Raw genomic sequence first — 55494 nt, 5'->3', positions numbered from 1 at the left:
GCGAGTTCGTGGTCAACATGATCAGCCTGGCGCTGACGACGCTGCTGGGCATGCCGCTCGCGATCAACGTGCTGCAGATCCTGGCAGTCGACGTGCTCGGCGAGATCATCCCGATCTCGGCGCTCGGCTCCGACCGCGCCGAGGGCGAGAACATGCGCCGGCCGCCGCGCGACCCGAAGGCCCGCATTCTGCAGGGGCACTCGATCACCGATGTCGTGTTCAGCGGCACGGTCATGGGCGTGCTCGCCGCGCTCGCCTATCTGGTCGCCTACCCGCTGCAGGGCCTCGGACTCGGCGAGGGCAGCGCGGCGCAGATCGCTGCGGCCACAACGGTGACCTACGCCACGATTCTGCTCACGCAGCTGGTCAACATCATGCATCGTCGCAGCGTGCACGGCATCTTCAGCCGACACCAGCTGACCAACCGATGGTTCTGGCTGTCATGCCTGCTCGCGATCGCCGTGATGCTGGTGATCGTCTACGTACCGTTCGTCGGCGCCTTCTTCGGCACCTCGCCTCTGTCACCGATGCTCTGGCTGCCGCCGATCGCCGCGATGATCGTGATGGGCCTGGCCCGCGAAGGCTTCGCTCGTGTCAGCGGACATCGGGTGTGAGCGCCGCCTGTGATTTCGGCAGATGCTGCCACCAGCGTTATCACGGGCGAATCTGCGGGGAATGACGAAGGCCCTGCTCCCCAGTGATTCTGCGGGGTGCAGGGCCTTGCATGTGTTGTAGCTGGGGAGGGGATCGAACCCTCGACCTCACGATTATGAGTCGTGCGCTCTTACCATCTGAGCTACCCAGCCAGGGCGATGCGGAGACCGCATCCATGTGGGGAAGTCCGAAGGGGCCAGCGGCTGCTGCGGCCGAACCAACCCGCACTGTGAGCCTCGAGCGAGGATTGAACTCGCGACCCCTTCCTTACCATGGAAGTGCTCTACCACTGAGCTATCGAGGCATGCACTCTGGCCGACTGGCCGAGGCACCATAAGACAATATCATCTTCAGAGCCCCGGCCGACAAGCCGGAGTGCGAGCGGCGAATCGGCTGCGCGACTGCGTCGTGCATGCCGGATCCGCTGCTCGGCGTGGCGGGTGCAGGATTCGAACCTGCGAAGGCTGTGCCGGCTGATTTACAGTCAGCTCCCTTTGGCCGCTCGGGTAACCCGCCGTGCTGCAGTGCTCCAAGAAGACCGCAACCAGATAAGGATACTAGCAGCATCGGCCGCTCGCAAAACAAATCCACAGTTCTTCTCTGTATGATCGGTCACATGGCAGACTCCTCTTTCGACATCGTCAGTTCCATCGACCGTCAAGAGGCCGACAATGCCCTGAATCAGGCGGCGAAAGAGATTTCGCAGCGCTATGACTTTCGCGGCACCGGCGCATCCATCGCCTGGAGCGGCGAAGACGTGCTCATCATCGCCAACAGCGAAGAGCGCGCTAGCGCGGTGCTCGACGTCTTTCAGACGAAGCTGATCAAACGCGGTATCTCGCTCAAGGCCTTCACCGCTGGCGAGCCTGCTGCCAGCGGCAAGGAATACCGCATCCAGGGCTCGTTCGTCGAAGGCATCGCCCAAGACCAGGCGAAGAAGATCGCGAAGCTCATTCGCGATGACGGCCCCAAAGGCGTGAAAGCGCAGATCCAAGGCGATGAGCTGAGAGTGTCGTCGAAGAGCCGCGACAGCCTGCAAGAGGTCATCGCGCTGCTGCAGGGCGCCGATCTCGACGTCGCCCTGCAGTTCACGAACTACCGCTAGGGGTTCCTGTATATGCATAGTGAGCCGACGGAGCATCTGTGGAGGCGCATCGCCGAACAGGCGTGGAACGTCGCGAAAGACTCAGACCCCGAGTCGACCGTGCGTCTGTTCGAAGAGCTCGTGCCCTTCATGGACGCCCAAGACCCTGACGATGTCTTCCAGCTCGCCAGCGCCTACTACTACGCCAACAACCATTTCAAGGCGCAGCTCTTTCTCGAGTTCGTGATCAAACGCGGTCTCAGCGAAGAGAACCGCCCGCTGGCCATCCTGCAGATGGCCGACTCGCTGCGCTCGCTCGGTCGCGGCGAGGACGCTCTGCGCTGGCTCGACTTCGGTCTCGCTGAGTATCCCGGCGAAGAGCCCGGCCGCTGGTTCGCTGCCCTCAAGGTGCGCACGCTCGCCGACCTCGGTCGACACGACGAAGTCGTCGACATGGCCTTGGGCCTCCTCGGAATGCCCGCTGAGCTGCGTCAGCCGCCGAAGCCGTCAGACTCTGTGCCGCCTCAGACCGATCCGACCGACCGAGTGCGCGCGACCCTGCGTCGTCGCGACCTGCGGGTGCAGTCGATGGATGTCGCCTCGGGCCAATCCGCACAGGCCGAGCCCGCCTCCGACCAAGACCCGTCGGCCACGGCATCCACCAGCCACCCCGGCCCCCAGCGGGCCGCTCGCCGAACCGGCCGCCGGGCGTCTGCACCGGTGCGCCGCCGTGATCTGCGAGACGACCACGCGTCGACCTCGACGCCGAAGCACTCGAAACCCGACGCGGATGCCGACGACGGTTCGAAGAACCGAGGAGCGAAATGAGCCAGGGCAAAAGCAGGAAGCCGGCGGCCAAGCCTACAGAGAAAGAGCGGGCGCTCGGCAAACGACAGATCATCCTCGGGCTGATCATCGGCGCGATCGTCGGACTGATCATGTTCGCGATCACCGGTGAGTGGCTCTACTCACTGGTCGGCTTGGGCATCGGTCTGATCAGCGGACTCGTCATTCAGCCGTCGAAGGCAAAAGACGATCGAGACGGAAAGAACGGCAAAGGGACTCAGCGCCGGCGCTGATCAGCGCACCGGCGCGGCCCCTCCCACCTCAGTACCCGCGATGCGTCTGCCGCGCGCGCTCGATCGCCGCATCAGCCTCAGGCGACCCCTCGACCACTGGCTCGGTGCGCCCGGGGAAGGGCTGCAGCACGCTGAACGCCGGCCGGCCGTCTGCTCCCACCGGCAACGGAGTGATGCCGTCTTCGAAGACGGGCCACGGCAGATGCTGTGCCGGCTCCTCAGCAGCGACCGGTGAGACGACGGGATCGGAGGTCACAGCGGGCTCGGGGTGGGCACCGGGCTCGGGGTGGACAGGCACCTCCGGGGCGGCCGCAGGTGTGGCGACCGGCGCGACGGGGGCGCTCTCAGCGGCCCACTGAGCTGCCTCTGAGCCGTATGGCCGCTGCCGATGCTGAGCCAGACGCTGCTGACGCTCCAGGCGGCGGGTACGCCGTTCGTCTGCATTGAACGTCCAAGACAGCAGAATGAACACGCTGATCGCCAGGAACGCGAGCATCAGGACGATCACGATGAGACGCCCGAACCATTCTCCTGCGTCGACACGGAACGAGCGCTGCAGCAGCGTCGGCAGAAACAGGATCACGGCCAGCAGCGAGAACAAGCCCGCCGAGGCGACGGCGAGAAACTTCAGCACAGCGTTCTCACCGGCCTGCTTGAATGTGAACCGAGCCGCAGCGACCGGTGCCTTGGCCGCGATGATCAAGGGGATGAGCAGCCCGAGCGCCAGCGCAGCATTCTGCCCGGCGGTCGAGACGCTGCTTCGGTAGGAGTAGACGTCGCTGATCTGACGCGCCGGCTCTATCCAGGTGAGCATCACGCCGAATGCCACGACGTAGACACTGCTCACGATCGCCAGCGGCACAGGGTAGAAGCGATCTCGGTCGGCGATGCTCAGCTCGCCGATCGTGATGCCGATGAACGCCGCGAAATAGACCACCGTGACCGTCACCTTGCCGCCCTTGGCCGGAACGTCTCCGAAGAACAGCGACACGATCACGAAGAGCGTGACGGCGATGAGAGCACCGATGGCGATCCAGAGGTTCGTCGGGATCTTCTGGGCCACACGATTTGCTCGCGGTCGCAGAGCCTCCCCGAAGCCGGGGGTCGGCGGGATGGGGGCCGAAGGCGGCGCGGAAGCCGGCTGCTCTGCGCCTGCAGAGCGCGGTTCCACAGGTGGCAGAGGAGGCTGCTGAGCGGGCTGAGGGTCCTGCGAGCTGGGGGCGTTCATCGTTCTCTCCTGACCTCAGGTGTTCGGGCGGGCATCTCAAGCCTAGCCGGGGCGGTCAGCTGACGACAGACAGCCCTGATGGGGACACAGACCGTTGCACACGTTACAGTCAGAGAACCAGCTGATCGTTTGAACGAGGAGCAGACATGCCCGATCCGTCCACCCCGAACCCGAATGAGCACCGGTACCAGACTGGCCCCGAGTCCTACGGCACGCCGCCTCAGAATCCTCCCGCATACGACGCGCCGCCGGTTGCCAACGGCGCTCCCGCGTACCCGGGCACGCCGACCTATCCTGCCGCTCCGGTCTACCCCGCAGCACCGGCGTATCCTGCAGCACCGGCGGGCCAGGCGCAGTACGGCTACACGCCGGCACCGCCGACTAACACGATGGCAATTCTCTCGTTGATCTTCGCATTCGTGTTCAACGTGCTGGGCATCGTCTTCGGGCACATCGCACTGAACCAGATCAAGACTCGTGGCGAAGGCGGCAAAGGCCTCGCCCTCGCCGGGCTGATCGTGGGCTACGCCAGTCTCGGACTGACGCTGCTCTGGCTCGCGTTCATCTTCATCATCGTCGCGAGCACCGCCTCATACAGCTACTGAGGCCTGCGTTCACTCGATCGAGTCAGAGCCATTCGCTGTTCGGCTCGCATCGAGCATGCCCTGACGTGAGACGATCTTCACGCGTTCGCGGTCTGAGGCCTCGCCCAGCGCACGCTCGGCGGCATCGAGGTTGTGCCAGCCCTCCAGCGTGGTGAAGTCGACGCCACGCTCACCGAGCAGCTCCGGAATGGTCTCTTCGGCAGCGACGGTCGGCTGCCAGATGCGACCGGCATGCACGTCTTCGATCAGGTTGGTGACCGTCTCGAGCGCATCTGACTTGGTCGAGCCGATCAGCCCCACCGGGCCTCGCTTGATCCAGCCGGTCGAGTATTCTCCGAGCACGGTCTGGCCCTCGTCGACGACGCGACCGCCCTCGTTCGGAATCACGCCGTGCACCTCGTCGAAGGGCACCTGCTCGAGCGGCGACGAGTAGTAGCCGACCGCACGGTAGAGCTGACCGAGCTCGACGTCGTGCGTCTCACCGGTGCCGACCACACACCCCTCGGCGTCGACCTGCGTGCGCTCGAGGCGCAGTCCCTCGACGCGCTCGACGCCGAGCACCTCGACCGGGCGCTGCCAGAAGTGCAGGTGCAGCCGTCGCGATGCCGTGCCCGGCTCACGCTGCAGCCACTTGTCGAAGATGCGCCGGATGACCTTCTTCTGGTTGTTCTTCGCGATCGCGGCCTCGTCGGCCTCGGTGTAGACGAAGTCGGCCGGGTCGAGCACGATGTCGACGTCGGGAACCTCGCCCAGCTCGCGCAGCTCAAGCGGCGTGAACTTCACGTCGGCGGGGCCGCGTCGCCCGAAGACGTGCACGTCGGTGATCTTCGAGGCCTTGAGCCCGGCATAGACGTTCGCCGGAATTTCGGTGGGCAGCAGATCGTCGGCGTGCTTGGCGAGCATGCGCGCCACGTCGAGCGCGACGTTGCCGTTGCCCACCACACCGACATGCGGCGCGTCCAGCGACCATTCCCGAGGAAAGTCGGGGTGCCCGTCGTACCAGTTGACGAAACGGGCAGCACCATACGACCCGGGCAAGTCGATGCCCGGAATGCGCAGGGGCGCATCCTCGACCGCACCGGTCGCGAAGATCACAGCGTGGTAATGCGAGCGCAGGTCGTCGAGCGTGATGTCACGCCCGAAGTCGACATTGTCGAAGATGCGGATGTCGCCGCGGTCGAGCGTCTCACGCAGTGCGTTGATGATGCCTTTGATGCGTGGGTGGTCGGGGGCCACGCCGTAGCGCACCAGCCCGTACGGGGCGGGCAGCCGCTCGAACAGATCGATCGACACGTCGAAGTCGCGCTCGGCCTTCAGCAGGATGTCGGATGCATAGATGCCGGCCGGCCCGGCGCCGATGACGGCGACCCGGATGCGCGCCGGCTGTCTCGCTGACGACTCTGACATGCGCGATGCTCCTTGCTGAATCTGGGATCTCAGTGACTTCTGCTGACGATGTAGTCGGCCAGCCGCACGAACAGGTCGCGCACATGGCCTGCGGGCAGCGCCTTGAGCGCGTCGGTCGCGTCTTTCGCCCAGGCCTTCGCCTGTGTGAGCGCCTCATCGGTGACCGGATGCGAGGCGAGCGTCGCGAGAGCCTGGTCAAGCGTGTCGTCGTCGGCGAGCAGACGCTTCACCTCGTCTCGCACGGCCGCGGCCTCGGGATCGGTCTCGGCCTGTCGCTGCAGCAGCAGCCACGGCAGTGTCGGCACGCCCTCGCGCAGATCGGTGCCCGGCGTCTTGCCGAGCTCGTCGCTCGTGCTGCGCAGGTCGATCACGTCGTCGACGAGCTGGAAGGCCACGCCGATGCACTCGCCGAAGCGACGCACCGCGACGCGGTACTCGTCTGGTGCACCGCCGAGCAGCACGCCGAGCTCGCCGGCGGCGGCGATCAGCGACCCGGTCTTGTCGGCGAGCACCTGCAGATAGTGCTCGATGGGGTCAGCACCCTCGTCCGGGCCGAGCGTCTCATGCAGCTGCCCGAGGCACAGGCGCTCGAAGGTGTGCGCCTGGATCATGATCGCCTGCTGGCCCAGCTCGCTGACGATCATCGACGCGCGTGCGAACAGGATGTCTCCGGCCAGAATGGCGGCGTTGTTGCCCCAAATGCGGTGGGCGCTGGTGACCGAGCGGCGGGTGTCGGCCTCGTCCATGACGTCATCGTGGTACAGGCTCGCCACGTGGGTCAGCTCGACCCCGGTGGCCGCTTCGAGCACGCCGTCGTTCACACCGTCGCCGAGCTCTGAGGCGAGCAGCGCGAGCAGCGGCCGCACGCGTTTGCCGCCCGCCTCGACCAGATACCGGGTGGCGGCATTGGTCACCGAGTCGGCCGAGGTCGACTCCCTGACGATGCGCCGCTCGACGTCTTCGAGCCCCTGCTCCATGCGGCCGACCAGCTGGCGATCCTCGGAGCGCAGGAAGAAGCGTTTGGGGCCGCTGACCAGTCGGGTGGTGTCGTTGCCGCGTTCCATCAGTCTTCGTCCTTCGCCGCCGGCTTCCATGCACGATGCAGGGCCACGATGCCGCCGCTGAGATTGCGCCACTGCACATGCTCGAACCCGGCCGCACGCAGATGCCGGGCGAGCGAGCGCTGATCGGGCCAGGCCTCGATCGACTCGCTCAGATACGGGTAGGCAGCGTCGTTGGTGCTGGCCAGCTGCGCCAGACGAGGCAGGACGTTGCCGAGCCACCAGTCGTAGACTTTGGCGAACGGACGCCACGTCGGCGTCGAGAACTCACAGATGACGTATCGGCCGCCTGGCTTCAGCACTCGCAGCGCCTCGCTCATCGCTTTGTCCATGTCGACCACGTTGCGCAGCCCGTACGAGATGGTCACCGCGTCGAAGCTGTCGTCGTCGAAGGGCAGCGCCGTGGCGTCGGCCCACTCGTACGTCAGGAACGGGTAGCGGCGGCGCCCCTCGGCGAGCATGCCTTCGGAGAAGTCTGCCGAGACCACATCGGCGCCGGCCTGATGAAAGGGCACGCTCGACGTGCCGGTGCCTGCCGCGAGGTCGAGAACACGTTCTCCCGGCCTCGGGGCGACGGCACGCGTCGTGGCCTGTCGCCACTGCCCGACCTGCCCGAACGTCATCACCGTGTTGGTGCGGTCATATCCCGGCGCGACCTGGTCGAACATCGCCGAGACCTCTTCGGGTCGTTTGCTGAGATCTGCGCTCGTCACAACGCCCCAGTGTACTGACTTTCCCCGAGCAGGGCACGACGGCCTCTCGTCATATCGCCGACAGCGGACGGCTCCGGGCTAGGATCTTGCACGTGTTCCAACTCACCACCCGCACAGTCCAGGTGCACGCCTTCGACACTCCCTTCCCCCTGCTCGACGCCGCAGACCCCCTGCTCTGGTGGCGAGACGGCGAGGGGATGCTGGGCATCGGCCGCGCGCTGACCCTCACGTTCTCGGGCCCGGAGCGCTTCGATCAGGCTCGTCGCGTCTGGAAGTCAGTGGCCGACTCGGCCCACCAGCTGGGTGCCGCGGCAGAGCCGGGAACCGGTCTGGCCGCCTTCGGAGCGTTCGCCTTCGACGACGCCGCAGCCGTACCCAGCGTGCTCGTGGTGCCGAGCATGCTGATCACACAGCGCGGCGGGCGCACCTGGGCCACCCGGGTGATCGACTCGAGTGCGGGAGCCTCCGTCGAAGACCGGCTCGACCCCGATCGCATCAGAGCCGAGGTCGACCATCTGCTGGCCGCATCCGCCGACCGCCGCGCACGCCGAGCAGCCGCCCTCGCCGCCGACTCGGTCGCGACGCTGCACCCCGATGCCGACGCGCCCGAACGGCACGCGCACGCAGTTCGCCAGGCACTCGACCTGATCGAACACGGCACGCTGCAGAAAGTGGTCGTCGCGCGGTCGGAGCACGCGAATCTGCCCGCAGCCTTTGATCTGCCCTCCGTGCTGGAGCGGCTCGAGGCCGCCTACCCCTCGTGCTGGAACTTCTGCGTCGACGGGTTCTTCGGCGCCAGCCCCGAGACGCTCGTCGAGGCGCATCGCGGGCGTGTGCACGCGCGGGTGCTCGCCGGCACGCGGCCACGTGACGCGAACCCCGCAGTCGACGAACTCGCTCGCGACCTGCTGACGTCGCCCAAGGATCAGCACGAGCACGCGTTCGCTGCGCAGAGCCTGCTCGACACGCTGGCCCCGCACGTGCATGAGCTCACGACGCGAGGACCCTTCGTGCTCGAACTTCCCAACGTGCTGCATCTGGCAACCGACGTCGACGCCGAGCTCGCCGACGGCGCAGACGTGCTGGCCCTGGTTGCCGCGGTGCACCCGACGGCTGCGGTCGCCGGCGTTCCACGTGAGACCTCTCTGCAGACGATCAGCGCGATCGAAGGCGTGAACCGGGGACGCTATGCCGGCCCGGTCGGCTGGATCGATGCGAGCGGAGACGGAGAATGGGCCATCGGGCTGCGCTCGGCACAGCGCATCGGCTCGACGATCACGGCCTGGGCGGGCGGCGGCATCGTGGCCGGGTCTGTGCCCGAGCAGGAGTTCGCCGAGACCAGCGCCAAGCTGCAGCCGATTCGGCAGGCTCTCGCCGGCTGAGAGAGCGCAGGCCTCAAGATCAGACCTCGGGATCAGACCTCGGGATCGGCGAGACGACGACGCGCCTCGACCAGATCGGCCGCCGTGGTGACTTTGCCGTTCGCCGCGTCGCCGGCGACGACCAGCACCGCGACGTCGGGTCGGGCATGTCGCACCACTGAGCCGTCGTCGGTGGGAGCGAACTCCGGGTCGTTGCGCACACGTCGATGCGCGTCGAGGATCACCCCGAGACGAAACGCCTGCGGGGTCTGCACCAGTCTCATGTGCGACCGCGGCGGCGTCACCGCCAGCACCTCTGAACGGCGCCCGCCGACCTCTTCGTCACGCACTTCGATCACGGTGTCGGCGCTCGGCACCGCAGTGACCACCGCGTCTGCACGTTCGAGGCCTGCATCGACTCGCCTGAGCACCTTGGCGCTCACGAACGGACGTGCGGCATCGTGCAGAAAGACGCGCGTGTCGTCAGGCAGCCGACCGGCCAGATGCTCGACGGCGAGACGGGACGAGTCTCTGCGCTCGGCACCGCCGGGAATCACCGCACGCACCAGCGGATACCGACGAACGCCCGACCCGTCGTCGCCGACCAGCGCGCGCACCGCATCCACATGGTCGGGATGCATCACGACGAGCAGCTCGTCGAACAGGCCGCTGCGCTCGAACGCCTCGATGGTGTGCTCGATGAGCGGTCGCCCGGCGACCTCGGCCAGCTGCTTCGGCAGGCCGGCGCCCACGCGAGCACCCACTCCCCCGGCGAGCAGCACCCCGACGCGCATGACATCGGGCTCGACGGCCACAGTCACGCGTCGATCACGACCTCGACGATGCCCGGCTCTCCGGCCGCCACCAGACCGTCGAGGTCGGCGACGTCGCGCGCCTGATGGTAGGCCCATCCGTAGGCCGCGGCGGTCTCTCGCACGCGCAGCGGCTGCGGTGTGCGCACCACCCGCTCATAGAGCGCCGGGTCTGCGGTCGCGACCTCGAGGCCGGCGAAGATGCTGCCCCCGTGGTCGTTGACGACGATGATCTGCAGCGGCGGTGCGGCCTCGCACTCCGGGCGCAGCAGACCGCCCACATCGTGTGCGAAGGCGAGATCGCCGATGACCAGGCGGGTGAGCGCGCCAGCCCCGGCTGCGCGCCGTGCGTCAGCGACGCCCGAGGCGGCCGAGATCGTGCCGTCGATGCCGGCGAGACCTCGATGCCCGAACACGGGAACGGCACTCGCCTCCACTCGTTCGTCGGCCACGCGCACCATGTGCGACGAGGCGAGATAGATCGCATCGGCGCTCGGAGCATCGATGCGACTGTGCCGCCAGACCGCGTCGATGACCGCTTCGCGGGTGAGAGCCTCACCGGTCAGCGGCTCATCCGCAACGACAGACGCACCGGGGGCATCCGCTGCGCCGTCGCCGTGTGCGTCACCCCCCTGCGCGGTCGCTTCGAACCGCAGCAGGTCGACGCGACGCGCCCGATGCCCCGGAGAGAAGTGCTCACGCCCGGCCGGAGCCACCGCGATCACCTGCACGTCGGCGCGTTCGGCGAAGTGCCACACCTGCCGCGAGAGTGACGGCAGGCCGGTGACGATCATCCGGCACGCGCCGTCGGCTCCGTGATCGAGCCACTCTCGGTAGCCCTTGACGGTGTGCCACTGCCGCGCTCCCGACGTGATCTCGGCGATGACCGGCACGCCGACGTCACGAGCCGCTCGCACCAGATCGACGTCGGCGCCCAACCCGGCGACCAGCACGGTGCCGCGCGCCGGCACGGTGGCCGCCTCTTTGCGCGTCGCGTTCAGCAGCGGATGCTGTGGCCGCTCGTCGTCGATACGACGGCGCACCAGCGCCTGCAGCGCGCTCGTCTCGGTGTGGCGCCCCGACAGCGGCTCGACGAACTGCACGTTCACCTGCATGGGCCCGCGCAGCGAAACGTGTTCATCGTCGATGCCGGGTCGGTTGAGCTCGGCGAACGGCAGCACCTCGCAGGCGAGTCGAACCGCGAGCCCCACTGGATCGCGCGCGTAGTCCTCCTCAGCGAGGTCGTGGTCGAGCGTCGCCAGATCACCGAGGATGTTCGCCTGTCGAGTGGTCTGGTTGGCTCCGGTGCCGCGCAGCTCGGCCGGCCGGTCTGCGGTGAGCAGCAGCATCGGCACCTGTGCGCGAGCGGCCTCCATCGCGGCAGGCACCAGATTGCCGACAGCGCTGCCCGAGGTCGTGATCACGGCCGCCGGCCGCCGTGTGGCCATGCCGATGCCGAGCGCCAGAAACGCCGCATCTCGCTCGTCGATGCGCACATGCAGGTGAAGCAGGCCAGCGGCCTCGAGCTCTGCCGCGGCGAGCGCGAGCGCCTGAGACCGCGACCCCGGGCTCACGACGACGTGCTCGACGCCGCGCTCGACGAGCGCCAGCAGCAGGGCCGTTGCGAATTCGCTGGATGCCGCCACAGCGGCGGTCACTGATCGCCCTTCGAGGATTTGTCTCCGCCGTTCGGCCGATCGTTCTCTTCTTCGAGGTCGGACAGCTGCTGCTCGAGCCAGGCGATGCGCTCGTCTGCCGTCATGCCGTGCATCGCGCTCTCGCTGGGAAGCTCGGTCGTCGGGCGCACGCCGCCGGCGTCGCCGTGCGACGAGCCCGCACCACCGGGCCGACCCTGCTGTGCAGACGATGAGCCCTCGGCGGTCACCGATGCGCGCGGACGACCCGCGTACCACCAGAGCACCGCACCGATGACGGGCAGCAGCACGATCACGATCATCCACGCCCATTTCGGCATCACGCCGGTGGTGCCGCGAGGCGTCAGGGCGGCATCGATGAACGCCACCACCATGGCGGCCAGAGCCACGAGAGCGACGACGATTCCGATGCGTACCATGCCGTCTATCGTACGCGAGACCGCTGTCAGCGACCTGGGTGACGTATCTGATCTCGAATCTGGAGACGTGCCCGCACAGGCTCGTCATGAGCGGAGCCTCTAGACTCAAGGGCGTGAAAAAGCTTCCCGCCTGGCTCGTCTACACTCTGCTGCGCGTCGGCATCGTGCTGGTCGCGCTCATCATTCTGCTGCTTCTGGGGTTCAACCCGTTCGTCGCCGCGCTGATCGCCGTCGTCGTCGGCCTCTTGGTCTCATACCTCGTGCTCGGCAAACAGCGTCAGGCGTTCAGCGACGAGCTCGCCCGCCGCAAGGCTCACCCTGAAGAGGTGCGGGCGAAGCGTCGCCTCGGTCGTGTGGCCGACGACATCGAAGACGCCGAACTCGACGAGGCCGAGCGGCAGGCCGATGGCCGTGCAGACCGGCCGGCGAAGCCCGACGACGCTGCGAAGCCTGACGACGCTGCGAAGCCCGGCGCCTGAGCTCAGAACTGCAGGCCGACGGCGAGCAGCACCGCGAAGGCCAGCGCTCCGAGGCTGGTGAATTTCAGCGAGGCGATCTGGTCTCGCGGCGAGCGCGGATGCAGCCCACGCACCACGGCGAAGGCGACCGGCACCACCGCAGCCAGCGAGATCCACCCGAGTGACGCATCCGGATGCAGTGCGACCGCTGCGATGACGAAGGGCAGCCCGCACATCAGCAGGTAGGCGATGTTCGCATTGCGACGACCGAGACGGGCCGCGAGCGTGTGCTTGCCGGCCACGCGGTCGGTCTCGATGTCTCGGATGTTGTTGATCATCAGCACCGCGCACGAGAACAGCCCCATGGCCACGGCGGCCCACACGCCGACCCAGCTGGGCGCGCCGGTCTGCACGACCTCGGTGCCCATCGTGGCGACCAGACCGAAGAAGACGAAGACGGCGACCTCGCCGAGCCCCGCGTAGCCGTACGGGTGCGAACCGCCGGTATAGAACCAGGCTGCGACGATGGCCACCAGCCCGATGATCGGAAACCACCAGAACCCCGAGGCGAGCGACAGCCACAGGCCGAGCACTGCCGCCAGCCCGAAGCAGACGAAGGCCGCCGCCTTGACCACCAGGGGCTTCGCCAGCTTGCCGCCGGTCAGACGGGCCGGGCCGACGCGATGCTCATCGGTGCCGCGAATGCCGTCGGAGTAGTCGTTGGCGTAGTTCACCCCGATCTGCAGCAGCAGCGCCACCGCGAGCGCGAGCACCGCGAAGAGCAGGTTGAAGCGGCCGTAGTGACCGGCGACGCCAGACCCGGCCACGACCGGGGCGATCGCCAGGGGCAGCGTGCGCAGTCTCGCGCCTTCGAGCCAGTCGCCGAACGTGGCTCGGCGGGTCAGGGAACCGGAGGGATCCTGAAAGTTCATGCAGCGGGGGTCTTTCTCGTCAATTCGTCATCGATCAGTCATGAGACGGCCGGTCGTTCTGGTCAGATGGAGTCTTTGGGCGAGGGGCGCTGAGCTGCGAGCGCCGAACCCGCCAGCGCCTCTGCCGTCTCGTGCAGCGAGCGCAGATCGACCTTGCCGCTCGACAGCCGGGGCAGCCCGAAGGGGAAGTATGTGATGGCGGCGGCACCGGCATGGCGCCCCAGACGCTCGCGCAGCACGAGGTTCAGCTCTTCTCGCGTCATGCGCTTGACCCGGTTGCGCCCGTCGGCGTAGACGGCGAAGCGGGTGCCCCACTTCTCGTCGTCGAAGGGAACCGCGACGGCATCGTCCAGGCCGGGCAGGCTGTGCAGCACGTCGTGCACCTCGTTGAGGTCGAGTTTGACTCCACCCGTGATGATGGTCTGATCGTCGCGTCCGGTCACGGTCAACACTCCCTTAGTCAGGTCGCCGAGGTCGCCGGTGGCCAGCCACCGGCTGCCGCCGTGCTCGACGAAGGTCTGTGCAGTGCGCTCGGGGTCGGCGATGTAGCCGCTGGCAAGCACAGACCCCGAGACGAAGACGCTGCCGTCTCTGACTGCAAGTGTAGTGTCACCCACCCGCCGCTGCGAACCATCGGCGAGGGTGTACACACAGCCGCCGGCCGTCTCAGAGCTGCCATACGTCGTGACCACGTCGATGCCGGCGTCACGCGCGGCCTGCAGCAGACCGGGCGCCGAACGCTGCCCGCCGACCATGATGTGCGCATATCGACGCAGGGCGTCGAGCGTCGCCGGGTGCGCGGCGGCGTCTTCGAGCAGCACATGCAGCTGTGTCGGCACCAGTGCGGTGAGCAGGTGCGCGGCGGATGCGCTGGGGGCGTCCGCCCGCGCGGTCGCGTTCGACTGCGCCTCGGCAGCGGCCTGCGCCGCCAGCTCGTCGGTCGCCGCGACGAACGCCTCTGGGGTGAAGTGCCGATCGACGCAATCGCTGCGCAGGTGGTGTGCGACGACCGGGGTCGTGCCTGCTGCGAGCGACCTCACGAGCACCTGCAGCCCGGCGATATAGTGTGCCGGCAGGGCGAGCAGCCAGTGCCCTTCTCCGAGAATCTCGTTCGTGCCCCGTGCGCTCGACACCAAGGCCTGCGCCGAGAGCCCCACGCGCTTGGGACGCCCCGTCGACCCCGAGGTGCGAATGACGACGGCGACGTCGGGGTCGACGGCGACCTCCATGCCCTCGAGACCGCCGGCCTGCTCGACGAACGCACGCTCGGCATCCGCCGTCTCAGCGGGCGCCGGCAGCAGCGCCGGCCCCTGCCCGGCCAGCACGTCAGGCAACGCGGTGAACAGCGACATCGGGTCGGCGTCGACCACGACCAGCGGTCGCGCCAGCCCCGGTGCCGACGCCACCTCGAGCGGGGTCAGAACTGCCACGGGAACGGGCTCCAGTCAGGGTCGCGCTTCTGCAGGAACGAGTCGCGGCCCTCGACGGCCTCGTCGGTGCCATAGGCGAGGCGCGTGGCCTCGCCGGCGAAGATCTGCTGACCGACCATGCCGTCGTCTGCGGCGTTGAACGCGAATTTGAGCATGCGGATGGCCGTCGGCGACTTGGTCAGGATCACCCTCGCCTGTCGCAGTGCCTCGACCTCGATCTGGTCGTGATCGACGACGGTGTCCACCGCACCCATCTCATAGGCGCGCTGCGCGTCGTACTCCTCGGCCAGGAAGAAGATGCTGCGGGCGTTCTTCTGCCCCACCTGCCGGGCGAGCAGGGCCGACCCGTAGCCGGCGTCGAACGACCCCACGTTGGCGTCGGTCTGCATGAAGCGCGCGTGCTGGCGGCTCGCGATGCTGAGGTCGCAGACCACATGCAGCGAGTGGCCGCCGCCGGCTGCCCAACCGCCGACCACCGCGATGACGACTTTGGGCATGAACCGGATCAGCCGCTGCACTTCGAGAATGTGCAGGCGCCCCGAGCGGGCCTGGTCGGCGGCGTCGACGTGCGTCTCGTCGTCTGAGTATTTGTAGCCGTCGCGGCCGCGAATGCGCTGGTCGCCTCCCGACGAGAACGCCCAGCCGCCGTCTTTCGGGCTGGGGCCGTTGCCGGTCAGCAGCACGACACCGATGCGCGGGTTGCAGCGCGCGTCGTCGAGCGCACGATAGAGCTCGTCGACGGTGCGGGGGCGAAACGCGTTGCGCACCTCGGGCCGGTCGATCGCCACGCGCGCGATGCGCCCGCTGACGTCATGGTGGTAGGTGACGTCGGCGAAGTCTTCGAAGCCCGCGACTGCGCGCCACTGCGTCGCGTCGAAGGTCTCAGAGACCGATGCGGCCGCGTGTTCTGCCGCATGTTCTGGGGTGGATGCCGGGGTCGAGTTGTTCGCGTCGCTCACGACGCCGATTCTAGCGGTCGGTCTGGCCGAGCCGCACCGCGCACCACCTCGCGCAGAGCGGCGAGGGCTCCCGTGATCGGCTCGGCGTCGTCACTGCGCAAGTCACCCGGATGCGGCGTCCCGGCCGGCGGGCAGCCGTGTTTCCCAGTGGAAACATGCCTGGAAGAGCGCCGAAACAATACGTTCGTATAACAATGGTGGGTTCTCATTCCGTGCAGGTTCGACCGACACGGCTTCACCTCCCGTTCGGCAGAAGAGGTTCACAATGGCGTTGTCTGCCCTTCATGTGCCGTTGCAGCCGACTCGGCGGTGGAGCGGAGACGGCAGCGTGCCGAACCTCGGCGAAAGGCCGGCACCCGGATGAGCAAGCACACCACACCAGCCGCCAGAGTCGTCGACGTTGCCGTGGTCGGCGTCGGCACGATCGGCTCCATGGCGCTCTGGGCGCTCTCCACAGCACGACGGCGATCCGCGAGCACGCTGCGCGTGCTCGGCATCGAGCAGTACGGCACCGTACACACCCATGGGGCCTTCAGCGGAGAGTCCCGGCTGTTCCGCGTCGCCGCCAAAGAGGGACGCCACCTCACCCCGGCGCTGCTCGAAGCGCGCACCCGGTGGCTCGAGCTCGGGCGACTCGCAGCACGCGATCTCCTCATTCCGGCCGGCGCCATCCACATCGCTCCCAGCGGGCACCCGGATCTTCACGCGGCCTTGAGCGCCGCCGAGGAGTTCGACCTGCCCCACCGACACTTCGACGCCGACGACCTGCGACGTCAGTACCCTCAGTTCGCAGTCGACCACGGTGACGAGGGCTTCCTCGACGAGCTGGCCGGCGTCGTGCGCCCGGAGAGCGCGGTCTTCGCGGCCTCACGACAGGCTCAGGCCGACGGCGCCGAGGTGCTGTACAACACCGTCGTGACCTCGCTGAGTCCGACGGGCACCGGGGTTCGCATCGAGACCTCCGCCGGCGCGGTCGAAGCCGGTCACGTGATCGTGACGGCCGGCCCGTGGACGGCTCGTCTGGTGCCGGGCCTGAGCCGGATGCTGACGGTCGCGAACTTTGCACTGGCCTGGTTCATGCCCGCCGACATCTCGGCCTTCCTGCCCGCGAGGCTGCCGGGGTTCATGCGCGACTTCGGCGACATGCACGCCTTCGGCGCGCCGAGCATCGACGGCTTCAGCGTGAAGGTCAGCCCGCACCTGCACCTGCCGACGGTGGCCAATCCGGCCCGTCGCCCGATGACTCTCTCGCGAGAGCAGCTGCGCTGGCTCGGCACTCAGGCGCAGCGCATCTTCCCGAGTCTCGATCCCGAGCCCGTCCGGTGGTCGGTGCACCCCGACTCTCAGAGCCCTGACAGTCGGCCGATCATCGACACCATCGGCGAGGGACGGATCTCGATCGCCGCCGGCATGTCGGGCAACGGCTTCAAGTTCGCTCCCGTCTGGGGTCAGGCCGTCGCCGATCTGGCGCTCACCGGTGCGAGCCCGTGGCAGGATGCGGAGTTCACGCTGGCGCATCACGCCGACCCCGTGGACTGAACCGCATGCCGCCGGTCGCGCGCGGTCACAGCAGCCGGCGGGCGAGCGCCCACGCGGTCAGCTCGTGCCGTGACGACATCTGCAGCTTGCGCAGCACCGATGAGACATGCGTCTCGACGGTCTTGACCGAGATGAAGAGGTCGGCCGCGATCTCTCTGTAGGTGTAGCCCTGTGCGATCAGGCGCAGCACCTGCTGCTCGCGCCGGGTGAGCCGGTCGAGTTCGTCGTCGGCCTGCGCGGTCTCTCCGCTGGCCGCTCCGAACGCGTCGAGCACGAACCCGGCGAGGTGCGGCGAGAAGACCGCGTCGTCGTCGGCCACCCGCCGTACCGCGTCAGAGACCTCTTCGGCCGAGGAGCTCTTCGTGATGTAGCCGCGAGCACCGGCGCGAATCACTCGCACGACGTCTTCGGCCGAGTCCGAGACGCTCAGCGCGAGAAAGCGCGTGTGCGGCGCCGAACGCTGCGAGCGCTCGATCACCTCTGCTCCGCCACCGCCCTGGCCACCGGGCAGATGCACGTCGAGCAGCACGATCTGCGGCTGGGTCTCACCGATCACCCGTATGGCGGCGTCGACGTCGGGAGCCTCACCGACCACTGCCAGGTCGCCGGCGAGCGACTCGCGCAGCCCCGCCCGAAAGATCGAGTGGTCTTCGACCAGCACGACGCTGATGCGTGCTTCGTCCGTCTCGTTCATCTGCCGCCCCGCTCCGTCGTCATAGCGTCCTGCTCGTCGAGGGTGAGCACCACGCGCGTACCGTGACCGCCCGGGCCTGCGGTGATGCGCGCCTGCCCGCCAGACCGCCGCATGCGCGCGATGATCGACGAGCGGATGCCATGTCGGTCATCGGGAATCGCACCGAGATCGACCCCCGGGCCGCGATCGGTCACCGTCACGCTCAGCCGGCGTCGTGGCGTCGCATCCGCAGCCGCCGCACCCGCGTCGAAGCCGCCCTCGACCAGCACCGAGATGCGCCCGCCGGCGTGCCGGGCGGCATTCGTCATCGCCTCGTTTGCGGCTGCGACCAGGGCGTCGGCACCGCCGCTCCCGCGCAGCGCCCCGGTGACCACGACATCCCCGATCGTCACCACGTCGAAGGTGCAGCCGTGCTCCTCGTCCAGCCGCTCTGCGATCGCGCGCAGCCGTGCGCCGACGTCGCTCGGTTCGGCACGCTCCTCGTCTGAGAGTCCGGTGTCGCGCACGAACAGCCAGTCGCGCAGCTCGCGTTCCTGGCGTCGGGCGATGCGTGCGACGTCGCTGTCCGGGGCAGACTTCTGCCGGATCAGCGCCAGAGACTGCAGCACCGAGTCATGCAGATGCGCGGCGATGTCGGCCCGTTCGTTCGCCCGAGCACGCTCCGCCCGCTCGTTGGCCAGCGTGCGCATCACTTTGACGACCCACGGCGCCAGTGCGACGCCGGCACCTGCCAGCACCGCAAGCGCGCCGCCGAGCACGCCGGTGGGTCGCCCCTCGCCGCCCGGCAGCACGAGCAGGATCACACCGACCACGACGAGCGCCGCGCCGCCGATGACCTGCCAGGTCACCTCCCGCGTTCCGGCTGCGCCGTCGCTGATGAGCCGACGCCAGGCCAGCACCAGGCCCACGACGGCGATCGCGGCGGGAATCAGAATCTGCAGCGGCACGCTGCCGGTCGCCACGGCGATGGCGAGCCCGAGCAGCCCGCCGCCGATCAGCAGCGGCACGGCCGGGTTGAAACGACGGCTGGTGGAAGGTGCGGGATCCGACGTTGTCCGAGCTGCATCGCCGGGTCGCTGCAGGATGCTGCCCGCGACCGAGGCGGCCGGTGGCTGACGTGCCGGGTCGGCGGCGTCCGGCACCAACAGCCACAGCCAGAAATAGAGCACGATGCCGGCGCCGCCGAAGAGGGCCGCGACCACCATGCCGATGCGCACAGCCTGCACCGAGACGTGCAGATGCTCCGCGAGCCCCGCACACACGCCGCCGAGCACACGCGGGCGCGTGCGCAGCATCCGGCGCTGCGAGACGGGTAGGCTCATGCCTCCATCCAACCACGGACGCCTGCGGGGATTGGTCGCTCTCTGCCGCGATCGCACGAAAAACGGCCGCTGAGACACAATCCGTGGCGGCAAAGCACAATCCCCGCAGGGGAGAGTGCCCTGAGCAGAAATCAGGGTGATCCCTGATAGCGGCGGCCCCGGCTCGGCACGCACACTGGTGAACATGAACGCTCACCCCACACCTCCAGCGCCCGACGGCCCTGCCGACGCCGGCCACTCCGGCGACGGCGCCCAGACAGACCATGGAGCCCAGACAGACCGCGGCGACCAGAGCCGGCAGACCGGCTTCTTCCCCTGGCTGCGCGGCCTCGGGGTGACCCGTGGCGAAGACCGATGGTTCGCGGGCGTGTGCTCCGGCATCGCGCATCGCTTCGGCATCGACCCGCTGATCGTACGCGGCATCGCCATCGCGCTCTTCTTCGTCGGCGGCATCGGCGTGCTCACCTACCTCGCGGCCTGGCTGCTGCTGCCGGCGGCCGACGGTCGCATCCATCTCGAAGAGGCGCTGCAGGGCCGCGCGAGCACCGGGGTGTGGGTGGGTCTCGGCGCCGTCGTACTGCTGCTGCTCACCCCGATCGGCGGTCACGGGTTCGGCATCGGCTGGTTCTGGGATGACGATGTGCTGCACCTGTCGGGCCTCGCCATCGCCCTGCGCGTGATCTGGACGATCGCGGTCACCGCCGCGCTGATCTGGCTGGTGGTCTGGCTGATCCGGCGCGCGAGCCGGTCGGGCGGCGGCCCTCAGCCCACCGCATACGACGACGCTGCGCAGCAGACCCGTGACGCCTTCTCTGACGCCGCACAACAGTCGAAGGCCGCGTTCGCCGCCGCGAACGACCAAGGTCGTGCGCAGGCGAGAGCAGCGCACGAAGAGGCCCGAGCACGCGGGCGGCAGCAGGCCGAGCAGGTGCGGATGCAGGGTCAGGCGGCAGCGGAACGCGCACGTCTCTCGTATGAACGCAGCCGGCCGGGCAGCGCGGCCGTCTCGATCGGCTTCGGCATCGCGCTCGTCGTCGGTGGGGCGGTCGGCGGTCTCGCGCCGATGATCAGCTCGGAGGTCAGCGCGCTCACCGCCGTCGCACTCGGATTCGCCGCGGCACTGCTCGTGCTCGGCGTCACGATCACGGTTCTCGGGCTGATGGGTCGACGCGGCGGCGTGCTGAGCTTTCTCGCCGTGGTCGCCGCCGCCGGCACGCTGACGCTCAGCCCGCTGACCGTCGTGCGCACCGGACCCATAACGGTCGCAGGCGACGCGCACTGGAGCGTACAGCCGAGCGACCTGGTCGACGAGGCGTCGGCACCGTCGTTCTCCATGGTCGCCTCGACCGGCCGGCTCGATCTTGGGGCGCTCGACGACGCTTCGCACACCCCGGCGCCGATCGACGTCTCAAGCACGGCCGGCACACTGTCTCTGATGATTCCCGATTCGGGCACGTTCCGCATCGTGACGACGGCCACCGTCAGCACACTGAACCAAGACGCACTGCCCGGCGGTGAGCCCGAGCAGCGCTCGGGTCTCGGCTTCAGCTCGATCACCGTGGTGCGCGACGGTCGGGTCGTGTCAGGCGACACCGACGATTCTGCGGGCGTGACCGTCAACGCGCATCTGATCGCCTCGACGATGAGCCTGCAGCCGGCACGATGACCCTCGGCCACCCGCACGAACGCGCCGAGCCCGCTCCCCAATCCTCTTCTCGAAAGGTCATTCCGATGTCACTTCCCACCACACCCGAACCGCACGATCCCGACCAGCGGCCGAAGACGAACCGCGAAGACATGCACGACACCCTGCCGCTGCACGAGCCGCTCGGCGCGACCACGGCATCCGCCGCAGCTGGTGCGCCCCCTGCGGCTGGTGCGCCCGCTGCGCCCGCCGACGCACCGACTCAGGTGCAGGCGCCGGGACGCCCCGGCCCGCGCATCGGCACCGTCGTCTGGGGGCTGATCGTCATCGTGGCGGCTGTGCTCGTGGTCGCCTCGCTCACACTGCCGTTCACGATCGACCCGACCATCGCGATCATCTCGGTGCTGATCGGCTTCGGCGCGCTGCTGATCATCGGGGGCATCTGGGCCGCGATCAGTCAGCGCGCCGATCGACGTTAGTCGGTCTGCCGGGCAGCAGCCGCTGCGGCAGGCCTGCCGTCGGTCTCGACGCTCGGCGTGCCCCGCCCGCCGAAGTGGTTCGGCCGCTGATAGAGCAGGGCGACCAGCCCGGCCACCGTCAGAGCGACCGCGGGCAGGATTATTGAGTCAGACATCGCACTGGTGAAGCCGGTGGCGACGATCTCGGGCAGCGAGCCTGCGGAGCCTCCGGCGCTGGCAGCCTCAGACGCACCGGGCAGGTAGTGATCGAGTCGCGATGTCATCACGGCGGCGATCGCCGCGGCGCCGATGACGCCGCCCATCTGGCGAGCCGTGTTGAAGACGCCGGATGCCGCTCCCGCCAGCTTCATCGGCAGGTTTCGGGTGGCCGTGGCGCTGACCGGCCCCCACATGAAGGCGTTGCCGAGACCGAGAATCATCGACGGCACGAGCAGCAGCTGCCACGGCGTGTCTGTGTGCATGACGAGCAGGTAGGCCCACATGCCCAGCGCCGAGCACAGCGTGCCCGTCGCCGCGAGGAGGCGCGGGTGCACCCGGTCGGTCAGCCGCCCCGAGATCGGGGCCAGCAGCATGCCGAGCACCGAGGCGGGCAGGGTCATCAGCGCTGACTGAGTCGGAGTGAGGCCTCGGACGATCTGAAAGTAGTAGATCAGCGGGATGAACATCGCCGTGATGCCCAGACCGATCAGCGTGATCGTCGTGGTCGAGACCGAGAAGTTGCGATCGCGGAAGAGCTGCAGCGGCACCAGCGGGGCAACGCGCTCTGCGCGCTGCCAGAGCACGAACGCGATCAGGAAGACCACTCCGCCGATGATCGACAGCACCACCCACACGTTCCAGTCGTAGCGGTTGCCCTCCTGGATGCCGAAGACCAGCAGGAACACGCCGATCGCGGAGAGCGCCACGCCCACCCAGTCGAAGCTCTCGCGGTGCGACTTGAGGTCGGGCACCAGCCAGACGGCGAGCACGAAGCCGATGACGCCGATCGGCACGTTGACGACGAAGATCCACTCCCAGCCCAGACTGTCGACCAGCAGACCGCCCAACAGCGGCCCGACCAGCGTGGCCAGACCGGCGACCGAGCCCCAGACCGCCATGGCGCTGCCACGGCGATGCGGCGGAAACACCCGCTGCACCACGGCCATGGTCTGCGGCGTCATCAGCGCCCCACCAATCCCCTGGATCGTTCGCGCCAGGATGATGTTGACGAAGCCGCTGCCCGGCAGCCAGCCGGAGAGACCGCACCACAGCGAAGCGAGGGTGAAGATCACCAGCCCGACCAGGTAGACCCGCTTCGGGCCGAAACGGTCGCCGAGACGACCAGCCACCAGCATCGGCACCGAATAGGCGAGCAGGTATGCAGAGGTGACCCAGATCACCTCGTTGACGTCGAGGCCCAGCCCGTGCTGGATGCTCGGGTTCGCGACCGACACGATGGTCGTGTCGATCAGGATCATGAAGAAGCCGATGATCAGCGCCCACAGCGCCGGCCACGGGCCGTGTGGGGTCTCAGGGGGCGTCATGACGTCGTGGTCAGACGGTTTTGCGGTGTTCACTTGTTCTCCCATTCGAGGTGCTCGGTGCGGATGTCGTGGATCAGCTGACGGGTCCAAGTCAGGTCTGCTGTCACGAGGGCTTTTCGATAGTGGGCGCCGAGCAGATACCGGCGTGCGGCGCCGGCAGCCTCGGCACTGGCGAGGTTCGAATCGATGAGCGCCTCGATCTCGCTGAGATGCTCGACTCGGCGCTGCAGCAGTTCGACGATCAGCGGCGCAGGCAGATGATGTGCTTCGGCGATCGCCACGGCGAACACCGGGTGTTCGTCAGCCGGCGTCTTCAGCAGGTCAGCGACCCGATCGCGCAGAGCCTCGATGCCCGCTTCGGTGGCCTCGTACGCGGTGCGTTCGGGCCGGTTGCCCTCACACTGCGTGCCGACCGCGCGAATGAGCTGCTGTTCGGCCAGGCGGTTCACTGTGTGGTAGAGCGTGCCGGTGGTGAGACGCAAGTATCGGTCGGCCCCACGGCTGAGCATCACCTGCTGCAGCTCGTACGGGTGCGTCGCCCCTTGCTCTTCGAGCAGAGCGATGACCATGATCGCCATCGAGCTCAGTGGCCGGTCTCTGGGCATGCGTCACTCCTGTCGGCATCAAGCTGGAACGTGCTGTGTGCTGCGTCATGCGTGCCGCAGCACCTCTCAGCACGACAGATGCGAGCATACTCCACTTCGAATACTCCATGTCAAATACACTCATGTCTCTTCAGATGACCCCTGCTCGCACCGTGATCGGAGCACCGCGATCGAAGCATCGCACTGACGCTGAGCACCCGGCACGCAGAGCGTCACAGCCGCCGTGGAGTAACGTGGGCACATGAGCACACTGCCCTCGCTCGACGAGCTGCTTGAGACGCTGCAAGTCGTCTCGCTGCCCATGAACACGCCTTTTCGCGACGTTACGGTGCGTGAGGCCGCGCTCTTCGAGGCGCCCGGCGGCTGGGTCGAGTTCTCACCATTTCTGGAGTACGAGACCGCCGAGGCGAGCACGTGGCTGGCCGCCGCGCTCGACGCCGGCTGGCAGACGCAGCCCGAGCCGGTGCGGCACAGCGTGCCGGTCAACGCCACGATGCCTGCCGTGCCCGCCTCACAGGTGCCCGAGGTCATGGCGCGCTACGGCGATCTCGCCGGGCTGCACACGGTCAAAGTGAAAGTGGCCGCGCACGGCGAGGCCCTCGAAGACGACCGAGCCCGCCTGCGAGCCGTTCGAGAGGTCGTCGGCGACGACGTGCGCATCCGCATCGACGTCAACGGGCGCTGGTCGCTCGACGAGGCCTTCGCCGCGCTCACCCAGCTCGAGCGCTTCGGACTCGAGTACGCCGAACAGCCGGTCGCGACGGTCGAAGAGCTCGCCCGGCTGCGCGAGATGCTCGCGAACGCCGCAGTCGCTGTGCCGATCGCGGCAGACGAGAGCATCCGCAAGGCCGAAGACCCGATGCGGGTCGCCGCGCTCGGTGCCGCCGACCTCATCATCGTGAAGGCCCAGCCGCTCGGCGGCGCACGCAGAGTGCTCGATATCGTGCGAGAGACCGGGCTTCCCGCGGTCGTCTCGTCGGCGCTCGACACGGCGGTCGGCATCGCCTTCGGCGCGCGCGTGGCGGCCGCACTGCCGGCGCTCGAGCACGCCTGCGGGCTCGGCACCGGTGCGTTCTTCGATCGGGATGTCGTGGCCGGCCCGCTGGTGCACGACTTCGCGATCGCCCCGGGGTGGCCCGAGGTCGATGCGGATGCGCTGCGCCAGCTCGACGCCGGCACGGCACGCACCGGATGGTGGCGCGAGCGGATCGCTGACTGCTACGCGCAGCTCACGCGCGATTCGCCCGACGCCGACTGAGCCGGAGGCCTTGCCCGAGCGGGTCAGCCGAGCCCGGAGTAGGCGTGCAGCCCCTTGAACAGCGTGTTCACCACGCCGAAGTTGAAGAGCACGCAGGCGAACCCGATGATGGCCAGCACCGCCGCGCGAGTGCCGCGCCAGCCGCGGGTCGCGCGGGCATGCAGGTAGCCCGCGTAGACCACCCAGATGATGAGCGTCCAGGTCTCTTTAACGTCCCAGCCCCAGTAGCGGCCCCAGGCCTTCTGCGCCCAGATCGCGCCGAAGATCAGCGTGAACGTCCAGAGCACGAAGCCGATGATGATCACCGTGAACGAGAGCTGCTCGAGCTTCTCGCTGGACGGCAGCGCATCGAGGTAGGCGTTCTTTCGGCGCTGGTCTTTGGGTTTGGCCTCACGTCGGGCCTGCACGAGCTGCAGTGCGCTCAGTGCGGCGCCCACCGCGAAGAAGCCGGTGCCGAGAATGGCCACCAGCACGTGGATCACGATCCAGGCCGACTCCAGTGCGGGCATCAGCGGTTTGACCGCGGTGTACCAGATGGTCGTCGCGAGCAGCAGCACGATCACGAGAAACCCGGTGACGAACATGCCGGTGAAGCTGACGTCGCGCCAGAGATTCACAAACAGATAGACGCCTGCGATGATCGCGACCGCAGTGATCGAGAACTCGTGCATGTTCGACCAGGGCACACGCTGTGCCGCAACGCCGCGCAGCACGACCGCCGCCACGATGACGACGAACCCGAGCCATGACAGCGATGTGCCGATGCGCAGGCTCTTGTGTGTGTGCGCCGATGCCCGCCCCGCCGTACGAACCGCGAAGTCGTACGCATAGAAGATGAATGCGAGGCCGAAGATGATGCCGGCGGTGACGACCGCGGTCATCGACCATTCCTCGAGTTGCGCCAGATCCATGGTTGCTTAGCCTAGCCCTTCTTCACCGCGTCGCCAGCCTGGGGCCGGTTGTCGTTCGTGTCGTCGTGCGCCTGTGCGAGACGGGCGGCGATGCTGCGCACCGCGTCTTCGAGCAGGTGGTCGTCGCCGCGAGCGAGGCCGCCGATCTCGAAGACCGTGCGCGTGCCGTCGGCGGATGCCGTCTCGCCTTCGCCTGCCGGGTTCGGCCCGGCTGCGGGCACGGGTTCGCTCCACGCGCGCACCCAGATGCGGCGACGGGGCACGAAGAGCGAGGCGATGAGCCCCGCGGCCGCGAGGAGCGCGAAGCCGAGCACCCACACCTGGCTCGCATCGTGACGCATCTCGAGGCTGACGTATGGCCGCACCTCGTCGAAGGTGACCGTGCCACGGCCGCCCGGCAGGTCGACGGTCTGCCCGGGTGTCAGCCGCAGAGACTTCGCCACGCTGCCGCCGTCGCCGGAGTTCGGGCCGCCGGCGATCTGTTCGAGACCGTCGGGGTCGAGGGTGTAGACCGATTTGGGTTCGCCCTGGTCGACGCCGAGGTCGCCCACGTAGACGTTGAGGCTGAGCACCGGGTTGTCCAGCGCCGGGTAGACCGACATCGACATGCCCTCGTGCGCCGACGCCTCAGTGGGATAGAAATAGCCGAGCATGCCGATCTGCTGCGGAGCCACGTCGGTGACCTTCACCACACCCATCGAGGTGAGGTTGGAATCCTGCGGCAGGAACGGAACGGGGTCGGAGAACACGACCTGCCCCTGTGGGTCGCGCACGGTGATCTTGGGCGCATAGCCGTTGCCGAGCAGAAAGACGTCGGTGCCGTCGACGTTCAGCGGCTGGTTGACCTTGATCTGGCCGGGCGCTTCGCTGCCGTCGGCGTGGTGCACGGTCACGTCTGCGGTGTAGTCGAGCGGCTGTCCGTAGGCACCGCTCTTGATGTCGGTCATCGTCTCGGCGTACTTCGTCTCGAACGAGTCCAGGGTGATGGCGAACGGCTTCAGCCGCTCCGAAGAGAACCAGCGGCCCGGGCTGAACGAGTCGTAGCTGCTCAGCGTGTTCGGAAAGGTGCCGCCCTGCACGATCACGCGCTGTCCGTGATACGAGATGCCGCCGCCGATGCCGACGGCGATCAGCACGCCGACCAGGGCGACGTGAAAGAGCAGGTTGCCGGTCTCGCGCAGATAGCCGCGCTCGGCGCTCACGCTCACTGCGGCGGGCCAGCCCTTCGACTCGGGTCGGTCATAGCGGGCACGGCGGTAGTGGCGCCCGGCCAGCAGCCGATCTGCTGTGGCGATCACCTGTTCTGGCGTCGCGGCCACGGCATCCGCCGTCGACGGCAGCTCGACGCGCTGGTAGCCGGCCAGACGACTCAGCCGCACCGGCGTCTTCGGCGGCTTCGAGAAGAGCGCCTTGGCGTGCAGCTTGATGCGCGGCACGATGCAGCCGATCAGCGAGATGAACAGCAGCAGGTAGATCGCCGAGTACCACGGCGACGCGTACACGTCGAAGAGGCTCAGTTTGTCGAGCACCGGCGCGAGGTCGGGATGCTCGTTGAAGTACTTGGTGACGCCGTTGGGATCGGCGCCGCGCTGCGGCACGATCGAGCCAGGCACCGATGCGATCGCCAGCAGCAGCAGGAGCAGCAGGGCGATGCGCATGCTGGTCAGCTGTCGCCAGAGAAACCGCAGCCAGCCGACGAAGCCGAGTTTGACATCCTGCGGCAGTGCCTCGGTCTGCCGGCCGGTCGACAGCGTGGTCGCCCGGGCGTCGGCCTCGGCCCGAGCACGGTCGGCGGCGGAGGCCTTCTTCGCGGCCTCGGCCTGCTCGGCCTCGGCGGAGTTCTCAGATGAGCGTGACATATGCACCGATCCATCCTTGCAGAGTGTTGATCCACGCGGTCCACAGGCCGGTGGCGAGAGCGAGGCCGAGCACGATCAGCAGCGCGCCGCCTGCCAGATTGATCGCGCGCACGTGTCGACGGGCCCAGCCCAGCGAACGGTTGGCCCATCCCCACCCGGCGGCGATCAGCAGAAAGGGCACGCCGAGCCCGAGCGCGAATGCGAAGCTGAGCACGGCGCCGACCCAGGCGTCGCCGCTGGTGAAGCTGAGCGTCTGGATCGCGGCGAGCACCGGGCCCATGCACGGCGTCCAGCCGAGCCCGAACACGATGCCGAGCAGGGGCGCGCCGATCAGACCGAGCCGCGGCTGCCAGCCGGGCTTGATCGTGCGCTGCATGAATCCGAATCGTCCGACGAAGACCAGACCGAGCGCCATCACCAGCACACCGAGCGCCCGAGTCACGATCTTCTCGTACGAGAGCAGGAACATGCCGAGCGTGCCGATCGCCCCGCCCACGATCACGAAGACCAGGGCGAAGCCGAGCACGAAGAGCAGCGCTCCGACGAGAGTGCGCGAGCGGCTGGGTGATGTCAGCGGCTGAGTCGCGGTCTGAGTCGCGGGGGATGTCGAGGCAGGAGTCGAGGGCCGAGCCGAGGCCTGCTGCCCCGGCGTCACCGCCCCCACATAGGCGAGGTATCCCGGGATCAGCGGCAGCACGCACGGAGACAGAAAACTGACCAGCCCCGCGAGCAGCGCGATCGGCACGCCCGCCCACAGCGACCCAGAGAGCACGATCTCGGCGAGAGAGCCGCCCATCTACTCGGCCACGGCAGTCTTGATCAGCGCCCGCAGCGTGCCGGCGTCGAGCTGCCCGAGAATCGTCGCGGTGACCCGGCCGTCGCGACCGATCACCACGGTCGTCGGAACGGCCTTCGGCGGCACGCCGGCCGCGGCGAAGGCGGCCTGAACGGTGCCTCCGGCCGCCTCGGCGTCGAGCACCGAGGGATAGTCGATGCCGTAGTTGCGCTCGAAGGCCTGCGCGGTCTCGCCGCCGTCGCGAACGTTCACGCCCAAGAACTCCACGCCCTGCGATTCGAACTCGCTGTGCAGCGTCTTCAGGTCGCCGGCCTCAGCACGGCACGGAGGGCAGGCCGCGTACCAGAAATTCACCACCGAGACTTTGCCAGAGAGGTCGTCCTGGGTGACCTGCCGGCCGTCTTCGGTCGTGCCCGAGAAGGTGACGGGTGCCGGGCGCTGGTCGGCGGCGAACTCTTTCACCGCGCCGGTGCCCGAGATGTAGCCCTTGTCGGCCGAGTCGCCGTACTGCTGTTCGGCGAGCGGGTCTGCGTTCGAGCACGCCGCCAGCGAGAGGGCGACGCCTGCTGCGAGCGCAGCGGCGACCAGACGGCGGATGCCGCGGCCGGCCGCTCGGCGTGCCTGCGGTCGGTCTGCGCTCTGCTGGGCGGCACGGTGCGGTGCGAAACGGTTCTGCGCGAAACGGCTGTCGTGGTGACGGATGCCCGGGGTCATACGGCTCCCTGGTCGATGCTGGGCACATCCGCCGCCGGATCGCAGTAGGCGACCTCGTGGAACACGTCGTGCTCTGGGTCGTACTCGAAGCTGGTCACGCTCGAGAGCGCGCAGCGGCGGTGTGCGGGGTTGTGAAAGAGCGCGTCGCCGGCGATCGCACGATGCGCCATCCAGATGGGCGACTGATGGCTGACCATCACGATGTCGGCGTCGGGATCGGCGTCCAGGCCGGCATCCTGCGCCCGGTGGTCGTCGACCTCCCGCTGACGCGCAAGCCAGGCGGCGCGCATCACGTCGATCATGCGATTGGCGATGTGCCGATAGGGCTCGCCCCAGCTCGGGCGGAAGGGGTTGTAGACCCGGCGCCACTCTTTGGGGTCTCGCAGCAGGTGCAGGCCCGGTTTGCGAGCCGTGCCCTCGTACTGGTTGCCGGCTTCGATGAGGCGATCGTCGGTCTGCAGCGGCAGACCGGTGAGATCGACGAACGGCGCGGCAGACTCCTGCGCGCGCTGCAGCGGCGATGCATAGAGCGCAGCGATCGGGCGGCCGTCGTCGACGAGCGCCCGGGCTGTGGTCTTCGCCATCAGCTCGCCGCGGTCGGACAGCCGGAACCCGGGCAGCCGCCCGTAGAGCACGCCGTCGGGGTTGAAGACTTCGCCGTGGCGCACCAAATGGATGCGTCTGGGAGACATATGCGGCATTCTACGCAACCGTGCCCGCGCGTGCGAGTCGGCGAGCCGCGTCACCAGCGGGGATCACAGCCGCCTGCGCCGATCTTGCGCAGACCGAGCGATTCAGTCCAATCCGTGGCGGCGAAGTCCAATCCGCGCAGGTGACACCGAGCCTGGCACGGCTCGGCACAGTAGAATCGACGGGACATCACATTCTTCGGAAGGACATCTGTGCTGCGTACGCACGAGGCCGGGTCGCTCGGCAAAGACTTGGTAGGAAAGACCGTCACGCTGGCAGGGTGGGTCGATCGTCGGCGCGACCACGGCGGCGTCGCATTCATCGATCTGCGTGACTCGACCGGCATCGCTCAGGTCGTCATCTATGACGAGGCCGTCGCACACCCGCTGCGCAGCGAGTTCGTGGTCAAGGTCGTCGGCGATGTGCGTCTGCGCCCCGAAGGCAACGCGAACGAGAAGCTTGCCACCGGCGAGGTCGAGGTCGTCGCCACCGAGGTCGAGGTGCTCGCGCCCTCCGCCGCCCTCCCCTTCCAGGTCTCCACCGCCCTGGCCGGCACCGAAGAGACCGAGAGCGTCAGCTCCGATGTGCGGCTCAAGTACCGCTACCTCGACCTGCGTCGTCCGGCACCGGCGAAGGCCCTGCGCCTGCGCGCCGCGGTCAGCCGCGCCGCCCGCAGCGTGTTCGACGCGCACGGTTTCGTCGAGGTCGAGACCCCCACCCTGACGAGGTCGACGCCTGAAGGCGCTCGCGACTTCGTGGTTCCCGCACGTCTGTCGCCGGGCAGCTGGTACGCCCTGCCGCAGTCGCCTCAGCTGTACAAGCAGCTGCTGATGGTCGCTGGTCTCGAGCGCTACTACCAGATCGCCCGCTGCTACCGCGACGAAGACTTTCGCGCCGACCGCCAGCCCGAGTTCACCCAGCTCGACGCCGAGCTGAGCTTCGGCGGGCAGGAAGACGTCATCGCTCTGGCCGAAGACGTGCTGACCGCAGTCTGGGCCGAGATCGGCGTCGAAATTCCCCGACCGATCCCTCGCCTGCCCTATGCCGACGCCATGCGCCTCTATGGTTCGGACAAGCCCGACCTGCGCTTCGGCAATCCGATCACCGAGCTGACCGACTTCTTCGCAGACACCCCGTTCCGCGTCTTCCAGGCCCCGTATGTGGGTGCCGTGGTCTACGAGGGCGGCGCGTCGCTGCCGCGTCGCCAGTTCGACGCCTGGCAGGATTGGGCCCGTTCGCGCGGTGCGCGCGGCCTCGCCTACGTGACGTTCAAAGAAGACGGCACCCTGGCCGGCCCCGTGGCCAAGAACATCTCGGAGTCTGAGCGCGACGGTCTCGCCGCCGCCGTCGGTGCGAAGCCCGGCGACGCGGTCTTCTTCGCCGCCGGATCGGTCAAGCCCTCGCAGGAGCTGCTCGGCGCGGCCCGTGTCGAGATCGCCCGCCGCAACGGCCTGCTGAACGACGACGAGTTCTCGTTCGTCTGGATCGTCGACTTCCCGATGTTCAAGCGCGTCGGCGAAGAGGGCGATGACGACGTGGCCGTCGGCGCCGGCGCCTGGACGAGCGAACATCACCCCTTCACGAAACCGACCCCCGAGTGGATCGACCGCTTCGAAGAAGATCCTGAGCACGCGCTCTCGACCGCCTACGACATCGTCTGCAACGGCAACGAGATCGGCGGAGGCTCCGAGCGCATCCACCGCACCGACGTGCAGGAGCGCATCTTCGAGTTCCTCGGCATCTCGGCCGAAGACGCTCAGGAGAAGTTCGGCTTCCTGCTCAACGCCTTCAAGTTCGGGGCTCCGCCGCACGCGGGCATCGCCTTCGGGTGGGACCGCATCAACGCCCTGCTCTCGCGCACCGATTCGATTCGCGACGTCATCGCGTTCCCGAAGTCGGGTAACGGCCAGGATCCGCTGACCGGCGCCCCGGCCCCGATCTCTGCGCAGCAGCGCAAGGAGGCCGGCGTCGACGCGAAGCCAGAGAAGAAGGGCGACGCGCAGCAGCCCGATCAGAAGTCGGCTGTCGCAGAATAGCCACTGACGTCGAGACCGCGGCCGACCAGCGCCGCAGGGCCGGAGCGTTGCGTCTCGTGACAGAGACGTTCCGCTTCGGCTCTTTCGCGCTGTGCGGTCAGCGAGTACTGTGCCGATCAGATGACATGAGCCCGGGCACGGCAGAGCAGCCGTTCGCCACAGCAGGCAGACGTGTTACGAAGGAGCCACTCATGACCGACCTCGTCCAGGGGTTCAAGAACGCCTTTCGCCGGCATCCCGCCGGTGTCGCCATCGTCGCCGCCGAATCGGCCGACGGACGCTTCGGGCTGACCGTCTCAAGCGTCGCCTCGGTCTCGGTCGACCCGGTGGCCCTCGTGTTCTCGGTGACGAAGTCGAGCGGGTCGGCCGGGCAGATCATCGGCGCCGATTCCTTCGTCGTGCACCTGCTGGGCGAGGGGCAGGCTGACGTGGCCGACGCCTTCGCGCGCAGCGGCGAACCCCGCTTCACGCCCGAGCAGCACTGGGGCACTCTGCCCACCGGCGAGCCGCTGCTGCTCGACGCCCCTGTGGCTCTGCGCAGCCGAGCACTCGACACGCTCACTGTCGGGCGATCGCAGCTCATCGTGGCCGAAGTGCTCGACGTGCACGAAGGCCCAGAGTCCGGGCCGCTGATGTATCGCGATCGACAGTACTTCACGCTCGCCGACAGCGCAGCGGTCACACGAGCCTGAGCGCGGCACGCCCGCTCTGAGGTGACGCGGGCGCCGTGAGACCTGCCGAAACAGAGGTGACACGGCGACGTGAGACCTGCCGCGGTAATTAGTTGCATTCTGCAACCAACTATCTATACTGATGTTCGTGCAAGACCAGACCGCCATCGAGCTCGTGAGTGAGACCGCTCGATTCATCCGCAACGCCCGTGCGGTGTCGTTCGAGGCCACTAAGGCAGGCGCGCTGAACGTTCCGCTCAGCCTGGTGCTCGAGGCACTGCTGAATCACGGCAGCTGCCGTGCCGCGCAGGTCGGCGAGCAGATCGGCTTCACCCCGTCGGTGTTGAGCAGGCACATCGCCGAGCTCGAAGAGCACGGTCTCGTCGAACGCGTCGCAGACCCAGACGACGCTCGTGCACGTATCGTGACGATCACCGAGCACGGCCGAAAGCGCCTGCACGAGTCGCAGCAGCTCAGAGCGCGACGGCTGATCGACCGCATCGGCGTCTGGGACGAGGTGCAGGCTGCCGAGGCGGTGCAGGCACTCGGCCTGCTCAGCGACCGCCTCGAACGAGGCGCCGCAGACGCGCGCTCAGACGACGACGCACACCCAGCTGGCGGCAGCTGATTCGCCCCGCCGCCCCACCATCCACCACGTACCCTTGAACCGAGGCCTGTTTGTCCCCCGCATCCAACACACCTGACAGCTCTGCAGCCGCCCCAGTGCCCGACAGCGCCACCCAGAATCTGACGTTCAGGCAGGTCGCGAAGGTCATCGTCGGTCTGCTGCTCGCGCTGTTCACGGCGATGCTCAGCACGACCATCGTGGCCAACGCGCTGCCGCAGATCGTCGGAGACCTGCACGGCTCGCAGTCTCAGTACGGATGGGTCATCACCGCAGCTCTGCTCGCAAACGCCGCTTCGACTCCGATCTGGGGCAAACTCGCCGATCTGCTGAACAAGAAGACGCTGGTGCAGCTCGCGATCATCATCTTCACGATCGGTTCGGTCGCCTGCGGGTTCGCCCACGGAATGCCCTGGCTGATCGGCGCGCGTGTGCTGCAGGGCCTCGGCATGGGCGGTCTGATGGCCCTCGCTCAGGCGATCATCGCCACGATCACCCCTCCGCGCGACCGCGGCCGCTACACCGGTCTCATCGGCGCGGTCATCGCCGTCGCGCAGACCAGCGGCCCCCTCGTCGGCGGTCTCATCGTGGACAGCGCGCTCGGCTGGCGCTGGACGTTCTTCGTGTGCGTGCCCTTCGCGATCGCTTCGCTGGTGCTGCTGCAGTTCACGCTGAAAGTGCCGAGTGTGCGCACCGGCCCGGTGCACATCGACTGGGCCGGCTCGCTGCTGCTTACCTCAGGCGTCAGCGTGCTGCTCATCTGGGTCTCGTTCGCCGGCCCTCGGGGTTCGTTCGACTGGGTCTCGCCGGCCTCGTTCGCCATGGTCATCGGCGGTGTGCTGCTGCTGGTCGCCACGCTCTTCGTCGAGTCGAGGGTCGCCGAGCCGATCATCCCTCTCGGGCTGCTGCGTGACCGGACCACGGCGCTTGTGCTGATCGCGTCGATTCCGATCGGCGTCGCACTGTTCAGCGCATCGACCTATCTGGGCGAGTACTTTCAGATCGCTCTGCAGCAGACCCCCACAGCCGCCGGCCTGCTGCAGCTGCCGATGGTCATCGGCATGATCACCGCGAGCATCAGCACCGGCGTGCTGATCAGCCGAACCGGCCACTGGAAGGTGTTCCTCGTCGTCGGCAGCCTCTTGGTGACGACCGCGCTCACGATGCTCACCTTCACCACGCACGAGACGCCGATGTGGCAGACCGGATGCCGCATCGCGGTGCTCGGCCTCGGCATGGGCATGCTGATGCAGAACCTCGTGCTCGTCGTGCAGAACACCGTGAGCGTGCGCGACGTCGGTGCGGCCAGCAGCATGGTCGCGTTCATCCGCACCTTCGCCGGTGCGACCGGTGTCGCCGTCTTGGGCACCGTGTTGTCGAACCGAGTCGGCGATCTGGTCAGCAGCGGCTTCGCCGCCTTGGGACCCGGCGCTCAGGCGGCAGAGGCGACGTCAGGCGCGCCGTCCGGTCTCGACCTCTCCCAGCTGCCGGACTTCGCCCGCGACATCGTCACCAGCGCCTATGGCGACGCCACCGGCCGCATCTTTCTGATCTCTGCCTGCCTGTCCGTGCTCACCGTCATCGCAGTGCTGTTCATTCCGAACCGGCCGCTGCGCAAGACCCTGGACATTCAGGAGTCTGAGACGGCCTGATCGATCTGCGACCGCAGCCGCGCCGGGTCGACATGCCACTGCGCGACCTGTCGGTCGCCGATGAAGACGACCGGGATCAGCTCGCCGAAACGCCTCTGCAGGTCTGCGTCATCGAGGATGCTCCGCTCTCGCAGCGTGACCGGCTCGCCTGCCTCTCGCGCCTGAGCGATCACCTCTGCGACGATCGTGCGGGCGTCGTCACAGAGGTGACACCCGGGTTTGCCCAGCAGCAGCACATCGATGGTCATGTCTCGATTCTAGGAATCTCGGCGAGTCATCGAGGCTCCGACACGTCTCATCTCGGCGCAGGCAGGTAGGATATGCGGTGATGTCATCCGCCTCCCCTTCTGCCGAGATCGCCGTCTTCGACCTCGACAACACCATCGTGCGCGGCTCCGCTGTCTTCCACTTCGGGCAGGGTGCCGTCAAGCAGGGTGTCATCCGCTATCGCGACATCTGGTCGTTCGCCTGGCAGCAGTTTCGCTTCTCGCACCGCGGCGAGAACACCGGCAAGCTCACCGACATCCAGGATCGCGCGCTGGGCATCGCCGCAGGGCACCGTCTCGACGACCTGCGTGCGCTCATGCCGTCGATCTACGGCCGCTACATCGCCAAGCGCATCTGGCCGCAGATTCCCGGCCTGATCGCACGCCACCGGGCGGCAGGTCGCGACGTCTGGATCGCCACGGCATCCCCCTCGCTCATCGCCGACTACATCGCCGAACGCCTCGGCTGCACCGGCGCCATCGCCTCGCAGCTCGAGCTCACGCCGACGGGCGAGCTCACCGGACGCTTCGCCGGCCCGGTGCGTCACGGCGGGCAGAAAGCGGTCGCCGTGCGCGCACTTGCCGAGGCCCACGGCTACGACCTCGCCGACTCGTACGCCTACACCGACTCGATCAACGACCGCGCCCTGCTCGAGCTGGTCGGACATCCGGTCGCTGTGAACCCAGATGCGCAGCTGCGCACGCTGGCTCTGCAGAACGGATGGAGCATCCGCCGCTTCACCCGACGCCAGCGCCCTGACGCGTGACCGGGCACGCACACGCCGGCGCACACGAACAGGGCACGAAGAAGGGCGCCAGGAAGGAATCCTGACGCCCTGGTCAACACGCGTTCGCGCGGTCGAAGACCGTTCGCGAACCCTGCGACCTACTTCTTGTTGCGACGCTGGTGGCGCGTCTTGCGCAGAAGCTTACGATGCTTCTTCTTAGCCATCCTCTTGCGGCGCTTCTTGATCACTGAACCCATAGGGAAACCTCACTGAATGTTCTGGTCGGGTGCCGACCTTTTGCTCAACCCGGTTATTCTACCAGCAGCTGCACGCCGGCACTACCTCAGCGGCGGCCGAACGCCCGGCCGACCCGCCGCGCACCGGCGATGAACGGCCGCGCGACCGCTGCGGCAACCTGACCGAGCGTCTGCGCCACCCCGCGTTCGATCGGGTGCTCTGGTGTGCCGAGACGCGCGGCCAGCGGGTCGTCGTCTTTGAACTGTGCGCCGTCGGTCGGGCATGGGGATGCCCCCTCGCTGCTGCCGGTCGCCCCGACGGTCACCGTGGCCAGGCCCGTGGGCTCGGGTTCGGGGTAGAACTCGTCGATCCACTCGCGCACCGGATCGAGCGCTGTGACATTGATGCGGTACAGCCGCCGCTGGCCGTCTTCGCGCACCTCGACGAGGTCGTGGTCGCGCAGCACTCTGAGGTGTTTCGACACCGTCGGCTGGCTGACCTCGAGCTGGTCGACCAGCTCGGAGACGCTCAGCTCCGCTCCCGCATCGTGGAGGGCTTGGAGGATGCGTCGGCGAGTCTGCTCGCTGACGGCTTCGAATACCGAGCTCATGCCCTCTAGGCTAGCCAATCGGCCGCGCATGCGACACCGGTCTGCGCGCAGACCCGACGAGGCAGCTCCACCGACCATGCAGGAGGCACGCACCCTACCATGAGAGATAGGCTGGAGGGCATCGGCGAAGTGCGGCCGATCACGAACCACGGGAGCAGAAATGGCCGCTGAAGTCGGCATCGGTGCGGGGCAGACACGTCTGCGTCGCCTGACCGACCGTCTCAAGACCTATGCGGGGCGCTCTCCCTCGCGTTTCGCGATTCTGGCGTTCACCTCGATCATCTTCATCGTCACACTCGTGCTCAGCACGCCGATGGCCAGCGCGAACGGCACGTGGACCCCTCTGCACGAGTCGCTCTTCACGGCGACGAGCACCGTCTGCGTAACCGGGCTCGCGGTCGTCGACATGGCCACGCACTGGTCGCCGTTCGGCAATGCGGTGATCCTGATCGGCGCGCAGATCGGCGGCATCGGTGTGCTGACGATGGCCTCGATGCTCGGCATGGTGGTCACGCGGCGCCTCAGCCTGCGGCAGCGGCTCATCGCGGCGAGCGACACCAACCCGCTGCGCACGCACGCCGGCCCGGTCAGCGAGGGTCAGGCCATCCGTCTCGGCGAGGTCGGCGGGCTGCTCACCACCGTGCTCTTCACGTCGCTGATCGTCGAGTTCGTGCTGTTCATCGGCATCCTGCCGAATCTGCTCATCGGCGGCGCCTCGTTCGGCACGGCGGTCTATGACAGCGTCTATCTCTCGGTGAGCGCGTTCAACAACGTGGGGTACACGCCCTTTCCCGAGGGTCTGGCCGCTCACGAGTCGAATTCGTGGCTGATGGGGATGCTGGTGTTCGGCGTGTTCGCCGGCTCGCTGGGATACCCGGTCGTGTACACCATCATGCGCAACCTTCGGGCTGTGCTGAAGCGCAGCACCCGTCACCCCCATTGGAGCCTGCACGTGCGGCTCACCCTGGTCGCCACGGCGGCCATGGCGCTGCTCGGAACGCTGGCGTTCTCGCTCTCTGAGTGGAACAACCCTGAGACGTTCGGCGACAACGTCGCATGGAGTCGACCCTTCGAAGCGCTGTTCTACACCACCATGACCCGCTCGGGCGGCTTCGCGCTCTTCGACCCGGCCGAGCTGAACGACTCCAGCCTGCTGATGAGCCAGCTCTTCATGTTCATCGGCGGCGGCTCGGCCTCGACGGCCGGCGGCATCAAGGTGACCACCGTCGCCGTGCTGCTGCTCGCGGCCCTGGCCGAGGCGCGCGGACAGGGCGAGATCCAGGCCTTCGACCGTCGCATCCCCAACGACGTGCTGCGCGTCGCCGTGAGCATCGTGCTCTGGGGCACGACGATCGTCCTGGCCTCGACCATCGCGATTCTGCCGTTCACCGATCGGCCGCTGGCCGATGTGCTCTTCGACGTCATCTCGGCGTTCGCGACCTGCGGGCTCTCCACCGGCGTGACCCAAGAGCTGCCCACCCCCGCGATCGTGGTGCTCTCTGCGACGATGTGGGCCGGCCGTGTTGGTACAGTGACGTTGGCGGCGGCGATCGCGTCTTCATCGCGTCGCCAGCTGTACAAGCACCCAGAAGAGAGGCCGATCGTTGGTTGAGAGAATCGCCGTCGACGCACCAGTGGCCGTGATCGGTCTGGGGCGGTTCGGAGCCGCCACCGCCGGTCAGCTCAACCGACTCGATCGCGAGGTCTTGGCGGTCGACACGAACCCGTCTCTGGTGCAGAAGTGGTCGGAGCGCGTCACGCACACCGTCGAGGCCGACGCCCGCAACCCCGAGGCGCTCAAGCAGATCGGCATCGGGCACTTTCAGATCGTGGTGGTCGCCGTCGGCACGCTCGAGGCGAGCGTGCTGATCACCGCGAACCTCGTCGACCTGAAGGTGCCGCAGATCTGGGCCAAGGCGTCGACGCAGTCGCACGGCAAGATCCTCGCGCGCATCGGCGCCAACCACGTCGTCTACCCCGAGGCGCAGGCGGGCAATCGCGTCGCGCATCTGGTCAGCGGCCGACTCCTCGACTTCATCCAGTTCGACGACGACTTCGCGATCGTGAAGCTGTACCCCCCGAAGATCATCCGCGACAAGCCGCTGGGGCGCTCGATCGTGCGGTCGAAGTATCATGTGACCGTCGTCGGCGTGAAGTCACCGGGCAAAGAGTTCACCTATGCGACCGAGAACACCGTGATCACGAATCACGACCTGGTGATCGTCTCAGGCCGCGTCGCAGACATCGAGCGCTTCGCCAACCTCGACCGCTGAGCCCGACCCCACACGGCTCGGCCCGGCTCCAGGCCCGAGCCCACGGCGGGCGTCAGGCGTTCTCAGCCGCCATCTCCTGCGCCCGATCGATCGCCGCATGCAGCGCCTCGGTGAGGTTCTCGACCTGACCGCCTCGCGAGATCACCGCGAGCGCCTCCTGCGTCGTGCCGCCCGGGCTGGTCACCGCGATGCGCAGCTGTTCGGCGGTCTGCCCGCTCTCGTCGAGCAGACGTGCGGCACCGATCACGGTCTGATCGGCGAGCAGCCTGGCCTCGTCGGCGGTGAAGCCGATGTTCTGCGCCGCCTGCTCGAACTGCTCGACGAACGCGAACAGGTAGGCCGGCCCCGACCCCGACACCGCTGCCAGGTCGTCGATGCGCGACTCGGGAATCTCGAGCACCGCGCCCACCGTCTCAAACAGCGACTTCACCAGCATCCGCTGTTCGTCGGTGGCGCCGGGCCCGGCGGCCAGCCCCGTCACCCCAGCGCCCACTCGGGCCGGGGTGTTCGGCATGGCGCGAAAGACCGGCGTGCCCGACGGCAGCGCGCCGGCGATGGAGGCGATGGTCACGCCCGCGGCAACGCTCACCACGATCGCCCCCGGCGCGAGATCGCCGCGAATGTCACGCAGCACCTCTGAGACCTGGTACGGCTTCACGCCCAGCACGACGATGCCCGCCCCGCGCACCGCCGCCGAGTTGGCGTCGGCCTCGCGTTCGCCGCTGAGCGCATGCAGGCGGCCGCTGTACTCGCTGGCCAGGGCGTCGGCCTTCGCCGCAGAGCGATTGGTCGCACGGATGCCGTCGTCGGCTCCGTCGGCCACGGGGATACCCGAGGCGATCAGGCCGTGCAGAATGGCGCCGTTCATCGAGCCGACGCCGAGAAAGGCGATCGCGGGGAACGCGTTCGGTGCAGCCGCCGACGGCGAGCCGGCGTCAGCTGCGACAGCGGATGTCGGATGCAGGTTCTCAGATGCGCTCTCAGTCATGGTCGTCAGTGTAGTAGCGTGCGGGTCCGCAACGCAGCGCGACGAGTATTCTGAAGGGATGACAACGAACGCGTCAGCTGCGACACCCGCTTCTGCCAGCACACCCACCCCGGCCAGCACACCCGGGCCACGGCAGGAGGGCACCGGCGCGATCATCGCGGCGCTGCTGGCCAACTTGGGCATCGCCGTCACGAAGTTCGTCGCCTACCTGATCTCGATGTCCAGCTCGATGCTCGCCGAGTCAGTGCACTCCTTGGCTGACACCGGCAACCAGCTGCTGCTGCTCGTCGGCGGGCGCAAGGCGCGCCGCGAGCCCACGCCCGAGCATCCGTTCGGCTTCGGGCGCGAACGCTATGTCGCCGCATTCGTGGTGTCGATCGTGCTGTTCAGCCTCGGCGGTCTCTTCGCCGTCTACGAGGGCTTCGAGAAGATCATGCATCCGCATCCGCTCGACAACTGGTGGCTGCCGATCGCGGTGCTCGTGGTGTCGATCGTCTTGGAGTCACTCTCGCTGCGCACCGCACTGCGCGAGTCGAAGGCCGCACGCGGCGACAGCAGCGTCTTGGAGTTCGTCCGGCGTGCGAAGGCCCCGGAGCTGCCCGTGGTCATCCTGGAGGACACCGCCGCTCTGACCGGGCTGGTTCTCGCCCTGTTCGGCGTCGGGCTCACTGTGCTCACCGGCAACGGCGTCTGGGACGGCGTCGGAACGATCGCCATCGGCGTCCTGCTCATCGTGGTGGCGCTCGTGCTCGGCGCCGAGACCCGCAGCCTGCTGATCGGCGAAGGCGCGACCGACGCCGACCTGAACCGCATTCGCACCGCAGTGCTGGCAGGTGACGATGTCGATCAGATCATTCATCTGCGTACGCTCTACCTCGGACCCGATGCGCTGCTCGTCGCGATGAAGGTCGCGGTGCCTCCGACGGAGTCGGCGCGCGAGCTGGCTCAGGCCATCGATGCGATCGAGGGGCGCATTCGCGCACAGGTGCCGATCGCCACGACGATCTTCATCGAGCCCGACATCCTGCGCACGGCGGCATAGCGCCCAGCCGTTCCGGCGTCTTGCGGCAGGTTTCATCCGTCTCACCGAGACGCAACCGAAGCGGTTCGGCGCCGTCGACGAGCGCTCAGCGCGAACGCCACGCTGGCCACGAAGGCCAGCGCCAGCACGGCGATGCTGAACTCTGCCGAGCCGTCATAGCCGGAGGGCTGCGCGAAGCTCTCCCCATTCGCCGTAGCCATGATGAGAAAAGTGACGCTGAGCGCACTGCCCACGGCATACGCGACACTGCGGTTCAGCTGATATGTGCTCATCGCGCTGCTGGTCTCTGCAGGCGGAACCCCATCGGCGATCTGCAGCGGATTGATCGCGTAGACGAGTCCGACGCCGAGTCCGTTGAGCGCCATCGCGATGATCAGCTCCGGATACGTGGAGCGCGCGACGAGGAACACCACATACGATGACAGCGGGAACAGGCACCCCAGCGCGACGATGATCTCGTGCGAGAGATGTCTGGTCAGCATGCGCACAAGGCGCGAGGCCATGAAGCTCGCCAGCGAGAACGGCAGAAGCAGCAGCCCGGCGGTCAGGATCGTCGCGCCGAATCCGTAGCCGGTCGACTTCGGAGCCTGCACCAGACGGACCACCAGGGGCGCCAGAGGGTAGAACCCGATCGCGACCAAGACCACTGTGACATTCGCACTGACCACGGCCGGGCGTCTGAACATCCGCAGATCGATCAGAGGATGCGCGGCGCGCAGCTCCCAGAGTGCCCAGACCGCCAGCAGAGCCAGAGCGACGATCGCCAGCATGATGACCGGCACCGATCCCCATCCCCACTCGTCTCCCTCGGAGAGCGCCACCAGCGCCAGGGTCAGTCCTGCCCCAAGCAGGGCAGAGCTGACGAGCCCCACGCGGCTCTGTCCGGCCGCCGTGGCAGGAAGCACGCGGATGACCGCGACCAGACACACCGAACTGAGCACGGCGACGAACCAGAAGGGCGCAGCCACACCGCCGAGTTCGGCGAGCGCACCCACGACCGGGTATCCGATTCCGATGCCCACCGCCGTCGTGACGCCGATCGTCGCGATCGCACTCGCGCGACGTTCCACGGGAAGATCGTTGCGAGCGCTCGCAAGCGCCAGCGGGACGAGTCCGAGTCCGAGCCCCTGGATCGCACGCCCGAGCAGAAACACGGGGAATCCTGCAGGAAGAGCTCCGAGCACACAGCCGACAGTCATGCCTGCAACCACGCCGATTGTGGTGGCCCTGTGTGCCGGACCCGACCCCAGCCTCCCGATCACCGGCGTGACGACTGCACCGACGAGCAACGTGATGGTCAGCGCCCACTGTGACTCCGACAGCGAGACGCCGTAGTGTTCCTGCACCGCCGGCAGCAGCGGCGTGCCCAGGCTCGCGACGGAAGTGGAGAGAACGGCCAGGAAGATCAGGGTCGCCTGAAGCCCTTTGCGAGAGTGTCCAACAGTCATGCTGACAATGGTCGACCCAGTCAGCGAATACTTCCAATACTTATATCGTCTCGGAAATATAATGCACAGTTATGGAGCTACGTCATCTGCGATACTTCGTGACCACGGCGGCCGAGGGAAATGTGACTCGTGCGGCCGCAAAGCTGCATGTGACTCAGCCGGGAGTCAGCGCCCAGCTGCGCCAGCTCGAACGTGAGCTCGGCCAGCCGCTGCTCGATCGAGTGTCACGCGGCGTACGCCTCACCGCCGCCGGCGAAGCCTTCCTGCCTTATGCGCAGGCCGCTCTCGATGCCGCCGAATCCGGCGCTGCGAGCGTGTCTGCCGTGGCCGGTCTGGTCACGGGACACCTCACCATCGGCACGATCTCGACCATCAGTTCCGCCTCCGTCGATCTGCCCGCGCTGCTTGCCGCCTTCCGTGCCGAACACCCCGATGTCGACATCACACTCCACGAGCTGACCAGCGCCCAGCTACTCGACGGATTGAGCCATGCGCGCCCGGAAGTCGGGCTCGTCGGGCTGGGATCCGCCCTGCCCGGGGACAAAACTGCGACACTGGAACTCGCCCGTGAGCAGCTCGTCGCCGTCAGCTGCGGCTCTCCGCTCCGCGCACAGCTCTCAGTGCCGCTGAACGCGCTCGTGGATCAGCCGCTCATCGTCCCCAGCGCCGGAACCGGGCTCCGGGATCGCCTGGACACGGCATTCTCAGATGTCGGAGTCCGGCCGCACATCGCCTTCGAATCAAGTGACCCCGATCTCCTGCTGCGCCTCGCCCTCGCCGGGCTCGGTACGGCTGTCGTTCCGGAATCAGTCATCCTGCGGTACCGCGGCAGCAACCTCGCCGTCAGAACGATCACACCTCGCATCGACGGCGCCATCGGACTCGCATGGAGCACGGCTCGTACGCTGACTCCGGCTGCCCGCGCCTTCATCGACCTCACCCGTCAGTCGCTCGGCACGGCGGCAGAGGGTTGAAGACCGCTCAACGCCAGACGCAGAACGGGCCGCCCCACAGCTGTGGGGCGGCCCGTTCTCTCAGCCGACCTGTGCCGGCCGGCCCTGTCGACGCTTAGACGCGAGTAAACGCCTACTTCTCGAGGTTCTCGTCGGCCCGGACGATGATGACCGGCGACGGAATGTTGTTCAGCACACCGTGGCTGACAGATCCGAGGAAGAGACGGGTGAGGCCCTTGCGCCCCCGGTTGCCCACGACGAGCAGCGCAGCATGCTTGGCGGCCTCGACGATGCCGCGCACCGGCTCGGCCTCGATGAGCTGCGTCTCGATCTTCAGGTCGGGCAGCATGCCTGACACGAGGTCTTTCGCACCCTGCAGCACGGCGCGCGACTCGTTGCGCACCTCTTCGATGATCTGTGCGCTCCATGCGACATCGGTGGCCGGCATGGCGGGAATCGTCCATGCCGAGATGATGTGCAGCGTCTCGCCGAGCGAATCCGCAGCCCGAGCCGCATATTCGAGGGCGACGTTGCCCGTGGGGCTGCCGTCGACAGCGACGTAGACCCCGTGGCGCTCGCCCAGATCATAGGTGGGCACGACGGCGACGGGCGAATGCGCAGACGCGGCCAGGCGGATCGGCTTCGACCCGAAGATCACGTTCGGCAGCTTGCTGCCCTTGTGCGTGCCGACGACCATCAGCTCGGCGCCCTTCGACTCCTCTTCGAACACCGCAGTGGGCGTGCCGGGAGCGAGGTTGGTGGTGTAAGTGACATCGGGTGCGACGGACTTCGCGTATGCGACCTCCTGATCGAGCAGCTTCTGCCCTTCAGCAAGAGCCTCGCTCTCGAACACCGGCGTGTCAGAGAACGGGGTGAGGTCGATCACGTAGAACAGCTCGACCTCGGTCTTCGCGCGCTGGGCGTAACCGACACCCCAGCGCAGCGCTGCGCGAGCCGGTTCTGAGCCGTCGACACCGATCACGATCTTCTTGGTCATTCTGGCCTGCCTCCTCAAGGTTCGGCGGAGCCAACTGCCCCCGCCTTCACTCTCAGGCTACCTGTTTCCGCCGCGGCATTGAGGCTGTATCGGAAAGATAAACGATCGGAGATCAGCGCCGAGATTGAAAGAACTCCTGCAGCAGCGCGGTGCTCTGCTGCTCGCGCACGCCGCCGATGACTTCGACCTGGTGATTGAGCCGTCGATCACGCAGCAGGTCGTAGACTGACCCGGCAGCACCCGCTTTGTCGTCCCAGGCGCCGAAGATGACGCGCGGGATGCGGGCCGAGAGAATCGCACCTGCGCAGAGCACGCAGGGCTCAAGCGTCACGACCAGGGTCGTATTCGGCAGCTGCCAGCTGTTCCACGCCCTCGCCGCACGGCGAATCGCCAGCACCTCGGCGTGAGCGGTCGGGTCTTCGAGCTTCTCGCGCTCATTGTGCGCCACCGAGATGACGTTGCCGAGCGCGTCGAGCATGATCGCCCCGACCGGGACGTCTCCGGTCTCGAGCGCGCCTCGCGACTCCTCGAGTGCGGCATCCATCCACTGCTCGAAAACGGGGGAGACAGGCATGTTCACGAAAGGTTCCTCACTCACGGATCGGCTGTGCAGCGCCACGTCCAACTTACCCCAGCGTCACAATCGTCATTGTTCGTCACATCCGACGACCCGATCCATCTCAGCCTTGACTCATCCCCGTCGGTATCGCAGACTGGTCGCTATGAGCATTTTCGACCACACCAGCGCAGCACGCATCGAGGTGGCAGTGAGCCGCCGCTCGATGATGCGCATGGCGGCCGAAGCGTCCCGAATGTGTCGTTGACCCGACACCCCTCCGAGCAGCCAGACCGGTTCGAAGCGCACGCTGACCCACTGTCAGACACTCCGCAGCCTCACCGGTCGAACCATACCGGCGCTCACCCCGCGGAGCATCCCGCGCCCGATCAGACGGCCGCGCGCGAGCATCCGCACACAGACATCGCTCACGACACCAAGGACTCACTCATGACCACTTCATACGATCAGCGCAGCCTCACCGAAGACGTGCAGACCGGCGACGGCGCCCGCAACGCACACAGCGCGCACACCCAGAGCGCACACACCACACGACCGGCCTCCCGTCAGACGGACCACGGGCAGCATCCGCACGCCCGCCGCGACGAGAACGTCGAAGCTCGCGGCTTCGCACTCTACGTCGGCTTCGACGAGGTCAGCGCAGCCGCCAGCGGCGTCAGCCTGCAGCAGCTCGTCGCCGCTCTCAAAGAGACCGCCGAGGCGTTGGTGCCCGACATCAAGACGCACGCGACGCTCGCGATCGCACCGCGCGGCGCGGGCGGCCGCGATGTGGATGTCGTGCGGCTGGCTCTGCGCGACCCTGCGGCCCAGCGCGCTCGGCAGCAGGAACGCCAGACGCATCGCCGCGGTGTCGTCATCGACTTCTCTCGCCAGCGTGTGCTCGTCGACGGCCAGGAGGTTGCGCTGACCTACAAGGAGTTCCATCTGCTCGGGCACCTCGTCGAGCATGAGGGCGAGACCGTGCACCGCAACGACCTGCTCGCCGACCTCTGGGACGAAGAGGCCGAGGGCGTGCCGAACGAGCGCACCATCGACGTGCACGTGCGCCGCCTGCGCGCGAAGCTGGGCGACTACCAAGAGATCGTGCGTACCGTGCGCGGCATCGGCTACCGCTTCGACCGACACGCCGACGTGGCCGTCAAAGCCGACTGAGTCGCTTGCTCTGACGCCTCGCCGATCGGTATCTTTGTAGGGGTCCACACCACGATCTGCAAGTGCTGTGGGCGTGCGGAAACGCACAGCGCCTGCTGTGGCGCAGCACTCTTCTGAGTGCGGGCCGGCTGCCCTCTTCCCCTGGGGCAGCTGGCTCATCCCACAGCGGCGACCCCTCTCACGCCGTGTCGAGCGCATCATTGAACGTATACGGTGCTGCATCTGCAGCCGATCGAACGCCGCACCCGAGAGGAATCACATGACCGACGCATCCGCCTTCACCGAACTCGCAGCCCGCTGGGACGCCATCACGATCGACCAGCTGCGCGCCGTCGGCGGCCGTAAATGGGCGCACTACCCGAATGCCGTGGGCGCGTTCATCGCAGAGTCGGACTTCGGCGCAGCACCTGAGATCACTGCGGTGCTCGAACGCTGGGTCAGCGAGAGCCGCTTCGGCTACCTCGTGCCGCAGCAGGCGCTGGCGCTGCAGGAGGCCACGGCGAAGTGGTACGGCGATGCCTACGGCTGGCAGGTGGACGCCGAACACGTGGGCAGGCTCTCTGACGTGGTCAGCGGCCTCGAAGTGACGCTGCAGCACTTCACGCGCAGATCGGACAGCAAGGTGATTCTGCCGACCCCGGCGTATATGCCCTTCCTCTTTCTGCCCGAGCAGGCCTGGCAGCGCGACACCGTGCAGGTGCCGCTCGAGGCCGACGGGAGCCTCGACCCGGACGCGCTCGATCGGGCCTTCCGCGCAGGCGGCGAGGTGCTCGTGCTGGTCAACCCACAGAACCCGACCGGGCACGTCTACACACGCGACGAGCTCGTCGCCATCAGCGAGGTCGTCGCGCGCCATGGCGGCCGGGTGTTCGCCGACGAGATCCACGCGCCCTTGGTCTATGCGCCGGGCCGCCATGTGCCCTACGCCTCGGTGAACGAGGCGGCGGCCTCGCACACCGTCACGGTGACCAGTGCGTCGAAGGCATGGAACCTCGCCGGGCTCAAGACCGCCCAGGTGATCTTCTCGAACGACGACGATCTGCGCACCTGGCAGCAGGTGCGCTACTGGCCGGAAGACGCAGTGAGCCCGCTGGGCGTCGTCGCGAACACCGTCGCCTACAACGAGAGTCGCGGATGGCTCAGCGACCTCATCGCCTATCTCGACCGCAATCGCAGCGCGGTCGACGAGCTGGTGGCCGCACACCTGCCTCGAGCGCGCTACCGTCGCCCCGAAGGCACCTACCTCGCCTGGATCGATCTGGGCGACTACGGCCTGCCGCGGCCGCTCGGAGACTTCATTCTCGAGCAGGCCGGCGTCGCGATCACCGACGGTGCCGCCACCGGCCCGAGCGCAGCCGACTTCATCCGCGTCAACTTCGCCACGCCGCTGCCGATTCTCACCGAGATCTTCGAGCGCATCGGCGACGCGGCGAACGCCGCGTCGCGCTGAGGCGTGCGCACGCATCGGCTCAGCCAGATAGCATGACTGCATGAGCGAAGCCGCAGACGCAACGACCAGCCAGAATCCCGACCTGCACCAGCCGACGCGCGACGAGCTCGTCGAGGCGCTGCGCGTGCGCTTCGGAGGTGACGGAGCGCCGGCGTTCGACGCCGTGAACCCGACGATTCTGCGACAGCTGCAGCATCGGTCGGTGCGCAGGTTCAGCGACCGCGACGTCACCGACGACGAACTGCGCGCGATTCTCACCGCCGCGCAGGCCGCATCCACCAGCTCGAATCAGCACTCGTGGAGCGTCATCGTCGTGCGCGACCAGGCCCGCAAAGAGCAGCTGAAGCCGCTGATCGGCAACCAGCCCTTCATCGACAAGGCGCCTGTGCTGCTGTTCTGGATCGCCGACCTGCACCGTTCTGCGGCGCTGGCCGAGCGCGCCGAACAGCCGTTCGTCGGCGGCGCCCTGCTCGAGGCCACGCTGGTCGCGTTCATCGACGCCGCCCTCGCCGCGCAGAATGCCGCGGTCGCAGCCGAGTCTCTGGGCCTGGGCATCACGTACATCGGCGGAGCCAGGAATCACCCCGAAGAGACTGCAGCCGCCCTCGCACTGCCGTCGCACGCAGCCGTCGCCTTCGGCATGACGCTGGGATGGCCGAGTCCGACCGACCGCGCGAAGATTCGCCCGCGGCCGCTGCCCGAGGTCGTCGTGCATCAAGAGCAGTACGACGCCGACGTGCTGCCCGGACTGGACGCCTACGCCGAGCGCATCAACGGCTTCTTCGCCGACTACGGGCGCGAGTTCGACTGGGAGAGCTACATCACCGAGCACTTCGCCGACTACGCCGACTTCTACGGGCGCGAACGACTGCGTGACGCCCTGCGCAATCTCGGACTGCCGTCTAACTGAACGGATCGATGCGCAGGCGAACCTGCTCGGCCAGGTACTCTGCCAGCGGCTGCAGCCGCGTGCCCGTCGTGTGGGGATCCCACCGAACCATGATCTCGCCGTCGACCTCGACGAAGGGGCACGCCTCGGTCTCACCGTGCCCGCTGCTGTTCAGATCGATCGGCACGGCTTCGAAGTTCACCGTGTCGCCGGGTTCGAAAGGGCCGTTCCAGGCGAGCTCCTGCAGCTGTCGGCGCTCTTCGATCGCGAGCGCCGTGTTGCGCGGCCACGCCGGTTCGACCGCCCGAGTCGTCGTGCCGACGATCCACGCGTCGCCGGCCTCGTCGACCAGGAGCGTTCCGATGCGCCAGACGCGGCAGACGGGTTCGAGACGGGCGCGACGGGTGAACATCCATCGCCGATGCGGCGCCACATAACGGGCCAGCGCCTCATCGTCTGCTCCGGCCGCACGCAGCGACTCGACCGCCTGTGTGAGCAGCGCACGCACCTGCTTCAGCTGCTCGGTGTTCACTTCGCGCTCATGTTCTCTCACGTCCATGTTCATCGCACGGGTATGAAAAAGGCCCCGCCGCAGCGGAGCCTTTTCGGTGGTGCGCCCGAAGGGATTCGAACCCCCGGCCTTCTGATCCGTAGTCAGACGCTCTATCCAGCTGAGCTACGGGCGCATGTCCGAAGAATCACTATACACACTGCACACCCGTCGCACAAGCGCTGATCGGCTGGCGCCTGGCTGCGATCAGCGATCGACTTTGAGCTCCATACGGTAGAGCCCGAGCGCGAACGGGCCGTCGAGCGGAGTCGCGGTGTTCGGGGTGATCTCGACCTCATCGTCGGCCGTGCCCAGCGTCACGCCGTTGGTCGACTCGAGATCGGTGATGAACCAGCCGTCGTCGACCCATTCGAGCTTCGCGTGCGTCTTCGAGATCGTCTTGTGCGCATCGGGGACGCGCACGATCTGATCACGTCGGCTGAACTCACCTCGTGGGTTGCGTCCCAGAATCGCCACATCGGCCTCGATCTCGACGCTGTCACCAGACTCCAGCAGCAGGCGGCTGATCGGACGATGATTGCGGCGCACCAGCACAGTCTTCTCGACGTCGTCGTCTTCGACGTCGGAGGCGGTGCCGAAGCCCGTCGAGCCGAAGCCATCAGCGAGCGGCGCCTGCTGCTCTGCCGCGTATGCCTGTGCGGGTGCCGGTTCTGCAGCCGTGAACCCGGGCACCGAGTCGATCACCGGCGCTGACTCTCGGTACCACGAGGCAGTCGGCGTCTCTGGTGCCGACACAACTTGCTCGACGACGACCTCCTGCTGTCCGAGACCGCCGTCGGCCGTCGCCTGCGCCGCGAATGCCTGCTGAGCCTGCAGAGCCTGCTCGTACTGGTCGGTCATGGCCTGGCGCACGTCGTCGCCGCCGTACTCCCACAGCCAGGTTCGCAGTGCGTCATCGACGCTCGGGTTCACCGCCACGACCGCAGAGAGCGAGGGATCCTGCTGGATGATGACGCGCATCTGCTCTGGCGAGGTGGCCGGATCGGCTGCCTGCTGGGCGAGGGAAGGACCACCGGTCCAGTCATTGGATCCGTACGAGGGAAACTGCGGATTCGTCATCTTGTCTTTCCTCTTCCCAGCCCCAAGCGGAAACGCTGGGGTACCTGTGCAAGAATGCGCACGCGTCTAACATATCCTGTCAGCGATTTGGGCGACAACCGCGCCTTCCACCGCTGCCAGCGGGTTCTGCCCGCCACCATCCGAGTGCGTTCGGCGTCGACGAGCCGCCAGTACTCGGCAGCCTGCTCGGTGCTCAGTGCGACTCCAGAGAACGCCGCCCAGTCGGCGAGGTCGGCGAGCTGTCGGCTCTCGTCGCTCAGCGGCTCGGCGATCTCGCGTCGCGTGGCCCGAATCGGTGCGCTGCCCCCGGCGTCGACGATGTTGTCGACGTGTTCGTCCCAGCCTGCGACGACGCGCTGGTCAGCGGTGCCCCGAGTACGACGACGGCGACGGCGCAGAAGCTTGAGCAGCAGCACTCCCCAGAGCGGCAGAGTGATCAGCGCAGCCCAGAAGAGCACCGTCGTGGCGAAGCGCACGATCGCGAGCACCTGAGCGAGTGTCTGGCTGCCGCTGGCGACATCCGACCCGAGGTCTCCCCCCGACGGGTCTTTGTCCGGCGGCGGCACCTGCCCTGCGTTCTGCTGAGCCGTCGTGGGGCTGTACCGCTTGAACGCGTTCTGGTCTGGGTTCTCGACGAAGCGGTTGTCGGTGCGCGGATCGGCGTCGATGGCGACCCACCGACCGTCGCTGGTGAGCACCTCTGCCCAGGCCGTGACATCCCGGCCCCGCACTCGGCCGTCGTCGTCGACCTTCGCTCCGTAGACGACCCGAGACGGAAAGCCGACCACTCGTGCGACGAGCGCGGTCGCGGTCGCATACTGCTCTTGGTCGCCGACCGTGGCCGCGCACTGCGACACCGTGCTCGAGCAGTCGAGATAGCGGCTGTCGAGCATAGAGGCGAACAGCCCGTCGATACGTGCACGCGTATGCCCGGCGTCGCTGCTGCGAAACTGATAGTCCCGAGGCAGCCAGCTGTTCTCATCGTGGCCCGGATCATCCTTGCTGTGTCCCAGATAGCTGCGCTGGATGAGCAGCCGATTCAGCCGCTGCACCTCGCCGAGCGTGGCCCCGCCCTCGCGCTTCTGGGCGACCCAGTCGTTGAGCGCGGGCATCAGATCGGCGCTGACCCCGTCGACCGGGCCGACTCCTGGGCCCAGTTCAGACGACGGCTGCTCGTCGTTCGGGGCGAACGAGAACGTGTACTCGTCGCCAGAGCGAAGACCCTGCTGCCCCGCCCGATCGGCGAGCTGGATGCCCGACTGCAGACGGTCGCTGAAGAAGAACCGGCTGCCGAGCGAACGCTGGTCGCCGCCGTCGAAGCGCAGCTGCTCGAGCTGCTCGCCGAGAGGCACCCACACTGACTGGTAGTCACCGACAGTGACCGTCGCGTCGCGCGTCGCACCCGTGGTGTCAAGAACGAACGGCACCCGGCGAAACGCGGTGTCGGCGCTGTTGCTCTGCTCGGGATCTGCCGTGCGGAAGACCTGCCCGTCGTATTCGCCGAGAGTCGCGAACCGCAGCCGCTGCGGCGCATCGCCGCTGACGCTGAGCAGCGTCTGGTTCAGATGCGCCGCGGTGAAGTTGCGGCGGAAGGCCGCCAGCGGGCTGTTCAGCGGCGGGACCTGCGTCTCGGGTTCGACGACGCTGCGGCCGACGATGCGATCGCGGTCGCCGAGCAGCGGGCCGCTGACCGTTCCGGCCACCACCGCTGCGACGACGGCCATGCCGACGGCCAGAGCGATCCGTCGCAGTCGTGCGGCGCGCCTGCCCGAGGATGCGACGGCGACCTTCGCGGCATCGGTCGACTTTCGAGCGGTCTCGCCCTCGGCATCCCCGATCACATCGCTGGCGTAGGCGACGCGAGCGGCCAGACGCTGCCGTCGCTGCCGCACGATCGGCCAGGCCAGCAGAAGGCCGAGGCCCAGCAGACCGCAGATCAGGTGCACCGGTGCACGCAGGGAGAGCAGCGGCACCGTCACCGTCTCGGCGGCGCCGCGCGCGCCGAAGACCGTCGGAAAGAGCAGCGCCACCGCGAGCGCCGCCAGAGCGAGCCCCCAGAACCGCACCAGACCCAGCGAGAAGAGCACGGAGAGCAGGGCCGCAACATAGACGACCAGAAAGAGCGGCAGCTGCATGCCCTGAAAGTCGCCGACCGGAATCGTGATCGTGAGCAGGTTCTTCCAGCCGGTGACCGGAGCGGTCAGCACCTCGAGTGCGCCGTCGCCCAAGGTGGCAGGCAGCGCCGACCACGTCGACGGCACCGCTGCCAGCAGCCCGACGACGGCGTAGGTCGCCAGTGCGAGCGCCAGTGCCGGCAGTGCCCGCAGGCGCCGCCGCACGATGATGAGTCCGACGGCCAGACCTGCGACGAGCGCCGCTGCGCCGGCCACAAAGAGGGTGGGTTTGCGATAGATCGGCCAGGATCCGATGATCACGAGCGCCAGCACGACGCTGGTGAACACCAGCGTGGCGACCAGCTGTGCGCGCGAGACGGCCCGCGCCTGACCCACGTCACTCATGACTGCACCACCCTCGCCATCAGATGCCGAAGGTCGTCGAGCACGCCCAGCGTGAAGACGGTGATGTCGCCGATGCGCTGCACCCCGGGCTCGGTGTCGAGGTCGACGCGCACGACGACCACCGCGGTGTCGAGACCGAATCGGTGCGCTGCCGTCTGCAGATCGTGCAGTGAGAGGGACGAACCGCACACCATGAACACCAGCGACAGCCCGTCGATCTGCTGGGCGGTCAGCGTGGCCACCTCGTCGAGGCGCATCATCTGGGCGCTGCGGTCGATCCCGCTGAAGTCGTTGAGCAGGGTGATCGGCGTGAACGTGCTGAGCCGACGTGCCGACCGGATGACTCGCCGGGCCGACTCGGGCACCTCTGCGCTGACCACCACGTCGAGATCTCGACGGTCACGAATGAGACGCACGCCGATCGACGCCGCGGCGCTCACCGCGAGCTCGAACTCATCGTCGGCGGCGAAGTCGTCAGCTGCCATGCCGAGCACGACGCCGACCTTCGAACGACGCGTCTCTTCGTACTGACGCACCATGAGCGTGCCGGTCTTGGCCGTCGACTTCCAGTGGATGTTGCGCGGGGCGTCTCCCGGCATGTACTCGCGAACGGCGTGAAATGAGATGTCGTCGCTGACCAGCACCGATGAGGGCGTTCCTTCGAGGTCGCGCACGAAGCCGCTGGCGGTCGTCGGCAGCGACACGGTCTTCGGGTGCACGAAGAGCGTGTGCCTCTTGGTCCACTGAATGTCACGGTGCAGCAGTCCGATGGGGTCGGCGCGCACCGAGCGAACCGGCCCGACGGCGATGACGCCGCGACGCTGGGCGGGGATGCCGATGCGCTGCGCATGCGTGGCTCCCGCCAGCAGCAGGGGCACGTGCGTCTCGGCCAGGGCGGCGCCGATGGGAATCTCCAGTCGCCCCGGCAGGGCAGGCCGCCGCGAGGCATTCGTGACAGTGATGTCGCCGGTCACCTCGTCACCGGCGACGACGTGATCCTCCAGCACACCGAGGTCGATCTGGTAGGCGTTCGCCCCGAAGAGAAACACCGATCCGATCAACAGCAGCACCAATGCGGCGAGCCCGGCGACCAGCCACTCGACGATCCCCAGGCTCAGCCCCAGCAGCGTCGCCAGGACGGCGACCGCGACGGCGACCCACCCCGCCGCCGTCACGGTCTCGCCGAGCCACCGGACGGCATGCCGCATCCACCGCCGGGCCCTGCGCACGGAACGCGCGCCGAACACGCTCAGCCGTGCGCGAGCACGCGTCGAGACGCTGCCCTGTGCGAAGCTGGTGACGGTCTCGGTGCGCGTCGAGGTGCGAGTGCTGGGGTCGAAGGTCACGACTGGGCAGCTCCCTGCGTCGGCGGAGCGGTGTCGAGCAGAACCTGCCCGATGACTTGGTCGGCGGTGACGCCGTCGAACTCGGCTTCGGGGTCGAGGATGATGCGGTGCCCGAGCACCGGCAGCGCCAGCGCCTTGATGTCGTCTGGCGTGACGAAGTTGCGCCCGTGTGCGAGCGCCCAGGTGCGCGACACGTTGGCCAGGGCGAGAGCGCCGCGCACACTGGCGCCCAGCCTGGTCTGCGCCGCGTCACGCGTCGCTTCGACCAGCCGTGTGATGTAGTCGATGAGCACCGGTTCGACGAACACACCGGCGGTGAGCGCGATCATGTCGTTGACGGCCTTAGGCAGAATGATGCCGGGAATCTGATCGGTGGTGACGGCGGCGCCTTCGAGGATGCGACGGGTCGACGCCGAGTCGGGGTAGCCCAGCGAGGTCTTCATCAGAAAGCGGTCGAGCTGCGCCTCGGGCAGGCGGTAGGTGCCTGCCTGCTCGATCGGGTTCTGCGTCGCGATCACCATGAACGGCCTGTCGAGCGGCCGGGTGACGCCGTCGACGGTGACCTGCCCTTCTTCCATGACCTCGAGCAGCGCCGACTGCGTCTTCGGCGAGGCGCGGTTGATCTCGTCGGCGAGCACGATGTTCGCGAAGATCGGGCCTTTGTGAAACTCGAACTCACCGCGCTTCTGGTCGTACACGCTGATGCCGGTGATGTCGCCAGGCAGCAGGTCCGGGGTGAACTGCACCCGCGCCGAGGTGCCCTGCACGGTGCGCGAGAGCGCCCGGGCAAGAGCGGTCTTGCCGGTGCCCGGAACGTCTTCGAGCAGCAGGTGCCCGCGGGTGAGCAGCGCGGTGAAGGCGAGCTCGATGACGTGGCGTTTGCCCACGATCGCCTGCTCGACGTTGTCGACGAGGCGCCCGAAGGTGTCGCCGAACCACGCCGACTGCTCGGCGGTGATGCTGCTGCTCATGCGTTCTCCTGTTTCGATAGGTGCTTGGTCTGCTTCGATAGGTGCTTGGTGACATCGCGCTGACCGCGTGTGGCGATCACGAGCGTCACGGGGTGATCGCGGGTCCGCCGCCCTCGCCGCCTCCAGGCTCAGGCTCAGGCTCAGGCTCCGGGGCAGGGGCAGGGGCAGGGGGCTCATAGGCCTGCGTCTTCAGAGTGAATTGCCGCTCGGCTGAATTCGCATGCTGCAATCGGTTCTCGAACTCCACGGACCACTTGAACGTGTAAGTCGCCGTGCCTTCGGGCAGCTTGACAGATGTGGTGCCCGCCTCCAGCGTTTGCCAGCTGCCGCCGCCCTTGCGGTACTGCACCTTGACTTGGTAGTCATCGCTCGAGGCGTTGACGGTCGGCTTCGCAGGCAGCGTGAAGGTCCACTCTGCAGCACTGGTGAAGGTGTGCTCCACGGTGTTGCCGCTCTGCCAGCCGCTCGACTCGCCGATGGAGAAGGGGTACTGCGGCGTGCCGGCTGGGCCGACGGTGTAGGTCTGGCTGTCGGTCGTGCCG

General features: G+C 67.7%; 55 protein-coding genes and 4 tRNA genes (2 of these 59 cut by a window edge). 23 read left to right on the top strand and 36 right to left on the bottom strand.

Annotated features, from left to right (window positions below; all coding sequences use genetic code 11):
• Positions 1 to 614, top strand: the 3' portion of a protein-coding gene (locus tag F8O09_RS07870) for a cation-translocating P-type ATPase (RefSeq protein WP_192497621.1). It extends 2215 nt beyond the left edge of the window; the window shows 614 of its 2829 coding nt (coding positions 2216-2829); its start codon lies beyond the left edge, outside the window; the stop codon is at positions 612 to 614.
• Between the two features lie 118 nt (positions 615 to 732).
• Here F8O09_RS07870 and F8O09_RS07865 read toward each other — a convergent pair.
• The 3 genes from F8O09_RS07865 to F8O09_RS07855 form a co-directional block, all read right to left on the bottom strand.
• Positions 733 to 806 (bottom strand) — tRNA-Met (locus F8O09_RS07865).
• 80 nt (positions 807 to 886) lie between these two features.
• Positions 887 to 958 (bottom strand) — tRNA-Thr (locus tag F8O09_RS07860).
• Positions 959 to 1088: 130 nt separating this feature from the next.
• Positions 1089 to 1170, bottom strand: a tRNA-Tyr gene (locus F8O09_RS07855).
• Between the two features lie 100 nt (positions 1171 to 1270).
• On the opposite strand from F8O09_RS07855, the gene F8O09_RS07850 reads away from it, so the two are divergent.
• Genes F8O09_RS07850 through F8O09_RS07840 form a run of 3 tightly spaced genes read left to right on the top strand, consistent with a single transcriptional unit; the run spans position 1271 to position 2817 of the window.
• Complete coding sequence (locus tag F8O09_RS07850; protein ID WP_192497620.1) at positions 1271 to 1759, top strand: YajQ family cyclic di-GMP-binding protein; 489 nt, start codon at positions 1271 to 1273, stop codon at positions 1757 to 1759.
• A 12-nt stretch (positions 1760 to 1771) separates the two neighbouring features.
• Positions 1772 to 2566 carry a tetratricopeptide repeat protein gene (locus F8O09_RS07845; RefSeq protein ID WP_158054762.1) on the top strand — a complete coding sequence of 265 codons (795 nt, stop codon included), beginning with the start codon at positions 1772 to 1774 and terminating at the stop codon, positions 2564 to 2566.
• Positions 2563 to 2817, top strand: a complete 255-nt coding sequence (locus F8O09_RS07840) for a hypothetical protein (RefSeq protein ID WP_158054760.1) — start codon at positions 2563 to 2565, stop codon at positions 2815 to 2817. The genes F8O09_RS07845 and F8O09_RS07840 overlap by 4 nt, the downstream gene beginning before the upstream one ends.
• 28 nt (positions 2818 to 2845) lie before the next feature.
• Here F8O09_RS07840 and F8O09_RS07835 read toward each other — a convergent pair whose 3' ends face one another.
• Complete coding sequence (locus F8O09_RS07835; protein WP_158054759.1) at positions 2846 to 3880, bottom strand: hypothetical protein; 1035 nt, start codon at positions 3878 to 3880, stop codon at positions 2846 to 2848.
• Positions 3881 to 4191: 311 nt separating this feature from the next.
• On the opposite strand from F8O09_RS07835, the gene F8O09_RS07830 reads away from it, so the two are divergent.
• Positions 4192 to 4650, top strand: a complete 459-nt coding sequence (locus F8O09_RS07830) for a DUF4190 domain-containing protein (RefSeq protein ID WP_158030314.1) — start codon at positions 4192 to 4194, stop codon at positions 4648 to 4650.
• A gap of 9 nt (positions 4651 to 4659) precedes the next feature.
• Here F8O09_RS07830 and F8O09_RS07825 read toward each other — a convergent pair whose 3' ends face one another.
• From F8O09_RS07825 to F8O09_RS07815, 3 genes are read right to left on the bottom strand one after another with little or no spacing between them, the layout of a single operon-like run.
• Complete coding sequence (locus tag F8O09_RS07825) at positions 4660 to 6057, bottom strand: FAD-dependent oxidoreductase (protein WP_158054757.1); 1398 nt, start codon at positions 6055 to 6057, stop codon at positions 4660 to 4662.
• Between the two features lie 29 nt (positions 6058 to 6086).
• A complete protein-coding gene (locus F8O09_RS07820) occupies positions 6087 to 7121 on the bottom strand; it encodes a polyprenyl synthetase family protein (RefSeq protein ID WP_158054755.1) in 1035 nt (344 codons plus the stop codon).
• Positions 7121 to 7831, bottom strand: a complete 711-nt coding sequence (locus F8O09_RS07815; protein WP_158054753.1) for a demethylmenaquinone methyltransferase — start codon at positions 7829 to 7831, stop codon at positions 7121 to 7123. Before F8O09_RS07815 ends, F8O09_RS07820 begins: the two co-directional genes overlap by 1 nt.
• Positions 7832 to 7923: 92 nt before the next feature.
• Between F8O09_RS07815 and F8O09_RS07810 the strand changes: the two genes are divergently transcribed.
• Complete coding sequence (locus F8O09_RS07810) at positions 7924 to 9213, top strand: isochorismate synthase MenF (protein WP_158054751.1); 1290 nt, start codon at positions 7924 to 7926, stop codon at positions 9211 to 9213.
• Positions 9214 to 9245: 32 nt separating this feature from the next.
• Here the strand turns inward: F8O09_RS07810 and F8O09_RS07805 are convergent, their stop codons facing one another.
• Genes F8O09_RS07805 through F8O09_RS07795 form a run of 3 tightly spaced genes read right to left on the bottom strand, consistent with a single transcriptional unit; the run spans position 9246 to position 12078 of the window.
• Positions 9246 to 10013 (bottom strand): IspD/TarI family cytidylyltransferase, encoded by a 768-nt coding sequence (locus F8O09_RS07805; RefSeq protein WP_192497619.1) that lies wholly within the window; start codon positions 10011 to 10013, stop codon positions 9246 to 9248.
• Complete coding sequence (gene menD, locus F8O09_RS07800; RefSeq protein ID WP_192497618.1) at positions 10010 to 11662, bottom strand: 2-succinyl-5-enolpyruvyl-6-hydroxy-3-cyclohexene-1-carboxylic-acid synthase; 1653 nt, start codon at positions 11660 to 11662, stop codon at positions 10010 to 10012. The genes F8O09_RS07805 and menD overlap by 4 nt, the downstream gene beginning before the upstream one ends.
• On the bottom strand, positions 11659 to 12078 hold the full coding sequence (locus tag F8O09_RS07795) for a PLD nuclease N-terminal domain-containing protein (protein ID WP_158054745.1): 420 nt from the start codon (positions 12076 to 12078) through the stop codon (positions 11659 to 11661). The genes menD and F8O09_RS07795 overlap by 4 nt, the downstream gene beginning before the upstream one ends.
• 113 nt (positions 12079 to 12191) lie before the next feature.
• Here F8O09_RS07795 and F8O09_RS07790 point away from each other — a divergent pair, with 113 nt between their 5' ends.
• A complete protein-coding gene (locus F8O09_RS07790) occupies positions 12192 to 12557 on the top strand; it encodes a DUF4229 domain-containing protein (RefSeq protein ID WP_192496574.1) in 366 nt (121 codons plus the stop codon).
• Between the two features lie 2 nt (positions 12558 to 12559).
• On the opposite strand, the gene F8O09_RS07785 is transcribed toward F8O09_RS07790, so the two are convergent.
• The 3 genes from F8O09_RS07785 to F8O09_RS07775 all read right to left on the bottom strand — a co-directional run bounded on the left by F8O09_RS07785 (position 12560) and on the right by F8O09_RS07775 (position 15857).
• Complete coding sequence (locus tag F8O09_RS07785) at positions 12560 to 13468, bottom strand: 1,4-dihydroxy-2-naphthoate polyprenyltransferase (protein WP_158043152.1); 909 nt, start codon at positions 13466 to 13468, stop codon at positions 12560 to 12562.
• 62 nt (positions 13469 to 13530) lie between these two features.
• A complete protein-coding gene (locus F8O09_RS07780; protein WP_158054743.1) occupies positions 13531 to 14898 on the bottom strand; it encodes an AMP-binding protein in 1368 nt (455 codons plus the stop codon).
• Complete coding sequence (locus tag F8O09_RS07775; RefSeq protein WP_158030325.1) at positions 14886 to 15857, bottom strand: 1,4-dihydroxy-2-naphthoyl-CoA synthase; 972 nt, start codon at positions 15855 to 15857, stop codon at positions 14886 to 14888. Before F8O09_RS07775 ends, F8O09_RS07780 begins: the two co-directional genes overlap by 13 nt.
• Positions 15858 to 16217: 360 nt before the next feature.
• On the opposite strand from F8O09_RS07775, the gene F8O09_RS07770 reads away from it, so the two are divergent.
• A complete protein-coding gene (locus F8O09_RS07770) occupies positions 16218 to 17396 on the top strand; it encodes an FAD-dependent oxidoreductase (RefSeq protein WP_158054741.1) in 1179 nt (392 codons plus the stop codon).
• A 25-nt stretch (positions 17397 to 17421) separates the two neighbouring features.
• On the opposite strand, the gene F8O09_RS07765 is transcribed toward F8O09_RS07770, so the two are convergent.
• Positions 17422 to 18090 carry a LuxR C-terminal-related transcriptional regulator gene (locus tag F8O09_RS07765; protein ID WP_158054739.1) on the bottom strand — a complete coding sequence of 223 codons (669 nt, stop codon included), beginning with the start codon at positions 18088 to 18090 and terminating at the stop codon, positions 17422 to 17424.
• Entirely contained in the window at positions 18087 to 19412 is a 1326-nt protein-coding gene (locus F8O09_RS07760) for an ATP-binding protein (RefSeq protein ID WP_158054737.1), read from the bottom strand. The genes F8O09_RS07765 and F8O09_RS07760 overlap by 4 nt, the downstream gene beginning before the upstream one ends.
• Before the next feature lie 184 nt (positions 19413 to 19596).
• Between F8O09_RS07760 and F8O09_RS10595 the strand changes: the two genes are divergently transcribed.
• Both F8O09_RS10595 and F8O09_RS07750 read left to right on the top strand, forming a co-directional pair.
• Complete coding sequence (locus tag F8O09_RS10595; protein WP_158054736.1) at positions 19597 to 21078, top strand: PspC domain-containing protein; 1482 nt, start codon at positions 19597 to 19599, stop codon at positions 21076 to 21078.
• 65 nt (positions 21079 to 21143) lie between these two features.
• Positions 21144 to 21536: a hypothetical protein gene (locus tag F8O09_RS07750; protein WP_158054734.1), complete on the top strand. Its 393-nt coding sequence runs from the start codon at positions 21144 to 21146 to the stop codon at positions 21534 to 21536.
• On the opposite strand, the gene F8O09_RS07745 is transcribed toward F8O09_RS07750, so the two are convergent.
• On the bottom strand, positions 21533 to 23059 hold the full coding sequence (locus F8O09_RS07745; RefSeq protein WP_158055005.1) for an MFS transporter: 1527 nt from the start codon (positions 23057 to 23059) through the stop codon (positions 21533 to 21535). The two genes, F8O09_RS07750 and F8O09_RS07745, sit on opposite strands and share 4 nt — an antisense overlap.
• A gap of 29 nt (positions 23060 to 23088) precedes the next feature.
• Positions 23089 to 23664, bottom strand: coding sequence for a PadR family transcriptional regulator (locus F8O09_RS07740; RefSeq protein WP_158054733.1), 576 nt, complete (start codon positions 23662 to 23664; stop codon positions 23089 to 23091).
• 241 nt (positions 23665 to 23905) lie between these two features.
• Here F8O09_RS07740 and F8O09_RS07735 point away from each other — a divergent pair, with 241 nt between their 5' ends.
• Positions 23906 to 24922 (top strand): o-succinylbenzoate synthase, encoded by a 1017-nt coding sequence (locus F8O09_RS07735; RefSeq protein ID WP_158054731.1) that lies wholly within the window; start codon positions 23906 to 23908, stop codon positions 24920 to 24922.
• Between the two features lie 23 nt (positions 24923 to 24945).
• Here F8O09_RS07735 and ccsB read toward each other — a convergent pair whose 3' ends face one another.
• From ccsB to F8O09_RS07710, 5 genes are read right to left on the bottom strand one after another with little or no spacing between them, the layout of a single operon-like run.
• Positions 24946 to 25833 carry a c-type cytochrome biogenesis protein CcsB gene (gene ccsB, locus F8O09_RS07730; RefSeq protein WP_158054729.1) on the bottom strand — a complete coding sequence of 296 codons (888 nt, stop codon included), beginning with the start codon at positions 25831 to 25833 and terminating at the stop codon, positions 24946 to 24948.
• Positions 25834 to 25844: 11 nt separating this feature from the next.
• Positions 25845 to 27692, bottom strand: coding sequence for a cytochrome c biogenesis protein ResB (locus F8O09_RS07725; RefSeq protein WP_225732940.1), 1848 nt, complete (start codon positions 27690 to 27692; stop codon positions 25845 to 25847).
• On the bottom strand, positions 27676 to 28488 hold the full coding sequence (locus tag F8O09_RS07720) for a cytochrome c biogenesis CcdA family protein (protein ID WP_158054727.1): 813 nt from the start codon (positions 28486 to 28488) through the stop codon (positions 27676 to 27678). The genes F8O09_RS07725 and F8O09_RS07720 overlap by 17 nt, the downstream gene beginning before the upstream one ends.
• Positions 28489 to 29202 (bottom strand): TlpA family protein disulfide reductase, encoded by a 714-nt coding sequence (locus F8O09_RS07715; RefSeq protein ID WP_158054725.1) that lies wholly within the window; start codon positions 29200 to 29202, stop codon positions 28489 to 28491. It abuts the gene before it with no gap.
• A complete protein-coding gene (locus tag F8O09_RS07710; protein ID WP_158030335.1) occupies positions 29199 to 29894 on the bottom strand; it encodes a histidine phosphatase family protein in 696 nt (231 codons plus the stop codon). Before F8O09_RS07710 ends, F8O09_RS07715 begins: the two co-directional genes overlap by 4 nt.
• Before the next feature lie 210 nt (positions 29895 to 30104).
• Between F8O09_RS07710 and aspS the strand changes: the two genes are divergently transcribed.
• From aspS to F8O09_RS07690, 4 genes are all read left to right on the top strand, one after another.
• Positions 30105 to 31928 carry an aspartate--tRNA ligase gene (gene aspS, locus F8O09_RS07705; protein ID WP_158030336.1) on the top strand — a complete coding sequence of 608 codons (1824 nt, stop codon included), beginning with the start codon at positions 30105 to 30107 and terminating at the stop codon, positions 31926 to 31928.
• A 191-nt stretch (positions 31929 to 32119) separates the two neighbouring features.
• Positions 32120 to 32620 (top strand): flavin reductase family protein, encoded by a 501-nt coding sequence (locus F8O09_RS07700; RefSeq protein WP_158054723.1) that lies wholly within the window; start codon positions 32120 to 32122, stop codon positions 32618 to 32620.
• Between the two features lie 127 nt (positions 32621 to 32747).
• Entirely contained in the window at positions 32748 to 33227 is a 480-nt protein-coding gene (locus tag F8O09_RS07695; RefSeq protein WP_192497617.1) for a MarR family winged helix-turn-helix transcriptional regulator, read from the top strand.
• Positions 33228 to 33322: 95 nt separating this feature from the next.
• Entirely contained in the window at positions 33323 to 34876 is a 1554-nt protein-coding gene (locus F8O09_RS07690; protein WP_225732939.1) for an MFS transporter, read from the top strand.
• Here the strand turns inward: F8O09_RS07690 and F8O09_RS07685 are convergent.
• On the bottom strand, positions 34855 to 35124 hold the full coding sequence (locus F8O09_RS07685; protein WP_158037049.1) for a glutaredoxin family protein: 270 nt from the start codon (positions 35122 to 35124) through the stop codon (positions 34855 to 34857). The two genes, F8O09_RS07690 and F8O09_RS07685, sit on opposite strands and share 22 nt — an antisense overlap.
• A gap of 80 nt (positions 35125 to 35204) precedes the next feature.
• On the opposite strand from F8O09_RS07685, the gene F8O09_RS07680 reads away from it, so the two are divergent.
• Positions 35205 to 35909, top strand: coding sequence for an HAD family hydrolase (locus F8O09_RS07680; RefSeq protein WP_158037048.1), 705 nt, complete (start codon positions 35205 to 35207; stop codon positions 35907 to 35909).
• Positions 35910 to 36028: 119 nt separating this feature from the next.
• Here the strand turns inward: F8O09_RS07680 and F8O09_RS07675 are convergent, their stop codons facing one another.
• Entirely contained in the window at positions 36029 to 36127 is a 99-nt protein-coding gene (locus F8O09_RS07675; protein WP_003792170.1) for a 30S ribosomal protein bS22, read from the bottom strand.
• An 86-nt stretch (positions 36128 to 36213) separates the two neighbouring features.
• Positions 36214 to 36717, bottom strand: a complete 504-nt coding sequence (locus F8O09_RS07670; RefSeq protein ID WP_158054719.1) for an ArsR/SmtB family transcription factor — start codon at positions 36715 to 36717, stop codon at positions 36214 to 36216.
• A 160-nt stretch (positions 36718 to 36877) separates the two neighbouring features.
• Between F8O09_RS07670 and F8O09_RS07665 the strand changes: the two genes are divergently transcribed.
• On the top strand, positions 36878 to 38329 hold the full coding sequence (locus F8O09_RS07665) for a TrkH family potassium uptake protein (protein WP_158030342.1): 1452 nt from the start codon (positions 36878 to 36880) through the stop codon (positions 38327 to 38329).
• Positions 38322 to 38990, top strand: coding sequence for a potassium channel family protein (locus F8O09_RS07660; protein ID WP_158030343.1), 669 nt, complete (start codon positions 38322 to 38324; stop codon positions 38988 to 38990). Before F8O09_RS07665 ends, F8O09_RS07660 begins: the two co-directional genes overlap by 8 nt.
• Before the next feature lie 52 nt (positions 38991 to 39042).
• Here the strand turns inward: F8O09_RS07660 and proC are convergent, their stop codons facing one another.
• Positions 39043 to 39978, bottom strand: a complete 936-nt coding sequence (gene proC / locus F8O09_RS07655; protein ID WP_158054717.1) for a pyrroline-5-carboxylate reductase — start codon at positions 39976 to 39978, stop codon at positions 39043 to 39045.
• 58 nt (positions 39979 to 40036) lie between these two features.
• Between proC and F8O09_RS07650 the strand changes: the two genes are divergently transcribed.
• On the top strand, positions 40037 to 41020 hold the full coding sequence (locus tag F8O09_RS07650) for a cation diffusion facilitator family transporter (RefSeq protein WP_158054715.1): 984 nt from the start codon (positions 40037 to 40039) through the stop codon (positions 41018 to 41020).
• Between the two features lie 41 nt (positions 41021 to 41061).
• Here the strand turns inward: F8O09_RS07650 and F8O09_RS07645 are convergent, their stop codons facing one another.
• Positions 41062 to 42468, bottom strand: coding sequence for an MFS transporter (locus tag F8O09_RS07645; protein ID WP_158054713.1), 1407 nt, complete (start codon positions 42466 to 42468; stop codon positions 41062 to 41064).
• Positions 42469 to 42539: 71 nt separating this feature from the next.
• Between F8O09_RS07645 and F8O09_RS07640 the strand changes: the two genes are divergently transcribed.
• Complete coding sequence (locus tag F8O09_RS07640; RefSeq protein WP_158054711.1) at positions 42540 to 43442, top strand: LysR family transcriptional regulator; 903 nt, start codon at positions 42540 to 42542, stop codon at positions 43440 to 43442.
• 112 nt (positions 43443 to 43554) lie between these two features.
• On the opposite strand, the gene F8O09_RS07635 is transcribed toward F8O09_RS07640, so the two are convergent.
• Both F8O09_RS07635 and tadA read right to left on the bottom strand, forming a co-directional pair.
• On the bottom strand, positions 43555 to 44418 hold the full coding sequence (locus tag F8O09_RS07635) for a universal stress protein (protein WP_158054709.1): 864 nt from the start codon (positions 44416 to 44418) through the stop codon (positions 43555 to 43557).
• A gap of 112 nt (positions 44419 to 44530) precedes the next feature.
• Positions 44531 to 44992 carry a tRNA adenosine(34) deaminase TadA gene (tadA, locus tag F8O09_RS07630; RefSeq protein WP_192496782.1) on the bottom strand — a complete coding sequence of 154 codons (462 nt, stop codon included), beginning with the start codon at positions 44990 to 44992 and terminating at the stop codon, positions 44531 to 44533.
• A 432-nt stretch (positions 44993 to 45424) separates the two neighbouring features.
• Here tadA and F8O09_RS07625 point away from each other — a divergent pair, with 432 nt between their 5' ends.
• The 3 genes from F8O09_RS07625 (at position 45425) to F8O09_RS07615 (ending at position 48507) form a co-directional block, all read left to right on the top strand.
• Positions 45425 to 46147, top strand: a complete 723-nt coding sequence (locus F8O09_RS07625) for a winged helix-turn-helix domain-containing protein (protein WP_158054707.1) — start codon at positions 45425 to 45427, stop codon at positions 46145 to 46147.
• A gap of 259 nt (positions 46148 to 46406) precedes the next feature.
• Positions 46407 to 47597 (top strand): MalY/PatB family protein, encoded by a 1191-nt coding sequence (locus tag F8O09_RS07620; protein ID WP_158054705.1) that lies wholly within the window; start codon positions 46407 to 46409, stop codon positions 47595 to 47597.
• 40 nt (positions 47598 to 47637) lie between these two features.
• The gene (locus tag F8O09_RS07615) at positions 47638 to 48507 is read left to right on the top strand and encodes a nitroreductase family protein (RefSeq protein ID WP_158054703.1); all 870 of its coding nucleotides are present in this window, start codon (positions 47638 to 47640) and stop codon (positions 48505 to 48507) included.
• Here the strand turns inward: F8O09_RS07615 and F8O09_RS07610 are convergent.
• The 7 genes from F8O09_RS07610 to F8O09_RS07580 form a co-directional block, all read right to left on the bottom strand.
• A complete protein-coding gene (locus F8O09_RS07610; RefSeq protein WP_158054702.1) occupies positions 48500 to 49039 on the bottom strand; it encodes a hypothetical protein in 540 nt (179 codons plus the stop codon). The genes F8O09_RS07615 and F8O09_RS07610 overlap by 8 nt on opposite strands.
• A gap of 56 nt (positions 49040 to 49095) precedes the next feature.
• Positions 49096 to 49172 (bottom strand) — tRNA-Arg (locus F8O09_RS07605).
• A gap of 71 nt (positions 49173 to 49243) precedes the next feature.
• Positions 49244 to 50116 (bottom strand): FHA domain-containing protein, encoded by an 873-nt coding sequence (locus F8O09_RS07600; protein ID WP_158054700.1) that lies wholly within the window; start codon positions 50114 to 50116, stop codon positions 49244 to 49246.
• Positions 50113 to 52635: a transglutaminase-like domain-containing protein gene (locus F8O09_RS07595; RefSeq protein WP_158054698.1), complete on the bottom strand. Its 2523-nt coding sequence runs from the start codon at positions 52633 to 52635 to the stop codon at positions 50113 to 50115. The genes F8O09_RS07600 and F8O09_RS07595 overlap by 4 nt, the downstream gene beginning before the upstream one ends.
• Positions 52632 to 53981 (bottom strand): DUF58 domain-containing protein, encoded by a 1350-nt coding sequence (locus F8O09_RS07590; RefSeq protein ID WP_158030356.1) that lies wholly within the window; start codon positions 53979 to 53981, stop codon positions 52632 to 52634. Before F8O09_RS07590 ends, F8O09_RS07595 begins: the two co-directional genes overlap by 4 nt.
• A complete protein-coding gene (locus tag F8O09_RS07585; RefSeq protein WP_158054696.1) occupies positions 53978 to 54952 on the bottom strand; it encodes an AAA family ATPase in 975 nt (324 codons plus the stop codon). Before F8O09_RS07585 ends, F8O09_RS07590 begins: the two co-directional genes overlap by 4 nt.
• 85 nt (positions 54953 to 55037) lie before the next feature.
• On the bottom strand, positions 55038 to 55494 hold the 3' portion of the coding sequence (locus F8O09_RS07580) for an Ig-like domain-containing protein (protein ID WP_158054694.1). 5540 nt of this gene lie beyond the right edge of the window; only the last 457 of its 5997 coding nucleotides appear in the window; its start codon lies off the right edge, out of view; its stop codon occupies positions 55038 to 55040.

It is taken from the genome of Pseudoclavibacter sp. CFCC 11306 (assembly GCF_008831235.1).
Taxonomy (GTDB): domain Bacteria; phylum Actinomycetota; class Actinomycetes; order Actinomycetales; family Microbacteriaceae; genus Pseudoclavibacter_A.
This window is presented reverse-complemented; position numbering and strand designations above follow the sequence as displayed.

Coding starts and splice junctions, on each gene's coding strand:
- F8O09_RS07845 (WP_158054762.1), top strand. CDS start 1,772: ATGCATAGTGAGCCGACGGAGCATCTGTGGAGGCGCATCGCCGAACAG.
- F8O09_RS07675 (WP_003792170.1), bottom strand. CDS start 36,127: ATGGGTTCAGTGATCAAGAAGCGCCGCAAGAGGATGGCTAAGAAGAAG.
- F8O09_RS07685 (WP_158037049.1), bottom strand. CDS start 35,124: ATGACCATCGATGTGCTGCTGCTGGGCAAACCCGGGTGTCACCTCTGT.
- F8O09_RS07715 (WP_158054725.1), bottom strand. CDS start 29,202: ATGACCCCGGGCATCCGTCACCACGACAGCCGTTTCGCGCAGAACCGT.
- ccsB (WP_158054729.1), bottom strand. CDS start 25,833: ATGGATCTGGCGCAACTCGAGGAATGGTCGATGACCGCGGTCGTCACC.
- F8O09_RS07680 (WP_158037048.1), top strand. CDS start 35,205: ATGTCATCCGCCTCCCCTTCTGCCGAGATCGCCGTCTTCGACCTCGAC.
- F8O09_RS07795 (WP_158054745.1), bottom strand. CDS start 12,078: ATGGTACGCATCGGAATCGTCGTCGCTCTCGTGGCTCTGGCCGCCATG.
- F8O09_RS07625 (WP_158054707.1), top strand. CDS start 45,425: ATGACCACTTCATACGATCAGCGCAGCCTCACCGAAGACGTGCAGACC.
- F8O09_RS07760 (WP_158054737.1), bottom strand. CDS start 19,412: ATGAGCCTACCCGTCTCGCAGCGCCGGATGCTGCGCACGCGCCCGCGT.
- F8O09_RS07670 (WP_158054719.1), bottom strand. CDS start 36,717: ATGAGCTCGGTATTCGAAGCCGTCAGCGAGCAGACTCGCCGACGCATC.
- F8O09_RS07785 (WP_158043152.1), bottom strand. CDS start 13,468: ATGAACTTTCAGGATCCCTCCGGTTCCCTGACCCGCCGAGCCACGTTC.
- F8O09_RS07850 (WP_192497620.1), top strand. CDS start 1,271: ATGGCAGACTCCTCTTTCGACATCGTCAGTTCCATCGACCGTCAAGAG.
- F8O09_RS07770 (WP_158054741.1), top strand. CDS start 16,218: ATGAGCAAGCACACCACACCAGCCGCCAGAGTCGTCGACGTTGCCGTG.
- F8O09_RS07615 (WP_158054703.1), top strand. CDS start 47,638: ATGAGCGAAGCCGCAGACGCAACGACCAGCCAGAATCCCGACCTGCAC.
- F8O09_RS07620 (WP_158054705.1), top strand. CDS start 46,407: ATGACCGACGCATCCGCCTTCACCGAACTCGCAGCCCGCTGGGACGCC.
- F8O09_RS07650 (WP_158054715.1), top strand. CDS start 40,037: ATGACAACGAACGCGTCAGCTGCGACACCCGCTTCTGCCAGCACACCC.
- F8O09_RS07830 (WP_158030314.1), top strand. CDS start 4,192: ATGCCCGATCCGTCCACCCCGAACCCGAATGAGCACCGGTACCAGACT.
- F8O09_RS07750 (WP_158054734.1), top strand. CDS start 21,144: ATGTCACTTCCCACCACACCCGAACCGCACGATCCCGACCAGCGGCCG.
- proC (WP_158054717.1), bottom strand. CDS start 39,978: ATGACTGAGAGCGCATCTGAGAACCTGCATCCGACATCCGCTGTCGCA.
- F8O09_RS07765 (WP_158054739.1), bottom strand. CDS start 18,090: ATGAACGAGACGGACGAAGCACGCATCAGCGTCGTGCTGGTCGAAGAC.
- F8O09_RS07710 (WP_158030335.1), bottom strand. CDS start 29,894: ATGTCTCCCAGACGCATCCATTTGGTGCGCCACGGCGAAGTCTTCAAC.
- F8O09_RS07745 (WP_158055005.1), bottom strand. CDS start 23,059: ATGACGCCCCCTGAGACCCCACACGGCCCGTGGCCGGCGCTGTGGGCG.
- F8O09_RS07665 (WP_158030342.1), top strand. CDS start 36,878: ATGGCCGCTGAAGTCGGCATCGGTGCGGGGCAGACACGTCTGCGTCGC.
- F8O09_RS07700 (WP_158054723.1), top strand. CDS start 32,120: ATGACCGACCTCGTCCAGGGGTTCAAGAACGCCTTTCGCCGGCATCCC.
- F8O09_RS07825 (WP_158054757.1), bottom strand. CDS start 6,057: ATGTCAGAGTCGTCAGCGAGACAGCCGGCGCGCATCCGGGTCGCCGTC.
- F8O09_RS07645 (WP_158054713.1), bottom strand. CDS start 42,468: ATGACTGTTGGACACTCTCGCAAAGGGCTTCAGGCGACCCTGATCTTC.
- F8O09_RS07595 (WP_158054698.1), bottom strand. CDS start 52,635: ATGAGTGACGTGGGTCAGGCGCGGGCCGTCTCGCGCGCACAGCTGGTC.
- F8O09_RS07585 (WP_158054696.1), bottom strand. CDS start 54,952: ATGAGCAGCAGCATCACCGCCGAGCAGTCGGCGTGGTTCGGCGACACC.
- F8O09_RS07840 (WP_158054760.1), top strand. CDS start 2,563: ATGAGCCAGGGCAAAAGCAGGAAGCCGGCGGCCAAGCCTACAGAGAAA.
- F8O09_RS07600 (WP_158054700.1), bottom strand. CDS start 50,116: ATGACGAATCCGCAGTTTCCCTCGTACGGATCCAATGACTGGACCGGT.
- F8O09_RS10595 (WP_158054736.1), top strand. CDS start 19,597: ATGAACGCTCACCCCACACCTCCAGCGCCCGACGGCCCTGCCGACGCC.
- F8O09_RS07635 (WP_158054709.1), bottom strand. CDS start 44,418: ATGACCAAGAAGATCGTGATCGGTGTCGACGGCTCAGAACCGGCTCGC.
- F8O09_RS07725 (WP_225732940.1), bottom strand. CDS start 27,692: ATGTCACGCTCATCTGAGAACTCCGCCGAGGCCGAGCAGGCCGAGGCC.
- F8O09_RS07820 (WP_158054755.1), bottom strand. CDS start 7,121: ATGGAACGCGGCAACGACACCACCCGACTGGTCAGCGGCCCCAAACGC.
- F8O09_RS07720 (WP_158054727.1), bottom strand. CDS start 28,488: ATGGGCGGCTCTCTCGCCGAGATCGTGCTCTCTGGGTCGCTGTGGGCG.
- F8O09_RS07735 (WP_158054731.1), top strand. CDS start 23,906: ATGAGCACACTGCCCTCGCTCGACGAGCTGCTTGAGACGCTGCAAGTC.
- tadA (WP_192496782.1), bottom strand. CDS start 44,992: ATGCCTGTCTCCCCCGTTTTCGAGCAGTGGATGGATGCCGCACTCGAG.
- F8O09_RS07640 (WP_158054711.1), top strand. CDS start 42,540: ATGGAGCTACGTCATCTGCGATACTTCGTGACCACGGCGGCCGAGGGA.
- F8O09_RS07740 (WP_158054733.1), bottom strand. CDS start 23,664: ATGCCCAGAGACCGGCCACTGAGCTCGATGGCGATCATGGTCATCGCT.